The sequence below is a fragment of the Nesterenkonia sp. K-15-9-6 genome (assembly GCF_052656005.1).
Map to the genome: position 1 here is coordinate 1 of NZ_JBQYEY010000009.1, position 57,671 is coordinate 57,671.

General features: G+C 70.2%; 44 protein-coding genes (1 of these 44 running past the window's edge). 29 read left to right on the top strand and 15 right to left on the bottom strand.

The window, feature by feature from the left end; genetic code table 11:
* Positions 1-40: 40 nt before the first annotated feature.
* Positions 41-718, bottom strand: coding sequence for a LysR family transcriptional regulator (locus tag SD455_RS07330; RefSeq protein WP_445507681.1), 678 nt, complete (start codon positions 716-718; stop codon positions 41-43).
* 112 nt (positions 719-830) lie between these two features.
* On the opposite strand from SD455_RS07330, the gene SD455_RS07335 reads away from it, so the two are divergent.
* A complete protein-coding gene (locus SD455_RS07335; RefSeq protein WP_445507753.1) occupies positions 831-2,453 on the top strand; it encodes an SLC13 family permease in 1,623 nt (540 codons plus the stop codon).
* Between the two features lie 39 nt (positions 2,454-2,492).
* Here SD455_RS07335 and SD455_RS07340 read toward each other — a convergent pair whose 3' ends face one another.
* The gene (locus tag SD455_RS07340) at positions 2,493-3,638 is read right to left on the bottom strand and encodes a mandelate racemase/muconate lactonizing enzyme family protein (protein ID WP_445507682.1); all 1,146 of its coding nucleotides are present in this window, start codon (positions 3,636-3,638) and stop codon (positions 2,493-2,495) included.
* 484 nt (positions 3,639-4,122) lie between these two features.
* Between SD455_RS07340 and SD455_RS07345 the strand changes: the two genes are divergently transcribed.
* The 6 genes from SD455_RS07345 (at position 4,123) to SD455_RS07370 (ending at position 11,738) form a co-directional block, all read left to right on the top strand.
* Complete coding sequence (locus SD455_RS07345; RefSeq protein ID WP_070162302.1) at positions 4,123-5,055, top strand: carbohydrate ABC transporter permease; 933 nt, start codon at positions 4,123-4,125, stop codon at positions 5,053-5,055.
* Positions 5,056-5,089: 34 nt separating this feature from the next.
* Positions 5,090-6,022: a carbohydrate ABC transporter permease gene (locus tag SD455_RS07350; RefSeq protein WP_445507754.1), complete on the top strand. Its 933-nt coding sequence runs from the start codon at positions 5,090-5,092 to the stop codon at positions 6,020-6,022.
* A 213-nt stretch (positions 6,023-6,235) separates the two neighbouring features.
* Entirely contained in the window at positions 6,236-7,660 is a 1,425-nt protein-coding gene (locus SD455_RS07355; RefSeq protein ID WP_445507683.1) for a Gfo/Idh/MocA family protein, read from the top strand.
* A 23-nt stretch (positions 7,661-7,683) separates the two neighbouring features.
* Entirely contained in the window at positions 7,684-8,625 is a 942-nt protein-coding gene (locus SD455_RS07360) for an NAD-dependent epimerase/dehydratase family protein (protein WP_445507684.1), read from the top strand.
* 234 nt (positions 8,626-8,859) lie between these two features.
* Entirely contained in the window at positions 8,860-11,118 is a 2,259-nt protein-coding gene (locus SD455_RS07365; protein ID WP_445507685.1) for an efflux RND transporter permease subunit, read from the top strand.
* Positions 11,118-11,738 carry a TetR/AcrR family transcriptional regulator gene (locus tag SD455_RS07370; RefSeq protein WP_445507686.1) on the top strand — a complete coding sequence of 207 codons (621 nt, stop codon included), beginning with the start codon at positions 11,118-11,120 and terminating at the stop codon, positions 11,736-11,738. The genes SD455_RS07365 and SD455_RS07370 overlap by 1 nt, the downstream gene beginning before the upstream one ends.
* Positions 11,739-11,811: 73 nt before the next feature.
* On the opposite strand, the gene SD455_RS07375 is transcribed toward SD455_RS07370, so the two are convergent.
* Positions 11,812-12,240, bottom strand: coding sequence for a universal stress protein (locus tag SD455_RS07375; protein WP_445507687.1), 429 nt, complete (start codon positions 12,238-12,240; stop codon positions 11,812-11,814).
* A 266-nt stretch (positions 12,241-12,506) separates the two neighbouring features.
* On the opposite strand from SD455_RS07375, the gene SD455_RS07380 reads away from it, so the two are divergent.
* The 4 genes from SD455_RS07380 to SD455_RS07395 are packed head-to-tail and all read left to right on the top strand — an operon-like array spanning position 12,507 to position 18,271.
* Entirely contained in the window at positions 12,507-13,847 is a 1,341-nt protein-coding gene (locus SD455_RS07380) for an ABC transporter substrate-binding protein (protein WP_445507688.1), read from the top strand.
* Between the two features lie 32 nt (positions 13,848-13,879).
* On the top strand, positions 13,880-14,863 hold the full coding sequence (locus SD455_RS07385; protein ID WP_445507689.1) for a carbohydrate ABC transporter permease: 984 nt from the start codon (positions 13,880-13,882) through the stop codon (positions 14,861-14,863).
* A 17-nt stretch (positions 14,864-14,880) separates the two neighbouring features.
* A complete protein-coding gene (locus SD455_RS07390) occupies positions 14,881-15,837 on the top strand; it encodes a carbohydrate ABC transporter permease (protein WP_445507690.1) in 957 nt (318 codons plus the stop codon).
* Between the two features lie 28 nt (positions 15,838-15,865).
* Positions 15,866-18,271: a glycosyl hydrolase family 95 catalytic domain-containing protein gene (locus SD455_RS07395; protein WP_445507691.1), complete on the top strand. Its 2,406-nt coding sequence runs from the start codon at positions 15,866-15,868 to the stop codon at positions 18,269-18,271.
* 21 nt (positions 18,272-18,292) lie between these two features.
* Here the strand turns inward: SD455_RS07395 and SD455_RS07400 are convergent, their stop codons facing one another.
* The 3 genes from SD455_RS07400 to SD455_RS07410 all read right to left on the bottom strand — a co-directional run bounded on the left by SD455_RS07400 (position 18,293) and on the right by SD455_RS07410 (position 23,417).
* Complete coding sequence (locus tag SD455_RS07400; RefSeq protein WP_445507692.1) at positions 18,293-20,257, bottom strand: DUF6807 family protein; 1,965 nt, start codon at positions 20,255-20,257, stop codon at positions 18,293-18,295.
* Positions 20,257-21,927 (bottom strand): family 43 glycosylhydrolase, encoded by a 1,671-nt coding sequence (locus SD455_RS07405; protein WP_445507693.1) that lies wholly within the window; start codon positions 21,925-21,927, stop codon positions 20,257-20,259. Before SD455_RS07405 ends, SD455_RS07400 begins: the two co-directional genes overlap by 1 nt.
* Before the next feature lie 167 nt (positions 21,928-22,094).
* On the bottom strand, positions 22,095-23,417 hold the full coding sequence (locus tag SD455_RS07410; RefSeq protein ID WP_445507694.1) for an ABC transporter substrate-binding protein: 1,323 nt from the start codon (positions 23,415-23,417) through the stop codon (positions 22,095-22,097).
* Between the two features lie 171 nt (positions 23,418-23,588).
* On the opposite strand from SD455_RS07410, the gene SD455_RS07415 reads away from it, so the two are divergent.
* Positions 23,589-24,587, top strand: a complete 999-nt coding sequence (locus SD455_RS07415; RefSeq protein WP_445507695.1) for a LacI family DNA-binding transcriptional regulator — start codon at positions 23,589-23,591, stop codon at positions 24,585-24,587.
* Positions 24,588-24,605: 18 nt separating this feature from the next.
* Positions 24,606-25,499 (top strand): hypothetical protein, encoded by an 894-nt coding sequence (locus SD455_RS07420; RefSeq protein ID WP_445507696.1) that lies wholly within the window; start codon positions 24,606-24,608, stop codon positions 25,497-25,499.
* 4 nt (positions 25,500-25,503) lie between these two features.
* Here SD455_RS07420 and SD455_RS07425 read toward each other — a convergent pair whose 3' ends face one another.
* From SD455_RS07425 to SD455_RS07445, 5 genes are all read right to left on the bottom strand, one after another.
* Positions 25,504-26,646: a M24 family metallopeptidase gene (locus SD455_RS07425; RefSeq protein WP_445507697.1), complete on the bottom strand. Its 1,143-nt coding sequence runs from the start codon at positions 26,644-26,646 to the stop codon at positions 25,504-25,506.
* 92 nt (positions 26,647-26,738) lie between these two features.
* On the bottom strand, positions 26,739-28,844 hold the full coding sequence (locus SD455_RS07430; protein WP_445507698.1) for a DUF6807 family protein: 2,106 nt from the start codon (positions 28,842-28,844) through the stop codon (positions 26,739-26,741).
* A 118-nt stretch (positions 28,845-28,962) separates the two neighbouring features.
* Positions 28,963-29,868, bottom strand: coding sequence for a sugar phosphate isomerase/epimerase family protein (locus tag SD455_RS07435; RefSeq protein ID WP_445507699.1), 906 nt, complete (start codon positions 29,866-29,868; stop codon positions 28,963-28,965).
* Positions 29,865-31,094 (bottom strand): dihydrodipicolinate synthase family protein, encoded by a 1,230-nt coding sequence (locus tag SD455_RS07440; RefSeq protein ID WP_445507755.1) that lies wholly within the window; start codon positions 31,092-31,094, stop codon positions 29,865-29,867. The genes SD455_RS07435 and SD455_RS07440 overlap by 4 nt, the downstream gene beginning before the upstream one ends.
* A gap of 53 nt (positions 31,095-31,147) precedes the next feature.
* The gene (locus SD455_RS07445) at positions 31,148-32,314 is read right to left on the bottom strand and encodes a Gfo/Idh/MocA family protein (RefSeq protein WP_085437354.1); all 1,167 of its coding nucleotides are present in this window, start codon (positions 32,312-32,314) and stop codon (positions 31,148-31,150) included.
* A 110-nt stretch (positions 32,315-32,424) separates the two neighbouring features.
* On the opposite strand from SD455_RS07445, the gene SD455_RS07450 reads away from it, so the two are divergent.
* The 15 genes from SD455_RS07450 to galK all read left to right on the top strand — a co-directional run bounded on the left by SD455_RS07450 (position 32,425) and on the right by galK (position 55,530).
* Complete coding sequence (locus tag SD455_RS07450; protein ID WP_311024991.1) at positions 32,425-33,453, top strand: LacI family DNA-binding transcriptional regulator; 1,029 nt, start codon at positions 32,425-32,427, stop codon at positions 33,451-33,453.
* Positions 33,454-33,583: 130 nt separating this feature from the next.
* Positions 33,584-34,882 carry an ABC transporter substrate-binding protein gene (locus SD455_RS07455; protein ID WP_445507700.1) on the top strand — a complete coding sequence of 433 codons (1,299 nt, stop codon included), beginning with the start codon at positions 33,584-33,586 and terminating at the stop codon, positions 34,880-34,882.
* 282 nt (positions 34,883-35,164) lie between these two features.
* Positions 35,165-37,693: a hypothetical protein gene (locus SD455_RS07460; protein WP_445507701.1), complete on the top strand. Its 2,529-nt coding sequence runs from the start codon at positions 35,165-35,167 to the stop codon at positions 37,691-37,693.
* A 260-nt stretch (positions 37,694-37,953) separates the two neighbouring features.
* Complete coding sequence (locus tag SD455_RS07465; protein ID WP_311024994.1) at positions 37,954-39,231, top strand: ABC transporter substrate-binding protein; 1,278 nt, start codon at positions 37,954-37,956, stop codon at positions 39,229-39,231.
* On the top strand, positions 39,231-40,514 hold the full coding sequence (locus SD455_RS07470; protein WP_445507702.1) for an ABC transporter substrate-binding protein: 1,284 nt from the start codon (positions 39,231-39,233) through the stop codon (positions 40,512-40,514). Before SD455_RS07465 ends, SD455_RS07470 begins: the two co-directional genes overlap by 1 nt.
* Before the next feature lie 160 nt (positions 40,515-40,674).
* The gene (locus tag SD455_RS07475; protein ID WP_445507703.1) at positions 40,675-43,404 is read left to right on the top strand and encodes a glycosyl hydrolase; all 2,730 of its coding nucleotides are present in this window, start codon (positions 40,675-40,677) and stop codon (positions 43,402-43,404) included.
* Positions 43,405-43,413: 9 nt separating this feature from the next.
* Entirely contained in the window at positions 43,414-44,163 is a 750-nt protein-coding gene (locus SD455_RS07480; protein WP_445507704.1) for a metallophosphoesterase family protein, read from the top strand.
* A 73-nt stretch (positions 44,164-44,236) separates the two neighbouring features.
* Positions 44,237-46,273 (top strand): DUF2264 domain-containing protein, encoded by a 2,037-nt coding sequence (locus SD455_RS07485; RefSeq protein ID WP_445507705.1) that lies wholly within the window; start codon positions 44,237-44,239, stop codon positions 46,271-46,273.
* Complete coding sequence (locus SD455_RS07490; protein WP_445507706.1) at positions 46,270-47,055, top strand: sugar phosphate isomerase/epimerase family protein; 786 nt, start codon at positions 46,270-46,272, stop codon at positions 47,053-47,055. The genes SD455_RS07485 and SD455_RS07490 overlap by 4 nt, the downstream gene beginning before the upstream one ends.
* Before the next feature lie 89 nt (positions 47,056-47,144).
* Positions 47,145-48,572 carry a serine hydrolase domain-containing protein gene (locus SD455_RS07495; protein ID WP_445507707.1) on the top strand — a complete coding sequence of 476 codons (1,428 nt, stop codon included), beginning with the start codon at positions 47,145-47,147 and terminating at the stop codon, positions 48,570-48,572.
* Between the two features lie 221 nt (positions 48,573-48,793).
* A complete protein-coding gene (locus SD455_RS07500) occupies positions 48,794-50,083 on the top strand; it encodes an ABC transporter substrate-binding protein (protein ID WP_445507708.1) in 1,290 nt (429 codons plus the stop codon).
* 29 nt (positions 50,084-50,112) lie between these two features.
* Positions 50,113-52,335, top strand: a complete 2,223-nt coding sequence (locus SD455_RS07505) for a beta-galactosidase (protein ID WP_445507756.1) — start codon at positions 50,113-50,115, stop codon at positions 52,333-52,335.
* Positions 52,336-52,397: 62 nt separating this feature from the next.
* Positions 52,398-53,192: a DeoR/GlpR family DNA-binding transcription regulator gene (locus tag SD455_RS07510; RefSeq protein WP_311025001.1), complete on the top strand. Its 795-nt coding sequence runs from the start codon at positions 52,398-52,400 to the stop codon at positions 53,190-53,192.
* A gap of 41 nt (positions 53,193-53,233) precedes the next feature.
* Positions 53,234-54,340 (top strand): galactose-1-phosphate uridylyltransferase, encoded by a 1,107-nt coding sequence (gene galT / locus SD455_RS07515; protein ID WP_445507709.1) that lies wholly within the window; start codon positions 53,234-53,236, stop codon positions 54,338-54,340.
* Positions 54,337-55,530: a galactokinase gene (gene galK, locus SD455_RS07520; RefSeq protein ID WP_445507710.1), complete on the top strand. Its 1,194-nt coding sequence runs from the start codon at positions 54,337-54,339 to the stop codon at positions 55,528-55,530. The genes galT and galK overlap by 4 nt, the downstream gene beginning before the upstream one ends.
* 18 nt (positions 55,531-55,548) lie before the next feature.
* Here the strand turns inward: galK and SD455_RS07525 are convergent, their stop codons facing one another.
* The 4 genes from SD455_RS07525 to SD455_RS07540 are packed head-to-tail and all read right to left on the bottom strand — an operon-like array spanning position 55,549 to position 56,867.
* A complete protein-coding gene (locus SD455_RS07525) occupies positions 55,549-55,899 on the bottom strand; it encodes a type II toxin-antitoxin system PemK/MazF family toxin (RefSeq protein WP_070159774.1) in 351 nt (116 codons plus the stop codon).
* Positions 55,893-56,135: a hypothetical protein gene (locus tag SD455_RS07530; protein WP_070159772.1), complete on the bottom strand. Its 243-nt coding sequence runs from the start codon at positions 56,133-56,135 to the stop codon at positions 55,893-55,895. The genes SD455_RS07525 and SD455_RS07530 overlap by 7 nt, the downstream gene beginning before the upstream one ends.
* Positions 56,136-56,175: 40 nt before the next feature.
* Positions 56,176-56,565, bottom strand: coding sequence for a VOC family protein (locus tag SD455_RS07535; protein WP_070159770.1), 390 nt, complete (start codon positions 56,563-56,565; stop codon positions 56,176-56,178).
* Positions 56,562-56,867 carry an ArsR/SmtB family transcription factor gene (locus SD455_RS07540; protein ID WP_311025005.1) on the bottom strand — a complete coding sequence of 102 codons (306 nt, stop codon included), beginning with the start codon at positions 56,865-56,867 and terminating at the stop codon, positions 56,562-56,564. Before SD455_RS07540 ends, SD455_RS07535 begins: the two co-directional genes overlap by 4 nt.
* 158 nt (positions 56,868-57,025) lie before the next feature.
* Between SD455_RS07540 and SD455_RS07545 the strand changes: the two genes are divergently transcribed.
* A protein-coding gene (locus tag SD455_RS07545; RefSeq protein WP_311025006.1) for a Gfo/Idh/MocA family protein crosses the window boundary here: on the top strand, positions 57,026-57,671 show its 5' portion. 530 nt of this gene lie beyond the right edge of the window; 646 of the gene's 1,176 nt are visible here — the first part of the coding sequence; its start codon is at positions 57,026-57,028; its stop codon lies off the right edge, out of view.

Below are 57,671 nucleotides of genomic sequence, written 5' to 3' on the forward strand. Positions count from 1 at the left end.
GGAACACACGGTGGCCGTCACCCTCTTTCCGAGGGACTGCTCACCGCTGCTCGTACACCACTCTGCCGGACGCTACTCTGTTGCCTTCGGCGAGAACTTCGTCCACCAGTTGGCGCATCAGGCTGCCTCGGGTGGATACGACGAAGTTCAGGCCCTCGAGCTCCTCTCGCCGAACTGTGCCCTCGCCCTCTGTTCCTGGAGGTGAGATGAGGATCAAGGGCTGGCGTTCCAGAGGCAGGAATTGCAGGTCGGCCGTGGCGGGCCGCCCCGATGAGCCCAGCAGGCCGATCTCGGTGGCTCCTGATCGGACCGACTCGACGACTTCGTCAGGTGTGAACGCCGCCGCGACTGAGATGGTCATGCCGGGGTGACGTTGGCGGAATCGGGTCGTCAGCGTGGTCAACGGTTCGATGGCGGGTGACGGCATGGCGACGAGGTCGACGGCCCCGCGATCGAGGTGCCTCGTCGAGCTCACCGCATCTCGAGCGACCTCCAGATCACGCAGAACCCTCCGGGCCGGATTGACGAGTTGGCGGCCAGGGTCGCTGAGCGTCACGCCTCGACCCGCTCGATGGAAGAGCCTGACTCCGAGGTCTCGTTCCAGCTGTTTGATCGCCTGTGAGAGCGAGGGCTGTGACAGGTGCAACGCTGCCGCAGCGCGCACGAACCCGCCATAGTCGACTACGGCGAGAAAGTAGGTCAGAAGCCGAGCATCCATGCACTCTCCTATAAGCGTTGCCTATGCCTGCCACAACGAAGATATCTTAGACGTGATCTGTCTCACTCCCTCAGGGTGTACTGCAACACCTGTCGAGTCAGAGGAGAGCAGCATGAGAGATGTCAGCGATACGCGGTCGAAGGTTCGGGCCTCGGAGCCTTCTGATGAACCGTCTCGCAACGGTCGGTCTCAGGAAGGGCCGGCGACAAGTTCATCTGATGGGTCTCCGCAGCGTCAGACAGGGAGGCTGCGGCGAGCTGTTGGGTTCATTCTGGCCCCCGTGGCCGCTGCCGTCGTGTGGCTCGCCCCCTTGGGCATCGAGCCTCACCAGCAGAGTCTCGGCGCCGTGCTGGCTGCGGTCATCATCCTTTGGTTCTGCGAGTCCGTGCCTATTCCGGTCGGGGGTCTCATCGGCGTCGCTGCGATCGTGCTCGTCGGTGTGGCCCCTGCCGATGAGGTCCTGGCGCCCTTCGGCTCGACGACGATATTCACTTTCATCGGGGCCTTCATCCTCGCTCAGGCCATGCTGAAGCATGGAGTTGCCCAACGCCTCGCCTACTTCGTCTTGTCGCTTCCGGGCGTCGGCACGTCCACGGTGCGGATCATCGTCGCCTTCGGCGTGATCACCGCACTGCTCTCCGCCTTGATATCGAATACAGCGACAGTGGCCATGCTGCTGCCCACCGCACTGGGAATTCTGGCTGTCATCGCCAAGATGCTCGAGGACAAGGGCATCGTGAAGGCTGGGTTCGACGCGACCCGCCTGCGCGTGGGTACTGCGCTGATGCTGATGCTGGCCTACGGGGCCGGTGTCGGTGGCCTCCTGACGCCAGTAGGTGCCCCGCCGAACCTGATCGGTCGAGGACTGATCGAAGAGGCCACCGGCGAAAGGATCTCCTTCGCGTCGTGGATCGGGGCCGCAGCGCCGGTCTCGATCATCATGTTCGGGGTTCTTCTCCTGGTTCTCCTGCTGGTCAACCGACCAGAGGTAAGGCGGATCGAAGGAGTCGAGGCGTACATCGCCGAGAAGCGGGCTGAGCAGGGACGCATCTCTCGCGCCGAGTGGAACACCATCATCGCCTTTGGGCTGACTGTCGGGCTGTGGCTCTTGCCCTCGGTGGTCGGTGTCATCGCAGGGATGAACTCTGCGGTCTACGAGTTACTCGATGTGCGGCTGAATGAGGGCATCGTGGCGGTCATCGGCGCGTCACTGCTGTTCCTGCTCCCGACTCGCTGGCGCAGAGGAGCAGCGACGCTGGCGTGGTCGGATGCGGCGAAGATCGACTGGGGCACCATCATCCTGTTCGGCACCGGCATGATCTTCGGCACGATGCTCAGCAGCACGGGCCTGGCCGAAGCGATCGGACGAGGACTGTTCGAAGGGTTGGGCGTGGCATCCCCGTTCATGATCACGGTGCTGGCCGCAGGACTGGCCATGCTGATCTCGGAGACCACGAGCAACACAGCGAGTGCCACGGTGGTGGTCCCCATCGTCCTGCCTCTTGCGCTCGCCGCAGGCGTCGACCCTGTCATTCCGGCAATGGCGGCGACCCTTGGGGCGTCCTTCGGATTCATGCTCCCCGTGGCGACTCCGCAGAATGCGATCGTCTATGGCTCAGGGTGCGTCCCGATCACGAAGATGGTGAAGAGCGGGATCGGCATGAACATCCTGGGTGGGCTCGTCCTGGTCACCGTGCTGCCGTTCACGGCGAGCCTCATGGGTATCGGCGGCTGATTCAGTGGCTGATCGACCCCGTGGCTCATGCGCACGACTTTACGACGCCTCGACCACGGCCCGGCGCATCAGATGATCGGCCAGCACCTGCTCATCCGGGGTGAAGCCCAGGCCGGGCTCCTCGCTCAGGGTGATCGTCGGACCGGCGCCGTGCAGGCGATGCAGCCGCTGCGGCCACTGCAGGAACGGCACCTCCAGCTGGACGTCCTCGCCCAGGGCGGCGATCAGCTCCGCCGAGGCGTTCAGTGCCGGACCGTAGTAGAAGCAGTGTGGGACGACGGCGACGCCGGTCTCCCGCCCGGCGGCGAACACCTCCTGCATTGCGGATATCCCGCCGATCTTGCCCACACTCGGCTGGGCGTAGGACACCGCGCCGGCGCGCATCTGCTCGACCATGCCGTGGACCCCGGAGGCGTTCTCCCCGGCGGAGATCCGGCCGTGGGCGGCATTGAGCCTGGTCAGGGCGCCGGTGTCGTCGGGCGGGAAGACCGGCTCCTCCAGCCAGAGCAGATCGGCCTCGGCGAAGTCCTCGAGCGCCTGGGCGGCGCCGGCCTCGTCCCACCGGCAGTTCACATCCGTCATCAGGGCAGCCTCCGGGCCGGCCTGGGTCCGGGCGGCGATGACGGCTGGGGCCGTCGACTCGTGCAGCTTGAACGAGCGGTATCCCGCCTCCTGGGCGCGCCCGATGTGGTGCGCGACCTCCGCCGGGTCCTCCCCGTAGTGGACCAGGGAGGCGTAGCAGTCGATGGTGTCCCGGGCCTGGGGGTCCAGCAGGCGGCGCAGCGGGACCCCGGTGCGCTGCGCGGTGAGGTCCCACAGCGCGGTGTCCACTGCAGAGAGCGCATAGTGGACCGGCCCGGTCCGCCCGAACGCATGGAACGCGTATTCCGCTTCGTGGCGGACGGCCTGCAGATCGGCGGCGCGTCCCAGGTGGAACGGCCCGACGACCTCCTCCAGGGCTGCCCACGTGGCCGGGTTGCTCCGATGGCCGAACGCCTCGCCCCAACCCACGCGGCCGTCGGAGTCGGTGACCTTCACCATCAGGGCCTCCATGCGGGTGAACGTCTGGGAGGAGGCGTTGTACTCGTCGACGGATTCCTCGCCCGTGACGCGGCGCGCCGCGGAGAATGGCATGGCGGTGAGCAGCATCTCGAGGCGGGCGACGGTGGGCTGGCTGAGGCTCATGGCTCTCCTGGGCGGATTCGACGGGGATCGGCGGGGGGATCGGCGGGGGGATCGGCGGGGGATCGGCGGGGGATCGGCGGGGCGAGCGGGCGCCGGCCTCGCTGCGGCTAGGGGCGGTGGAGCCGGGCGACGGCGGCGTCTTTGAGCCTAGTGCCGCAGGGTGATGCCGTCCACGGTGGGTACTGCATGGATTGATGCCGGAAAGGCATCATAAAAATCGATTCAATCCATCCTGCCCGGTATTGCGCGGATGTGCGCGTGTTCACCTGGGCCGCGCTGCCCGCCGGGACCCGATCCGCGCGGTTCAGGGTCAGAGTGCGGACTCCGGTGTGCTTGACCTCACAATGTGGCCTCACTTACCGTTGACGGAACGTACCTGGAAAGCGATTTCCCAAAGTGTTGAGGAGGCAGCCATGCTGTCCCAGTCGCAGAGCAGCGACCCCGCCGCGGAGCACCGCCGCACGGCGGGGCGGGAGGTGACGCCATGAGTGTCGTCGCCGAACTCCAGCAGCTCAAGAAGGCCCCGCAGGGGCAGCGCAAGCGGAGGCACAAGGACAACAAGGCAGGGCATCTGTTCCTGCTGCCGTGGACCATCGGTCTGTTCGGCATCACCCTCTTCCCGATGGCCGCCTCGCTGTACCTGGCGTTCACGAACTACAACCTGCTCCAGCCGCCCGAGTGGATCGGCATGGACAACATCACCCGGATGATGGGCGATGACCGCCTGCACAACGCCATCCAGGTGACCTTCACCTATGTGTTCGTCGGAGTGCCCATCCAGCTGGCGGTGTCGCTGGCCATTGCGATGCTGCTGGACCGCGGCATGCGCGGGCTGGCGTTCTACCGCTCGGTGTTCTACCTGCCTTCCATGCTCGGCTCCTCGGTGGCCATCGCCGTGCTGTGGCGCCAGATCTTCGGCCACTCGGGCCTGATCAACCAGCTGCTGGGCATGGTCGGCATCGAAGGTCAGGGTTGGGTGTCCAGCCCGGACACCGCGTTGGGCACGCTGATCATCCTTCACGTGTGGACCTTCGGCGCCCCGATGGTGATCTTCCTGGCCGGCCTGCGGCAGATCCCCGACATGTACTACGAGGCCGCCTCGATCGACGGTGCGGGCAGGATCAAACAGTTCTTCACCATCACGATCCCGCTGCTGACCCCGATCATCTTCTTCAACCTCGTGCTGCAGCTGATCGGTGCCTTCCAGAACTTCACCCAGGCGTTCATCGTCTCGGGCGGATCCGGAGGCCCGGCCGACTCCACACTGTTCTACACGCTCTACCTCTACCAGCAGGGCTTCGGCCGGTTCGACATGGGCTACGCCTCGGCGATGGCCTGGCTGCTGGTGCTGATCATCGCGGCGATCACCGCCATCAACTTCTGGCTCTCCAAGTATTGGGTGCACTACGATGACTGATTCTCCTCAGACCACCACCAGCGGCACGCCCACGATGAGCCGTGCCGACGCCACCAAGTCTGACGCCACCGCCGCCCTGGCCGGGGCGAGCTCCGTCGCCTCGGAGGACCGAGCCCCGATGAAGTCCGTCTCGCCGGCCCAGCGCGCGGTCAAGGCCACCATCAAGCACATCGTGATGATCGCCGCCTCCCTGGCGATGATCTACCCGCTGCTGTGGATGCTGGTCTCCTCCCTGCGCCCCAACGAGGCGATCTTCCGCGAGCCGGGCATCCTGCTCACCACGCTGGAGTTCAACAACTATGTGCAGGGCTGGAATGCGCTGAGCCACCCGTTCAGCCACTTCCTGTGGAACTCGGCGATCGTCGTGTTCGCCTCGATCCTGGCCAACCTCATCGCCTGCTCGATGGCGGCCTACGCCTTCGCCCGGTTGGACTTCAAGTTCAAGATCCCGATGTTCGCGGCGATGCTGCTGACCATCATGCTGCCCGTGCACGTGGTGATCATCCCGCAGTACATCCTCTTCTCGAACCTCGGCTGGGTGAACACGTTCCTGCCGCTGATCGTGCCGAAGATCCTCGCCACGGACTCCTTCTTCATCTTCCTGATGGTGCAGTTCATCCGTGGCATCCCGAAGGACCTGGATGAGGCGGCCCGCATCGACGGCGCCGGCCACATCCGGATCTTCTTCCAGGTGATCCTGCCGCTGATGGTCCCGGCCCTGGCCACGACCACGATCTTCACCTTCATGTGGACGTGGAACGACTTCTTCAGCCAGCTGATCTTCCTGACCTCACCGGACATGTACACGGTGCCGCTGGCGCTGCGAGCCTTCATCGACTCCACCGGCGAGTCGAACTGGGGCGGCATGTTCGCCATGTCGATCATCTCGATCCTGCCGCTGTTCCTGATCTTCCTGTTCGGTCAGCGCTTCCTCATCAAGGGCATGGCCACCACCGGCATCAAGTGACCCGCCGGGCCGTTCGACGGTCGTCCGCCGCAGCCCGCGGCGGGCGGCCGTCGTCGGCGTCTGCGGGGAAGATACCCGCGCAGCACCTGTGCCATCCACGGAAGGCATGGATGGAGCGCTTCTCATCCACCGCCGACACGACAAGACTGCTGGGGAAGGACCTTCCCCGGACGCCACACCACCTGTTCACCGCATGAAGGAGCTGGCTCACCCGTGAGCACTGAGAACGCCCGCACCCGCTACGTGATCATCGGCATGGGCAGCCGGTGTCGGATGTACACCAATGCGATCGCCGGCCCCCACGCTGATGTGGCCGAGCTCGTCGCCCTGGCGGACACGAACCCTGGCCGCGTCGAGTACCACCACAGCCGCATCCGCGAGGAGCACGGCGCCGACGTCGCCACCTTCGACCCCGCCGCGCTGACCTCCGTCATCCAGGAGCGGCGCATCGACCGGGTCATCATCACCAGCCCGGATTTCACCCATGCCGACTACATCGTGGAGTCCCTGCAGGCCGGGGCCGACGTCGTCGTGGAGAAGCCGCTGACGGTGGACGCCGAGTCCAGCGACCGGATCGCGCGCGCCGTGGAGGCCACCGGGCGTGAAGTCATCGTGACCTTCAACTACCGGTACTCCCCGCGCAACACCGCGCTGAAGGCCGCGATCCTCGAGGGCCGGATCGGGCAGGTGACCTCCATCGACTTCACCTGGGTGCTGGACACCGTCCACGGCGCCGACTACTTCCGCCGCTGGCACCGGGTCAAGGAGAACTCCGGCGGGCTGCTGATCCACAAGGCCAGCCACCACTTCGACCTGGTCAACTGGTGGCTCGCCGACGCCCCCGAGCGTGTCTACGCCTCCGGCGGGCTGAAGTTCTACGGGGCGGAGAACGCCGCCGCCCGCGGCATCACCCCCGCTGAGCGCGGCACCCGCGAGGGATCCGACGCCGACCCCTTCGCCCTGGACCTGCGCAGTGACGAGACGCTGCAGAAGCTCTACCTGGACAATGAGCACCACGACGGCTACATCCGTGACCAGGACGTCTTCGGCGAGGGCATCACCATCGAGGACAACCTCGCGCTGATCGTGGACTACACCCGCGGCGCGGTGCTGAACTACTCGCTCAACGCCCACGCCCCCTGGGAGGGGTACCGGGTGGCGGTCAACGGGACCGAGGGTCGGTTGGAGCTCGAGGTTGTGGAGCGGGCCGCCGTGCTGCCCGCTTCCGGCGGCTCCCCGGTGGACCCCTCGGTGTCCGACGACGGCCGGTCCGGCACGGTGCGCTCCAAGGGTGAGCGCCTGGTGCTGCAGCGCCACTGGGGTGAGGCCGAGGAGCTGGAGATCGTCCAGGGTGAAGGGGCCCACGGCGGCGGCGACCGGTTGCTGCTGGCCGACATCTTCAACGGTCCCGGCGAGGACCCGTACGCCCGCCCCGCCGGTCTGGTGGACGGCATCCAGGCCATCGCCGTCGGCGTCTGCGGCAACCGCTCCCTGCAGACGCGCGGCCCCGTGACGGTGGCCGAGGTGGAGCTGGGGCTGGCCTCCGGGGATGCCTCGGGGACTGCCTCCGGGGCGATGCCACGGGCGCTCGCGCCGACGCCGCCGTCGCGCACTGAGCAGGGACTGAGCAGGGACTGAGCAGGGGACCGAGGAGGACAGCCATGGCAGAACGCATCATCGTCACCGGCGGGTCGGGGCGGCTGGGTCGCAGCGTGGTGGCCGGGTTCGCCGAGACCGCGCATGAGGTCATTAGCGTGGACCGGGATCTGCCCCCAGAGCCCGTGGCCGGGGTCGAGCACCGCAGCATCGACCTGCTCGATGCCGAGGCCACCCAGGCCCTGTTCGCGGAGCTCGCCCCGACGGCGGTGGTCTCCCTGGCCGCGATCGCGGTGCCGTTCAGCGCGCCGGAGGACGTGATCCTGAAGACCAACGCCGGCATCGCCCACAACGTGACCGCCGCCGCAGTGGCGGCCGGTGCCACGAAGGTGGTCATCGCCTCCAGTCCCTCGATCATGGGCTACGGGTCGCCGGCCGGCTGGGTGCCGCCGCGGCTGCCCCTGGACGAGGAGGTGCCGCCTCAGCCGTGGCACGCCTACGGGCTGAGCAAGCACGTGGCCGAGCAGGTGGCCGCGATGTTCGCCCAGCAGACCGATGAGGTCACGTTCGTCTCCTTCCGGCCCTGCTACGTCATCGCTCCGGAGGAGTGGGCGGGCGCGCCCACCCAGCAGGGGCACACGCTCACCGAACGCCTGGACGACCCGGCGCTGTCCGCCGTCGCGCTGTTCAACTACGTGGATGCCCGGGACGTCACCGACTTCCTGCTGACGCTGCTGACCAAGATCGACCAGGTGGAGAACGGCTCGGTGTTCTTCGTCGGAGCCAAGGACGCGCTGGCCCGCCGGCCCCTGGCTGAGCTCATCCCGGAGCATTTCCCGGACCTGGCGCATCTGGCCGGGGACCTCACCGGGGACGCCCCGGCGTTCTCCATCGAGAAGGCCCGCCGTGTGCTCGGCTGGGAGCCGACGCGCTCCTGGCGCACCGAGCTGGTCAGTGAGCAGGGCAGTGAGCAGGGCAGTGAGCAGGGCAGCGCTCCCGTGACGTGAGGGCGTCCGTCCTCGTCCAGTTCGTCTGTCCCCCTGGCGTGCGTCCGTCCCCGTGGTGTTCCCCTGTGCACTATGTCCTGAGACTTCACACCGTGGTGTTCCCCTGGGACGAACGAAGCCGAGGGGGACGGACCGGCGGGCAGTCGCGCGACGGAATTCATCAGGCGTTGAAAAATGAGAGATCGAGTCCTACCCTGAAATTCATCGCATGATGAAATACAGGGAGGGATCGTCATGGGGCGCATCCTGGAGAAGCTCTTGGCGGCGGTGGTGCGCCGGCCGAAGTCCGCGCTCACCGTCCTGCTGCTGGTGACTCTCGGCTTCGTCGCCGCCGCGTCGCTCAATGACGTCGAGGTCGACATCACCCAGCTCGGGCGCGAGGACTCTGCCACGGTGCAGACCATGGCCCGCGTGCAGCAGGAGTTCGACGACCCCTCCGCCGTCGTGCAGGTCATCGTGGACGCCGGCCCCGGCGGGGACATTCTGACCTCAGAGGGGCTGGCCGCGGTCAGTGAGGTGCAGGAACACGTGGCCGATGAGCTGGGGGACGATCTGCGAGAGCCTGCCGCCGGAAGGCCGGCCCTGCTCTCGCTGCCGGTGCTGCTCGGGCTCGATGAGCGGACCCCGACGGAGGATGACGCCCAGGACGCGGGGGAGCGGCTCCGTTCCGTCGCGGCTCAGCCGCAGGCCGCCGCCCTGATCTCCGGGGACTATGACGCCGACTCCGGCAGCGCGCGGGCCACGGTCATCGTCGCGTTCCTCCGGGAGTCCCTCAGCGAGCAGGATCGCACGCAGGCCGCGCTGCGGGTTCAGGAGGCCGTGGCCGAGACCGGTGATCAGCAGGTCATCGTCTACAGCCAGGGGCTGTTCGTGGAGGGCATGCTCGACGCTGTCCGAGGCGAGGCGCCCGTGCTGTTCCTGGTGGCGCTGCTGGCGGTCCTGCTCCTGCTGGCGGTGACGTTCCGGTCGGCGCTGGTCGTCGGATTCGGTCTGGTCGGTCTGGCGATGACGGTGGTGTGGACCTTCGGGCTGGCCGGTCTTCTCGGGCCCCAGGGGCTGGGCTGGATCGGTCCGCTCTCTCAGCTGGCGATCATCGTCCCCATCCTGCTGGTCGGGCTGGGCATCGACTTCGCGGTGCACCTCATGGCCCGCTTCCGTGAGCTCTCCGCGCAGGGGGCTGCGCCGTCCCCGGCCGCCTACGGTGCGGTGCGCGCGGTCGGCCCTGCCCTGGCCATCGCCGCGGTCACCACCGGCGTGGGATTCGGCGCGACGGCGACCGCACCACTTCCTCTGCTGGCCACCTTCGGAGTCCAGGTGGCCCTGGGCATCCTGTGCGCCTTCCTGGTGATGATCATCCTGGTCCCCGCGACGCAGGCTCTGTGGGGACGGCGCTTCGCCGCAACGTCGGCGAGGCGCCGACGGCAGGACCTGGACGCCCAGCCCTCAGGGCGCGAGAGCGCGCGGCCGCCCTCGGGCGTCCTGACCCGGGCGGCGGTCCGCACCGCGGATCGGACGCCGCTGGCCGGTGTCATCGTGGCGCTGCTGGTCATCGGTCTGGCCGTCCTGGCCTCCTTCCGCCTGGACACTCAGCTCGACAGGAGTGACTTCCTCCCTGAGGGATCCGGCATCGAGGCGACCCTGGCGCACCAGGAGGAGCTCTTCGGGTCGCAGATCACCGAGGCGACCTTCGTCCTCATCGACCCGCCGGACACCGGTGCTGATCTCGAGTCGGCGCTCGAGGGCGCCAGCCACCAGGTGGCCGAGGTCGAGGGTGTGCGGGTCTCGGGCGGCGAGCCGCAGATCATGGCGCGTCAGGCCGCCGAGTCGGACACTCTGCTGTGGCAGATCCGGACCACCGCCGGCGACGGCGGAGCGGAGCAGCTGGCCGAGGATCTGACTGCCGCGCTGGACCCCATCACGCAGCAGGGGGCAGAGGTGTCGATCTCCAGTGAGCCCATGGTGGTCGCCGAGATGAACCGGGATCTTGCCGAGTTCCAGGTGAGGTCCATCCTGCTGACGCTGAGCATCGTGACCGTGCTGCTGATGTCCACCTACTGGCTGTGGCGCCGTCGAGCCCTGCTCGGGGTGATCGCCATGATCCCCGCAGTGACCAGCGCGGCCGGGGTGATCGCCATGATGTGGGTGCTGGGCATCGACCTCAACGTGCTCAGTGCGACGCTGACGGCCATGGCGATCGGGATCGGGGTCCCCTACGGGGTCCACGTGGTGAACCGCTTCCTGCAGGAGCTGCCCGTGAGCACCCCGGAGCATGCGGTCGCCACCACGGTGGGCACCACCGGGGCGGCGTTGACCGGATCCGCCGTCACCACGTTAGGGGCGCTCCTGGTCCTCTCCTGGTCGGCCCTGGTGCCGATCCAGGCCCTTGGTAGGCTCGGTGCCGTCGCGATCGTCGTCGCGCTGGTCGCCGGCGTCTTCGTCACTCCGGGGGCGCTCGTGCTGTGGGCCCGCCGAGCGGGCGGAGGGGAGTCCTGATGGTCGCCGACGCCGACGCTGACCCTCAGCCCGATGGGTCGACCCGCTACGGCAAGGGGCGCCGTGCCGGCCGGCCCGATACGAAGGGTCAGATCCTCGCGGCCGCCCGTGAGAGCTTCGCCGAGGTCGGCTACGAGAAGGCGTCCCTGCGCGGCATCGCTGCCCGCGCCGGAGTGGACCCCGCCCTGGTGCATCACTATTTCGGCACCAAGGAGAAGCTGTTCGCCGCCGCGGTGGACGTGCCCTTCGATCCGCAGGGCGTCGCCGCCGCGGTGCAGGAGGCTCCGCTGGAGCTGCGCGGCCGTCGGCTGGTCCACGTCTTCCTCGGCGTCTGGGATGATCCGGTGCGCCGCGCACCGCTGCTGGCCCTGCTGCGCGCCGCGATGTCCCAGGACTCCGCCTCCGCCCTGCTGCGCGGCTTCGGGCGGCGCGTCATGGTGGCCCGGATCGCCCAGGGCATGACCGGGGAAGATCGTGAGCTGCGGGCTGAGGCCGCCGTGGCTCAGCTCTTCGGACTGGTGATCGCCCGCCACGTGCTGCGCATCGAGCCGATGGCCTCCGCATCCGCCCAGGAGCTGGAGGACCTCGTCGGCCCGGTGATCCAGCAGTACTTCGACTGAGCACGGCGGCGGCCCCGGCAGGTGCCGGGGCCGCCGCTGTCGTGGCCGCTGACGCTGGGTCTGACGCTGGGCGTCAGTCCGCGTAGGTGTTGGCGATGTAGACGTCGCAGGTGGCGTTGTGGGAGACCGAGTTGGCCACGCTGCCGAGCACACGACGCACTCCGCGCATGCGCTGGTTGCCGACCACGATCACGTCAGCGTCGATCTTCTCCGCGTAGCCGATCAGGGCGTCGGCCGGCTTGCCGTGCACGGAGCGGGGCAGGATCTCCACGCCCGGGGCCTTCAGCGACTCGGAGACCTTCTCGGCGATGTAGCGGGCGTTGTCGGCGTCCGAGACGACCCACTGGTCCGACCCGCTGTTGACGACCTCAGTGCGGTCGTCGGCGTAGGCCGAGACGACATGCAGCGGGGCGTTCAGCTTGGTGGCGAGTTCACGGGCCTTCTCCGCGGCCCTGCGGGCCGTGGGGCTTCCGTCGACGCCGACGATGATCGGACCTGACATGGTGTGCTCCTTTGTGGACTGCGCGATGTGACGTGTTCAGCCTAATCGAGGAACGGCTCTTCCGGGAGTGGGGTGGCGCGCCGCACAGGCCGGGGCCGACCCCCTCATGCCGACGGTGCATGAGGTGACACGTCAGTGGCATCGTCGGATCGCTCCCCAGGCATTGAAGTGGCATGGGTCACAGAGTACTGTGGCGCCATCCCACCGTGAGAAACCGGTTTCTTGCCGGTGTGACGGGGACCGTCACGAGCGACAAGGAGAGTTCCATGGACATGGCACGACGCACTCTGGCCCGGCCGGCGCTGAGCCGCCGCACGCTGCTCGGCCTCGGGCTCGGCGGCGCGGCCGCGATCTCCCTGGCGGGCTGCGACCGCTTCGGCGGGGGCAGCGCTTCTGCGGGCGGGGGCTCCGAGTCGCTGAACGTGATCTGGTGGGGCGACGCCACCCGCGCCGAGCAGACCGAGGCCATGCTGGACGTCTACCGGCAGCGCCACCCGGAGCTGAGCATCACCACCGACTACGCCGACTCGGGCCCCTATCAGGACCGCATGGCCACGCGCTTCGCCGCCGGCGACATCCCGGACCTGATGAACCAGCGGCGCGACGGGCTCCGCGAGTACGCCGATCGAGGCGCGCTGCTGAACCTCAGCGAGCACACCGACGTGCTGGACCTCAGCGACGTGCCGGACACCTATCCGCTCGGCCGGGTGGGGGACGACCTCTACGGCATCCCCGCCGGGCTGAACGCCGTCGGATTCATCATCGACACCGACCGGGCGCAGCACTACGGGGCCGAGGTGCCGGACCACCTCACCTGGTCCTGGGAGGACCTCTGGGACTTCAGCCGGGAGATCACCGACGCCGCGGCCTCCGCCGGCGACGAGGTCTACGGGGTGGACCTCTCCTTCGCCACCGTGCAGAACCTGGTGGTCTGGGTGCGCCAGACCGGCGAGGAGCTCTACACCGAGGACGGCCTGTTCGGCGCCAGCGAAGAGACCCTGACCGCCTGGTTCGAGATGTCGGTGGAGCAGCGTGAGCGAGGAGGCCTGCCCCCGGCCGGGTTCATCGACATCACCGGGAACTCGGCCGCCGAGTCCGCCATCGCGTCCGGCCTCGTCGCCGGCCAGGTCATCCCCACCAACAACCTCGAAGTGTTCGGCGACGTCGTCGACGGTCCGCTCCAGCTCTGCCGCTTCCCCGGGGAGGTGCAGGGCGCCCGCCGCGGGATGTCCATCGACACCGCCATGTACTGGTCCATCGGCGCGGAGGCGCCCAATGTGGAGGGCGCCCTGGACCTGCTGAACTTCATGATCAACGACGCCGAGGGCAATGCCGCCGTCGGGGTCACCCGCGGTCTGCCCTCCAGCGAGGCGGTGGCCCAGGAGATCACCGACAGCCTCAGCGAGGCGGACCAGGAGTCCATGCAGTACATCCTCGACCTCGCCGAGGAGGACCTGCCGGAGTCCCGGCCCGACCCCGCCGGCGGCTCCGCCGTGCAGGACATGCTCACCGAGGTCGACGAGGAGGTCCAGTTCGGGCGCATGACTCCGGAGCAGGCCGCCCAGCGGCTGCGGGAGACCGCCGACGGCGCCATGGGGCTGGCCTGAGGGCCGCCGGGCGGAGCGAGAGGAGCCATGCGATGGCGATGACCACCACCCAGGTGCCGGAGGCCCGGTCCGAGGGGCCCTCAGGCTCCCCGGGGACTGCCGTGACGCCCTCGACGGCGCCGCGCCGCCGTCGGCGGAGAGGACGGCGGGGCCAGGTCCAGTGGGCGGGATACCTCTTCCTGGCGCCCTGGTTCCTGGGGATGCTGTTCACGATCGTCCCGTTCGGGGCCTCCCTGTACCTGGGATTCACCGACTACGACCTGCTCACCCCGCCGGAGTGGGTCGGCTTCGCCAACTTCATCGAGCTGTTCCGGGACCCGCGGGTGGGGCAGTCACTGATCGTCACCTTCACCTACACGTTCGTCTCCGTGCCGCTCTCGCTGATCGCCGCCCTGGGTGTGGCGCTCGCGCTGAACAAGGGCATCCGGGGCCTGCCCCTGTACCGGGCCGTCTACTACCTGCCCTCCCTGCTGGGCGGCAGCGTGGCGATCGTGATGCTCTGGCGGCAGATCTTCGGCACCCGCGGCATCGTCAACACCTTCCTGGGCTGGTTCGGCATCGAAGGCCCAGCCTGGGTGTCCGACCCCAGCACCGCGCTGAGCGTGCTGATCATCCTCAACGTGTGGACCTTCGGCGCACCCATGGTCATCTTCCTCGCTTCGCTGCGGCAGGTGCCGACCATGTACTACGAGGCCGCCTCCGTGGACGGCGCCTCCCGGTGGAGGCAGTTCCGCTCCATCACGCTGCCGCTGATCAGCCCGATCATCTTCTTCAACCTGGTGCTCTCCACGATCGGCACGCTGCAGACCTTCACCCAGGGCTACGTGCTCTCCAACGGTTCAGGCGGGCCCGCGGGCTCCACCCTCTTCTACAACCTGAACCTCTACATCGAGGGGTTCAGCCGGTTCAACATGGGCTACGCCTCGGCGATGGCCTGGCTGCTGCTGGTGATCATCGCGGCGTTCACCGCGCTGAACTTCATCGCGCAGAAGTACTGGGTCTACTACGAGAACTGAGAGAAGGCAGACCGACCATGGCGATTCCCACCAGCCCTGTGGCGCCCGCCCCCGCGCCCACCATGAGGCAGCGGCGCGGCACCGGAGGACGACGACGTCGGCACCGGGACTCCGGCGAGGCGGAGATCAGCGGCGTCGACGCCCAGGACACCGCACGCAGCCGGTTCCTGCGCCACGTGATCCTCTGCGGTGTGGCGCTGGTGATGATGTACCCGCTGCTGTGGATGCTCTCCAGCTCCGTGAAGCCGGACGCCAACATCTTCACCGAGCAGGGTCTGTGGCCCTCCGAGTGGCGGTTCGAGAACTACACGGAGGGGTGGAACTCCCTGCAGCACCCGTTCGGCCACTATCTGGTGAACTCCGCGATCGTGGTGAGCCTGAGCATCGTGGGCACCGTGGTCAGCTCGGCGCTCGCGGCCTACGCGTTCGCCCGTCTGGAGTTCCCCGGCCGCAAGCTGTTCTTCGGCCTGGCCCTGGTGACCCTGATGCTGCCGGGGCATGTGCTGCTGATCCCGCAGTACATCATCTTCTCCGAGCTCGGTTGGCTGAACACCTACCTGCCGCTGGTCGTGCCGAACTTCCTGGCCTCCAACGCGTTCTTCATCTTCCTGATGGTCCAGTTCATGCGGGCCCTGCCCCGGGAGCTCGACGACGCCGCCCGGATCGACGGCTGCGGTCCCTTCCGGATCTTCTTCCAGATCATCGCCCCGCTGTGCATCCCGGCCTTCGCGACGACGGCGATCTTCACCTTCATCAGCACCTGGAACGAGTTCTTCTCTCCGCTGATCTACATCACCAACCCCGACCTGTACACGGTGCCGTTGGCGCTGCGACAGTTCATGGATGCTGAAGGTCAGTCGTCATGGGGCCCCATGTTCGCCATGTCAGTGGTGTCCTTGTTTCCCATCGTGGCCTTCTTCATCATGGGTCAGAGGTACCTGGTCAAGGGCATCGCCACCACCGGCCTGAAGTGAGCAGCACCCCCTGAGCGAGAGGAACCGGATGGTCACGCCGTCAGCCCGTCCCGACGAGGCGCCAGGCGCGTTCACCAGCGTCTCCGCCGGTGAGGACTGGGAGCACGGCCTGCCGGTGGGCACCGGCAGGGTGGGCGCCCTCATCCACGGGGACCCGCGGGAGCATCGCGTGGACCTCACCCATGAGTGGTTCTTCCTGCCCGTGAACCCCCACATGCCGGCGCCCGACCTGCGGGCCCGGCTTCCCGCCATGCGTCAGGCGCTGCTCGAGGGCGACGCCGATTCCGCGGGAGATCTGCTCGCCGAGGCGGCCGAGGAGCACAGCCCCGGCGGCGCCCTGATCTGGACGGATCCCTTCGTGCCCGCCGCCCGACTGGTGATCACCGATCCGGAGGCGGACCCGGTGCCGGGCAGCCGGCGGCGTGATGTGGACCTGCGCACCGGCGTCGTCGAGATCAGCTGGCAGGACGCCCGGCGGGGGCGCCAGACCCTCCGAGCGGAGCCGCGCCATGGAGACGAGACCATTCACCTCTCGCTCAGCTCCGAGGCCCCGGCCGAGTTCGTCCTGCGCCTGAGCTCCGGGGCTGACGATGCCGGGGCTGATGATGCTGGCACGGTCGACCCGGCCTCCCGCGTGCGGGCCACAGCGGCTCTCGACGGCGAGCACGCCCGGCTGCGCGTCGGGGCCCGACGGGCGGAGGCCCGCCCCGCGGACCAGCACGAGACCGCCGAGACCACTGTCAGCCCGCTGCCGGCCGCCGAGCTGCACGGTGAGGGAAGCCTCGTCGCGCGGCTGCCGGTGCCGGCGGGCTCCGCGGCCAGGCTTCAGCTGTGCGTCACCGTGGACGGCGCCCCGGCCCATGACCCGCTGCTGGACGGCACGACCCTGCCCAGCCCGCCACGGGAGGAGCTGGCGGCCCGCAGCGTCTTCCATCTCGGGAAACGGCAGGACACGGGGGAGCCGCAAGGTGCTGGGAAGCGGCAGGACACGGGGGAGCGGCCGTGGTCCGCACAGCCCACGGAGGAGCTGCTGGCCGCCGCCCGCACTGGCGACCTCGCCGCTGAGGACGCGCTGGTGGAGCTCGTCTACGCCGCCTCCCGGCACACGGTCATCTCCTCCACGGGGATGCTGCCGCCGAACCTGACCGGCCTGTGGCAGGGCACCTGGACGCCCGCCTGGTCCGGGGACTACACGCTCAACGGCAACGTCACGCTGGGCGCCACCGCTTCGATGATCTCCACCGGCATGCCGGAGCTGCGCCTGAGTCTGCTGCGCCTGGTCTCCCGGCACCTTCCGGCGTTCCGCGAGAACGCCCGCCGGATCTTCGGGGCGGAGGGAGTGCTGCTGCCCGCCCGGCTGAGCACCCACGGGCACGCCAGCCACTTCTCGGTGGGATTCCCGCATCTGTTCTGGCTCGGCGGCGGCCCCTGGGTGCTGCGGCAGGGCTGGGACCTGTTCTCCGCCACCGGGGACACGGCCCTTCTGCCGTGGCTGTGGTCCTTCGCCCAGGAGGTCATGCGCTGCTGCGAGACCGCCGTCCACCACCACGACGGCGTCGCCCACCTGGTGCCCAGCTACTCGCCGGAGAACACCCCGCGCGGGGCGGCGAACCCGCTGGCCGTGGACGCCACCTCCGACATCGCCGCGATCCGCGATGCCGCCGTCGTGGCCACGCGGATCGGCCGACTGATGGGGGACGAGTCGCACGCCGCGGACTGGGCCGGGCTGCGGGAGAGCCTCCCGGCGCCGCGGCTGACCTCCGAGGGTGCGCTCGCCGAGTGGGCGCACCCCGGCTTTCCGGATGAGCCGCACCACCGGCACACCTCTCACCTGTACCCCTTCGGGACGGAAGGGGACGAGGCCTTCGCCACTGAGGAGATGCGGGCTGCGGCCCTGACCACGGTGCGGCAGCGGCTCGCCTACCGAGAGTCGGACCCGCCGGAGAGCATGGAGATGGCCTTCGGCCTGTGCGAACTCGGCGTGGTGGCCGCCCGACTCGGTGACGCTGACCTGGCCCTGCGGGTGGTGCACACCCTCGCCGGCAACTACTGGCGTCCCAGCATGATGTCCACCCATGACCCCGGATCCATCCTCAACGCCGACGCCTCCGGCGGGTTCCCCGCCGTGGTGTCCGCCATGCTGCTGACCAGCGGCCCCGGCCAGGCCGTGCTGCTCCCTGCCCTGCCCGAGCGGTGGCCCACTGGTGCCGTCACCGGCCTGTGCGGGGCGGAGGGGCTGGCCCTCGAAGAGCTCGCATGGGACGCGGACCGGGCCCGGGCGACTCTGCGCCGTCGCCCCGGCTCCCAGGCGGCCTGGCCGTCACCGTGGCTGAACATCGTCGCAGGGCGCGGGTGGCGGCACGCCGACGGCGCGAGCAGCCGCACCGTGGAGCTGACCGAGGCCCCGATGACCCTGGAGCTGCGGCGCGGCTGAGCCGCCCCGAGGCCACGAGGGTCAGGCGCTGCGTGCCGCCTGCACCCGTCCCTCGCCGAGCTCCAGGAGCCGATCCACCTCGTCGGCGTTGACCCGGCGGTCCACGACGACGGCGAGCATCTCCACCGGGTACACCTCACCGGATGCCAGCTCCAGCGGGGCGTCCCAGGCCAGTGCTGGGCCCAGGCCGATGTAGTCGGAGGCCCGGACGAACCACGGGACCGGGTCCGCCGACTGCTGGGCCAGCACCAGGCTCGTCCAGTCCTCGCTGTGACGGACGGCCACTGAGACCCACCTCGCCGGCGCACCGTGGATGTCCTGGGCGCCGGCGGAGTTCAGGACCTCCACCTCGTCCCCGGAGGCCAGCCGCCAGAAGAATCCACCGTAGCCCGCCCCCGGACGGCCCCGCACCGCCGGGCTGGAGATGGTCAGAGCGTGCTCGGCCCGCAGCGCGGAGGACCAGCGCAGCGCCCAGGCCTCCGTCTCCTCCAGTCCGGCGCCGGTGACCTCGCGCTGCTCGTGCAGCTGCGGTCGCTGGTCCTGGTCGATCCAGCGGATCTCCTGACGCAGCGTGGCCCCGCGGTGCAGCATCTGGGCGTGGTCCACATGCTGGTGCCCGTGGTTGGGCAGCAGCATCGGGCCGTGCTCCGGGTCGAAGGTGCGGCCTCCCCAGTAGGTGGTGCCGTCCACATCCGGGATGGTCAGCGAGACGCCGTAGTGGTGGCGGTGGTCGTCCGGGCTGCGGTCCGTAAGCAGGCGCCCGCGCAGGCTCCGCACCGGGTGCAGGTGGGGACGCGGGCTGTGGACCGTGGGCATCCGCTCGCCGCCCATGCTGTGGGCCAGGACCAGCTCCCCGAGCTCCAGCTGCCAGCTGGCACCGCGCGCGGACCAGCGGGGCCCGCCGTCGTCGTCAGCGTGCCGGTGGGCCCGGCCCGAGAGGTCCGTGGAGGGAGCGGTGAGCGCGCGCGGGGGCGGCACGGGACCGGTGCTGGTGCGCACCGTCAGCTCCGGGACGAAGGTCTCGGGCGTCCGGCCGGAGGCGGGCACGGGCCCGCCGGCGACCACCTCGGCCAGCAGCTGCCAGGCCCGGCGGCCCAGCTCCGCGTGGGGGACGTTGACCGTGGTCAGCGCAGGGTTGGCGAAGCGAGCGAGCTCGATGTCGTCGAAGCCGGTGACCGAAAGGCCGTCGGGCACCCGCACCCCGGATTCGTTGAGCCGCGCCAGCAGCCCGAAGGCAGTCAGGTCATTGAACGCGACCACCGCTGTGGCCTCAGAGGCCAGCACCTGGTCGGCGGCCTCGAAGCCGGCGTCGATCGTCGACCCTCCGGCCAGGTGGTCCACCCGCAGCTCGGGGCGGCGGGCCACGGCATCCGCCAGCGCCTCCCGGCGAGGGATGTCGGAGATGCTGCCGGCCGGTCCGCGCAGATAGGCGAGATGCCGGTGGCCCAGCCCGGCCAGATGGTCCACCAGCCGGTGGATCCCCTGGGCGTGGTCGATGACCAGGCTGGGGATGTCCTCATGCGCGGTGGTGCGGTTGACCAGAACCACCGGGCGCAGCTGGGGGAGCAGCTCCTCCAGGGCCTGCTGCGGCATCCGCGGGTTCACCAGGATCACCGCATCGCAGCGGGCCCGGGCCTCCTGGGCGACGGCGGACTCGTCTGCGGTGCGGTCGGCCGTCTCAGCCACCAGCGTGCGGTAGTCCTCCGCCTCCGAGGCGTCCATGACGCCACGCAGCACCTGATGGAACATCGGATTGCGCAGATCCGGCACGACGACTGCCACCGTGCTGGAGCGGCCCAGGGACAGGCTGCGGGCCAGGGTGCTGGGCCGGTAGTTCAGTTCCGCGGCGGCCTCCCGCACACGGTCGGCGATGTCCGGGGCGACGGTGGACTGCCCGTTCATCACCCGGGAGACAGTGGCCCGGGAGACACCGGCGGCCGCGGCGACCTCGCCGATCTTGGGGCCGTCCTTCAGCACCCGTCCCATCACACTCTCCTGCCGTCCATGCAGACCGTCACGGCCGAGAATACCCCGTGGCCCACGGTGCCCGTCGCGGAGCGGGCACCGCCGGTCAGCGGAGCAGGGCGCCGGGCGAAGAGTCCCACCTCCGCCCCGATCCATCGGCCCTGCGTGGCCGTGAAGCCCGGGTCCACCTGGCGCCAGGGGTCCTGAGGGTGATGGCGCCAGAAGAAGGTGATCCGGGCGTCGTCGTCATGCGTCAGGGCCAGCTCGGCGGCATCGGAGGCGCGCAGCTCGGCGACGGTCGCCTCCGCTGGGCCCGCTGCGGAGGCGTCTGGCGAGGCGTCTGCCGATACGGCGGCGTCAACTGCCGCGCCGCCGGTGCGGCAGACCAGCCAGGTGCCGTCCTCGCGATGCTCCAGGCCGAGCCAGGTATAGGTGTCTCCCAGCACCGCCAGGCCCGCCTGGGCGCCGGGGCTGGGATCCTCCAGGTGGAGGCGGGTGGTCCACCGGCCCGCCCGGCCGGGCAGCTGCTGCCCCAGCACGGCGCCGTGGCGACGGAGGTCGTCCCCGGCTGCGGGCAGGGCGCGCAGCCTCGCGGTGCCGTCTCCGGGCAGGTGCAGCCAGTCTGGCTCGGGGTTGGCCTGCCAGTGCCAGCGTGGTGCCAGCACGGCGCTGCGGAACTCGTCGCTGCGGGACGGTTCGCGCTGCGCGAGGGAGCCAGGGTGCGGCACCGGGTGGGGGACCGGATGCTCGAGGACCGGACGTCCGCTGACCTCGTCCACGGGCTCTCCCAGCCGGGGCCAGCCGTCGTCGTCCCACCGCATCGGCTGCAGGTGGACCACCCGGCCGAACGGGCCGCGGTCCTGGAAGTGGAGGAACCAGTCCTCCCCGGCCGGCGTGGTGACCCAGGCGCCCTGGTGCGGGCCGTTGACGTCGGTGTCGTGCTGCTCCAGGACGACGCGGTGCTCATAGGGCCCGGCGATGTCCCGGGAGCGGAACACGTACTGCCACCCGGTGGCGACCCCTCCGGCCGGAGCGAAGATCCAGTGCCAGCCGTCGCGGCGATAGATCTTCGGGCCCTCCAGAGTGGTGCAGCCGGGGATGGCGTCGCCGTCGATGATGACCCGGGCTTCGCTCAGCGGCCGACGCAGCTGCGGGTCCACCTCCACCAGGCTGATGCGGTTCTTCACCCCGGCGCGGCTGCGCGCCCAGCCGAAGACCACATAAGCTCTCCCGTCGTCGGCCCACACGGGGCACGGGTCGATGAGTCCGCGGCCCGGCAGCAGCAGATGCGGCGTGCTCCACGGGCCGCGCGGGTCCTCCGCGGAGGTGACGAAGAGACCATGGTCGGGGTCGGGGTGGACGATGTGGAAGACGCCGTCGTGATGCCGCAGGCTCGGCGCCCAGACTCCTCCGCCGCGCCGCGGCACGGCGAAATGCTCCGACGGCGGCACCGCGGGCAGCGCATTGGTGACGTGCTCCCACCTCACGAGGTCCCGGGAGTGCAGCACCGGCAGGCCCGGCGCCCGGTTGAAGCTGGAGGCGATCATCCAATAGTCCTCGCCCACCCGGACGGCGTCCGGATCCGGCCAGTCGGCGTTGAGGATCGGATTGCGATAGGTCTCATGAGTCGCGGCGGGCGTCGGGGGCTGTGCTGTCTCGACGAGCTGGGCTGTCAGGCGGGGGTGGTCCATGGAGTCCTTCTCCTCCTGCCGGGCCGGACGGAACAGGTCGGCCGGACCGCGCAGGATCGTACGGGCGGGACGGTGGGCCGCCCCTCTCGCACCAGAGGGGCGGCCCAGGGGAGAGGCGCACCGCTCAGGCGCCTCGCCCCGGTTCGGGGGTCACTGGAGGTCGGGGGTCACTGCAGGGCCGTCTGCATCTCGGCCATCATCTCCGCGGCGGCCTGCTCCGGGGTGAGACGCTCGAAGTACACCTCGGACTCATAGCGGAAGAGGGTCTCACGCATCGTGGAGAAGCCGATGGCCGGCACCGGCTCCGGCTCGCCGAGCTCCGGTTCGATCTCCTGGACGAACTCCGCAGAGTGTGCGTCGGCGGCGTCGAGCTCGGGCAGCACGGCAGCGCGGACGTCTTCGTCTGCGGGCAGACCGCGGTCGGTCAGCGAGATCAGGCCGGCCTCCTCGGAGCTGATGACGTGCTCGATGAACGCCCGGACCTCCTCGGGGTGCTCGGTGTCGGCCGAGGCGGAGAGCAGCATGGCGGACTTGAACCACATGCCGCTGTCCTCGGCCTGTCCGGTCTGCGAGGGGAAGCGCAGCAGCTGCATCTCGGCGCCGCTCGCATTGGCCAGCGTGGGCAGCTCGTTGGTCCACCAGCCGCTCAGGGCGACCTGTCCCAGCCCGGCCAGGGACTGTTCCGGGCCCAGCTCCATGTCCTCGGCCAGCGCGTCGGCCGGCGGCATGCCGCCGTCGTCCATGAGGTCCAGGACGTACTGGAAGTAGTCGGCGGCGTGCTGCTCGTCGAAGCCGAGCTCGCCGTCCTCGGTGGTCAGGTGGGCGTCGTGCTGGCGCAGCCACACCTGGAAGGCGCCGGGCTGGTTCAGCGAGACCGCGCCCCAGGCGTCGTCGAGGTGGTCGCTGAGCTCCACCGTGAGGTGGTGGTAGTCGTCCCAGGTCCAGGTGGTGTCGTCCGGCATGTCCACACCGGCCGCCTCGAAGAGGTCCGGGTTGGCCACCAGGGCGAAGGAGTTGATGCCGATCGTCACGCCGTAGAGACCGTCACCGGTGCGCCCGTTGTCCACGATGTCCGGGTCCAGGCCGTCGACGTCCACGGCGGAGAGCTCCAGCAGGGCGCCGCGGTCGGCATACTCCCGCAGGTACTTGTCGTCCATCTGGACGACGTCGGGCATGTCCCCGGCGGCGGTCCGGGTGGCCATCTGATCCCAGTAGCCGGAGTCCCCGTAGGCCGTCTCCACGGTGATCCCCGGGTGCGTGGCCTCGAAGGATTCGATGATCTCCTCGGTGAGCTGGAGTCGGTAGTCGGATCCCCAGAAAGCGAACTCCAGGGTCACGTCCCCGGAGTCCGCCTGCGCGTTCCCGCCGTCGCTGCAGGCGGTGAGCCCGACGACGGCCGCCAGGGCGAGGCCCGTGGGACGAAGCCCGCGGGGGTGACGGGGTCCGCGGGGAGCACGTGCTCCAGGGCGAGAGCTGGGGGTGAACGTCATGGTCTCCATCCGCGTCATCATGCTGAGAAACCGGTTTCTCATGGCTGTTGGATCCCGACGTTAGTGAGGGGGACGGGTGGAGTCAAGGGTCAGGGGAGGCTGTGACGGTGCCGGTGCGGCATCGTGGGATGCCGCGCGTGCGGCCGGGCGAGACGCGCCTACGATGGGGGGATGCCAGAGTCCAAGGCCACCATCGTCGCGATCGCGCATCAGCTCGGCCTGTCCAAGACCACAGTGTCGGATGCGTTGAACGGCACCGGACGGGTCTCGCCGGCCACGGTGGCTCGGGTACGGGACGCCGCTGAGGAGGCCGGATACGTGGTCAACCGGGCCGCGCGTGCGCTGCGGCAGAAGCGAGCGGGGGCCGTGGGCATCCACCTGCCCGCCGGCTCGCGAGAGCTCGACTTCTACATGCAGTTCACCTTCGGCGTCAGCGACGTCGTCGGCGAGGCTGACCTCGATCTCAGTCTGCTGCACCGTGGCCGCGGCGAGGAGCGTGGCTTCCACCTCGACGGAGCGCTCGTGCTCGACCCGACGCCCGAGGATCCGGTGCTCGCCGCTCTGCTGAGGGCCCGGGTCCCGGTGGTCACGGTCGGCCGTCACCGCGGAGCCGGCGCGGAGCAGGTGGCCGGCATGATCCGGGCGCGTCATGAGGAGCTGCAGCGCGAGGCGCTGGCCACGCTGCCTCCGCGCGGCCGACGCCGCCCGGTGTTCCTCGGGATCGACGAGGGGCTCCCCGCCTCCTGGGCGCTCGAGGCCCGCGCGGCCTATGAGGCCTGGTGTCAGGAGCATGACGTCGAGCCGTGGGTGGTGGAGGTCTCTCCGGAGCTGCGCATCCCGGAGCTGTCCGACCTGGTCGGCTCCGTGGTGAGCGACGGCGCTGATGCGATCGTCTGCTGCGCCCAGGGGTACGCGGCCCAGTCTCAGAGCATCCTGCAGGGCCTCGGGCTCGAGCCCGGCCGGGACGTGGATCTGATCTCCTTCGCCGGTGACGAGCTCCACGAAGTGCGTGAACCACGGATCACCGCTGTCGCGCTGGAGCCGCGGGCCTACGGGACCGCTTCCGCGGACCTGCTGCTGGAGGTCATGGCGCGGCCGCAGGAGAGCGCGCGGATCCGGGATTTCGACGGCGCCCATGTCGCGCCGGCCGAAAGGCCTCCGGGAGAGTGAAGTTGCTATGGTCCTCCCATGGGTATGACACAGACGAGGGGTCCCCACGGATCTGACGTTGGGCGCTCCTCGAGCGGCCTGGCGGCGGTGCTGGTGGCCGCGGTCCCTCTGATTCTGACCGGCTGCGTCACGTTGTCGGAGCCGGGAGAGCACGACCCTGATGCCGATCCCGACGCGATCGCACCGGCCGAGCAGGACCCTGCTGACGACGGTCGCGCTCCGGGCGACGACGGCCTGACGGTGGAGGCCCTGCTGGACGTCGAGACGTTGGAGACGCTGGTCCCCTCGGGCCGGGACGTCCCGGACGGCTACACCCTGGAGGAGCCGAACGCCTCCGAGGACGACCCCGACTGGACCTGGGAGGACTGGCGCAGTCAGATCGCCGGGGAGGACGTCCTCGATGACTGGGAGGCCTCCATTCCGGACGACGCCGACCCCGTGCAGGAGGCGCTGTGCACCGCCTCCATGGCCGAGCACCGCCAGGCGATCCTCGACACGATCGACGCCCTCGAAGCCTCCGACGCCGCGGATGCCACCGGGAACTCCTGGGTCTGGGAGACCTACCGGGGCGAGGACGGGGAGGTCATCGAGGTCACGCTGGAGGGGTATCCGGCCGTCGTCGGCGGTGACCTCGACGAGGCCTGGCATCAGCGCTCCGTGGACTGCTGGCCCGTGATCAACCACTCCCAGGAGGATCCCTACGCCCGGCACCTGGAGCTGGACGGGCTCCTCGGCGTCGCGATGGGGTCCACGGACGAAGGCACCGAGATCAATGTGACCGCGGACCACGGCCAGTTGTGGGTGAACTACACGGCGCTCTCAGAGCGGCCCGGCGACGTCGATGCTCTCCTGACGACCGTGCAGGAGATCCACTTGCACATCCTGGATCGCCTCGGCGCGCACGCCGACTGAGGCGTCATCGCCGCAGCACGGCCGGCCGTGCCAGCCCGGCGACCTCCACCGTCGGCCAGCGCTCGTCCACGCTGAGCACATCGATCCAGAGCCCGCTGTCGTGTCCCGCCGACCCGCCGCCGGCGGCGCGCAGCACCACGGTGTCCTCCACCTTCGCGCCCAGGCCGAGCTCCGCGCTCCAACCGGTGGGGTTCCACGCGAACGGCTGGTTCTCCCGGATCAGGTCCGGCACTCCGGGCGCCACGCGAGGATCCCGGCCCTGGTACCCGGCGGCCCCGCCCTGATGATGCTTCGTCCACTCGTCGGCGGGGAACCCATGCCGCACATAGGACTCCTGCAGCGTCTCCAGCACCGACTCCAGACGGGCTCCGGGGCGCAGCGCGGCGAACACGTCGGCCTCCACGCCGAGGATCCGTGCATCCAGGTCGTCCTCCCCGGTGACGGCGCCCCCGAAGCCCACCCAGCGGGTCACGTTGGCGATCAGCCCCTGACGGCGCGCGCACACCACCGCCATGGCGCGGCGGCCCAGCGGCGCATCGGTGGGCAGCGGGTGGCGGTGGGCCGCTCGGGACTCACCGTTGACCAGCAGCACCACCGGGTCGGCGCCGGCGGCGATGATCCGCGGCGCCAGGGCGGCGGCCAGCTGCCGCTCGGTGGTCTCCGGGGTGACCTCGGAGAGCACGTCGGTCAGTGCCTTCGCGGAGGACCGGCACAGCGCCCGGTAGCGCTCCACCTCGACGTCCAGCAGCGAGGCTCTCACCGCTCGGAGCTGCTGGGCCGCCCCCGCCTCCCGGACCAGCGTCCAGCCGGCGGCCTGCGGCAGCCAGCCGACGACGTCGTCCACATCGGCGTGCCACGGCAGCTCGTGCAGGCTCACGGTGCCGGCGTCGAGCAGCGCGGCCAGCGGCGCCAGCTCCTCGTCACGGATGCGGGCGAGCTCATTGGTGAACACCCCCACCGAGACGCCGTCGCGGTGCACCACGGCCCGCAGGATCGGGGCGCCGGCGAGGCTGATGTGCACCCGCGCCCCGGCCAGCAGCCAGGAGATCGCTCCTTCGGTGTCCAGCACGACGGCGTCGGCGCCCACCTCCTCCAGCACTCCGGTCAGCCGTGTGTGCTTGGCGTGGAACTCCTGCTCGGGGGTCATACTCCTCCTCGTGGTGGGGTGATCGGCGTTGCCTCCGCGGTGTGGGCCCTGATGAGCGACGATCAGCGCTCACACGGGCCCGCTGCGCGGACTCATCGTGAGACGCGGGTCGCGGTCAGCTCTGCCGACAGTCTGCTCCCCAGTGCGGCGGCTTCCGCACGGTCCAGCAGACCGTCGACGACGACGGCCCGCACTCGGCGTGCCACCGGCTCGCCCGGGCGAGCCATCACGGGGGCGTCCCAGGCCAGCGACCTGCCGATTCCGGGATAGCCGGAGTATCGCACGAACCAGGGGTCCTCGTCGGCGGAGGCCAGCACCAGTGTGGCCTCCCCGGCCCCCAGATGGGGGGCGATCTGCGCGGTGTCGAAGCGCCCGCTGATCGCCAGCCAGTCGCTGACGCTGCCGTGGACATCCTCCTCCCCGGAGGCCTGCGCGGTGAAGATCTCGGCCTCCCGCAGGGCGGGAAGCCGCCAGAAGAAGCCGCCGTAGCCGCCGCCTGCGCGCCCGTTGGAACCGGGGCTGCCCAGCGAGACCTCCCGGTCCACGGCCGGTGCGAGAGCGAAGCGGAAGTCCAACATCCATGACCGTTCGTCGCGGCCGGTCACCGTGACCTCGCGGTCCTCCTGCAGCAGTGTGGCACCGGTGCGGTCGATCCATGCCAGCTGCTGGGCCAGCCGCTGGCTGTGCGCGTCGTCGTCGAGCTGCTGCGCACGGATGACGATCCGGCCGTGGTCGTCGCGCCAGATGTACCGGCCGTCCTCCCGGGTGTAGGTGCGCCCGCCCCAGAAATTGGTGCCGTCCACATCCTGCAGTGCGACGCCGACGCCCAGGTGCCAGGTGTGGTCCAGCGGCTGCTGATCGGAGACCAGCACTCCGCCGCGCGTGCGCACCCGGTCCAGGAAGGGCCGTGGGGAGTCGGTGGGGGAGATGTCGTCGCCGGTGCGCAGCTCTGCCACGGTCTGCGCCTCACCCGCGTCGGCGCCGGGAAGCGCCAGGGAACCGCTCGTGGCGGCGGGGGCCGCCCAGGGTGCCCCCAGCGAGGAGAACGTGGAGGGGGCCTTCACCGCGCGGGCGGCATAGTCCTCGATATGCGGGATCACCGGGTGCCGCTCGGGGCCGGAATCCACCTGCTCCACATGCTCCTCGCCGATCTGTGCCGGATCCTCCGCGGTGCGGACCGCCTCCAGCACGCGCATGAACGCCCCGGACTCGCGCAGCGGGGAGAGCAGCCTCTCGGCCTCCCCGGTGCGCACGTCGATCAGGTTCTCCAGCAGGTTGCTGCGCTCGAACTCCAGCGTCCGCGGCTTGCCGGCCTCCCCGGCGTTGAACGGCGCCTCCCGGTTGGGTGTGATCTCCAGCCGGTCTTCGGTGTAGTAAAGCACCGCGTGGCCTTCTGTGCCGTAGATCGTCACCCACGGCGGCCGGTGGTCCTCCGGCGCGCAGAGCGTCAGCGCCGCGGTCACGGGGATTCCCTCGGTGGTGCGCAGCGAGACGGTGGACGTGTCGTCGGCCTCGATCTGGTGGGCGTGCAGCAGCTCGGTGCCCAACTGGGCGACGTCGTCGGCGTCCCGGGCGCCGGCGATGTGCAGTGCGGTGCGCACTGCGTGGGCCAACGGGTTGGTGATCACTCCGTCGACCACCTGGACGCCGTCGAGTACCCGTCGGCCCGCCCAGGGAGCGCGGGCGTAGTAGGCCTCCCGGCGCAGCCACAGCCCGGTGGCTCCGACCGCGCGCAGCTGTCCGATGGCACCCGGGGCGTGGGGGGCGGCCAGCAGCTCCTCCAGCGCGGGCAGGGCATGGGACCCCAGCGACTGGAAGCCCACCTGGATGCGCCGGCCGAGCCGATCGGCGGCGTCCAGCAGCTCCTCATACTGGGCGAAGGTCGCCGTCGGCGGCTTCTCCAGCAGCACGTCGGCGCCCATCTCGAGCGCCTCCAGTGCGAGGTCCCGGTGCGTGTTGATCGGCGTGGAGACGATGACGACGTCGGGGCGGTGCCCGGCCTCGCGCGCCTCGGTGAGCGTGCGGTGCACCGGGATGTCCCCGCGGACCTCTGGGCCGGGGTCGCTGTAGCTGGCGCCGGCGATCAGCCGAGCCTTGCCCGATGAGGCCAGGCGCTGCAGGTTCAGCAGATGCTGGCGGCCGAAGCCGTCCAGGCCGACCAGCAGCACCGACGTCGGGGCGGATCCTTCAGCGGTCATGGCTCTCCTCGGAGTGACTGGCGCATCGAGTGGCCACGAATCCCGGCATCTGCTTCCCCGACACGGCGTGTCAGCCGGGAGATCCCGTGGTTCGTGGCCACTCGATGGGTGGGGATGGTCAGACGGCGGCGGACGGGGTGTGGGCGGACGCGGCCGTCAGGAACGGCTCCACCAGGTCGGCGTAGCGCGTCTTCATCGTCTCCAGCGTCACGGCGGCGTCCTGGGCGTTGATCTCCTCGTTGAAGATCTCCACCTCGACCGGTCCCGTGTAGCCGGCCTCGGCCACCCACCGGGAGATCGTGGGGAAGTCCACATGGCCGTCGCCCATCATCCCGCGGGACTTCAGGGCGTCGGCGGCGATCGGCAGGTTGAAGTCGCACACCTGGTAGCTGGCGAGACGACCCTCGCGGCCGGCGCGGGCGATCTGCTCCTGCAGCTGGGGGTCCCACCACACATGGAAGGTGTCGACGACGACGCCGACCGTCTCCGCCGGATGCGGGGCCGCCAGGTCCAGGGCCTCTCCCAGCGTGGAGAGCACCGCACGGTCCGCCGCATACATCGGGTGCAGCGGCTCCAGCACCAGCCGCACGCCGTGCTCGGCGGCGTAGGGCAGCAGCTCGGCGATGCCGTCGGCCACGCGGGCGCGGGCGTCCACGATCGACTTGTCCGCCCGGTCGCCCTCCCCGCCCAGCAGGTGCGCGGCGGAGGGGAGCCCGCCGACCACCATGATCAGCTCACCGGTGCCGATGGTCGCGGCCTCGCGGATCGCCGCCCGGTTGGACTCCAGCGCGGCGGCCCGCCCTGCGGCGTCGGCCGGGGTGAGGAATCCGCCGCGGCACAGCGTGGTGGCGCTCAGTCCGGCGCCGGAGATGATCTGCGCGGCCTTCTCCGCCCCGCCTGCCTGCTCCAGCAGGTGACGCCAGGGGCCGATGTGGGAGAGCCCGGCGGCGGCGACGGCGTCGACGGCCTCCTGCAGGGACAGCTGTGGGGTGGTGCCCGTGTTCAGCGACAGCTCGAAGCTCATGCGAGGCCTCCGGTCTTCAGCAGGCTGGCCATGCGTTCGGCGGCCAGCTGCGGGTCGGGGAGCAGCCCGGCCTGGTCGGCCAGGACGAAGGTGTGCGCCAGGTGCGGCAGCGAGCGTCCCGCGTGCAGTCCGCCGACCAGCTGGAAGCCGGACTGGTGTCCGTTGAGCCAGGACAGGAAGGCGATGCCCGTCTTGTAGTAGAACGTCGGGGCGCTGAAGATGTGCTTCCCCAGCTCCCGGGTGGAGTCGAGGATGGCGCGCCCGCGGGCCGCATCGCCGGCGTCGTAGGCCTGCAGAGCCGTGGACGCCGCCGGGTAGATGGCGGCGAAGATGCCCAGCAGCGCATCCGAGTACGCCGTGTCGTCGCCGTCGATGAGCTCCGGGTAGTTGAAGTCGTCGCCGGTGTAGAGCCGCACGCCCTCCGGCAGAGCGGCGCGCAGGCGCTTCTCGTGCTCGGCGTCCAGCAGGGATACCTTGACACCGTCGACCTTCTCCGGGTTCTGCCGGATCAGGGTCAGGAAGGTCTCGGTGGCCTCCGCGACGTCGTCGGATCCCCAGTAGCCGGCCAGTGCCGGGTCGAACATGGGGCCGAGCCAGTGCAGCACCACCGGCTCCTGGGCGGTGGTCAGCAGGCGGGTGTAGACGTCCAGGTAGTCCTGGGCCCCGGAGGCGACCTTGGCCAGGGCGCGGGAGGCCATGAGGATCACCTTCGCCCCAGAGGTCTCCACGACCTCCAGCTGCTCCAGGTAGGCGGCGAGCACGGTCTGGATCCCGGCCTCGCCCGGCTCCACGGAGGCCGGGTCCACCTGGTCGGTGCCGGCGCCGCAGGCGACGAGGTCGCGCACGGTGCGGCCGGCCAGTGCCGGGTAGGTGCCGGCCTCGACGACCGCCGCGGCCTCCGCCGCCGAACGACGGATGAGCTCCTTGGTGGCCTCATAGTCCAGGCCCATGCCGCGCTGGGCGGTGTCCATGGCGTCGGCGACGCCGAGCCCGTAGGACCACAGCTCGTGCCGGTAGGCCAGCGTGGCCTCCCAGTCCAGCTGGGCCGGCGCGCCGGGGACGTTGTCCGCGGACATCACCGGCACCACATGGGCGGCGGCGTAGACCTTCCGGGAGGTCAGGGGCTTCTCCGGGCGGGTGAACGGCCCCAGGGAGGGGTCGGCCTGGCCGGTCATGGTGTACTCCACGGTGCCGCCGTCGAGCGACGGCAGCGTCAGCGTGGGCAGGGGCGTGGTCTGCTGTGCGGGGGCGCTGGCAGTGCTGGTGGTGCTGGTGGTGCTCACAGGGTGATCTCCGGGATGTCGAGGGTGCGGCGCTCGGCGTGGGACTTCAGGCCGAGCTCGGCGAGCTGGACGCCGCGGGCGGCGGAGAGCAGGCCGAACCGGTGGTCACGGCCGGCGACGACGTCGGCGAGGAACTCCTCCCACTGCAGCTTGAAGCCGTTGTCCAGCTCGGCGTTGGCGGGGACCTCCATCCACTGGTCGCGGAAGGACTCGGTGACCGGGAGGTCCGGGTTCCACACCGGCTTCGGCGTGTGGGCGCGCTGCTGGGCCACACACTTGTTCAGGCCGGCGACGGCGGAGCCGTGGGTGCCGTCGATCTGGAACTCCACGAGTTCGTCGCGGTAGACGCGCACCGCCCAGGAGGAGTTGATCTGGCCGACCACCTGGTCGCCCTGCGGGGTCTCCAGGTCGAAGATGCCGTAGGCGGCGTCGTCGGCGTCGGCGTCGTAGGGCTCGCAGTTCTCGTCCCAGCGCGTGGGGATGTGGGTGGCGGTCCTGGAGGTGACGGACTTGACCGTGCCGATGATGCCTTCGAGCACGTAGTTCCAGTGGCAGTACATGTCGGTGGTCATGGAGCCGCCGTCGGCCAGACGGTAGTTCCAGGAGGGGCGCTGGGCGGGCTGGACCTCGCCCTCGAAGACCCAGTACCCGAACTCGCCGCGCAGGGAGAGGATGCGGCCGAAGAAGCCCTCGTCCACCAGGCGGCGCAGCTTCACCAGGCCGGGCAGGTAGAGCTTGTCGTGGACGACGCCGGCGGTGATGCCGGCGGTCTTGGCCTGGCGCGCCAGGTCCACGGCCTCCTCGAGGGTCTCGGCGGTGGGCTTCTCGGTGAAGATGTGCTTGCCGGCGGCGATCGCCTTGGACAGCGTGGCGGGGCGCAGGGAGGTCATGGAGGCGTCGAAGACGATGTCCACTGACGGGTCGTTGATGGCCCCGTCGAGGTCGGTGGTCCAGTGCTCGACGTCGTGCCTGGCGGCGAGCTCCTTGATCTTGGACTCGTTGCGACCGACGAGGATCGGCTCGACGGTGACCTTGGAGCCGTCGGCGAGCGTGATGCCGCCCTGGTCGCGGATGGGGAGGATGGAGCGCAGCAGGTGCTGGCGGTAGCCCATCCGGCCGGTGATGCCGTTCATGGCGATGCGGAGGACGCGGGGCTCAGTCATGGAATCGGGGCTCCTTGCAGGGGGTCTGGCGGGGCGATGATGTTGGAATGCGCTTTCCACGGTAGTATCGCTCCAAAGAGTGTGTCAACTGTCACAGGCAGGAGCTTCAGATGGCTGTCCGTCTGGCCGACGTGGCCAAGGCCGCCGGGGTGTCCCAGTCCACGGCCTCCCGAGTGCTCAACGGATCCACCCGTCGGCCCAAGCCCGAGATCGCCGACCGCGTGCGCGCGGCCGCCGAGGAGCTGGGCTATTTCCCCAATGCGCAGGCGCAAGCGCTTGCCCGATCCTCGGCCGGCCTGATGGGCCTGATCGTCCATGACATCGCCGATCCGTACTTCTCTTCGATCGCCCGCGGGGCGCAGCGCGGCCTGGCCGGGACCGGCGTCCAGCTCATGCTGGCCTCCACGGAGCGCGAGGCTGCGGCGGAGGTGGAGGCGGTGCGCGCCTTCATGTCATACCGGACCGATGCGATACTCCTGGCCGGCTCCCGCGGCATGGAGGACGACGCCCTGCTGCAGAAGGTGCTGGAGACCTATCAGGACAACGGCGGGAAAGTCTCCATGATCGGTCAGCCCTTTCCGACCGCCGGCGGTGTGCAGATCGACAACGAGGCCGGGGCCGCCGCGCTGGCCTCCGAGCTGCTCAAGCTTGGGCACCGGCGCTTCGCCGTGCTCAGCGGAGAGCAGGAGCTGTCCACCTCGGCGCAGCGCTCCGACGGGTTCATCGCCAAGCTCAAGGCGGCCGGCGTCGTTCCGGAGGTGGTCAAGGAGGGCACCTTCACCCGCGACGGCGGCTACTTCATGATGGGCGAGCTCATCAGCTCCGGTGCGGTCTCCGCGGCGGAGGGGTCTGAGGGGGGCGCGCCGCTGTGCGTGTTCTGCGTCAACGACGTCATGGCGCTGGGTGCCCTGGCGGCGATCCGCGAGGCGGGACTGCGCGTTCCTGAGGATGTCGCGCTCGCCGGCTTCGACGACATTCCGACGCTGGCCGACCAGTTCCCCTCGATCACCACCGTCCGGCTGCCCCTGGAAGAGATCGGCCGGATGACGGCGTCGATGACGCTGGCACCCGGGGATGCCGAACGCCGCATGGTGGTGGAGGGTGCCCCCGTGCTCCGGGAGAGCACCCGGCTGCCCTGAGGCCCCACCGACCCGCCGATACGCCGTCTCCGCCCCGTGGTGGTTGCCTTCGGGGATCATCATTGACCTGTGAGGTGAGTCACCTTAGATTGTCAGGACAAGGTGAACGATCACTCTCCAGGGGGACATCATGGACCATCGCCGTTCCACGCCCGTGCCGCGCCGCCGCCGTCGCGCCACGGTTCTGACCGCCGGCCTCGCCGCCGCCACGCTGGTGCTCGCCGGCTGCGGAGGAAAAGAGGGCGACGACGGCGACGTCACCCTCCGCTTCGTCTGGTGGGGCTCGGACGCCCGTCACCAGAACACCCAGGAGATCATCGATGCCTTCGAAGCGGAGCACCCGCACATCAGCATCAATGGAGACTTCGGCGACTGGGACGGCTACTGGGATCAGCTGGCCACGCAGACCGCCGCCGCCGATGCCCCGGACATCATCCAGATGGACGAGCTGTACCTGCGCGAGTACGCGGACCGCGGCTCGCTGCTGGACCTGGACGAGGTGGACACCTCGCAGATGGATGAGACCGTGGTGGACAACGGCCGCACCGAGGGCGGCCTGTACGGAGTGACCATCGGCATCAACGCCTTCACCGTCCTGGCCAATCCGGACCTCTTCGAGGAGGCCGGGGTGGACATGCCGGACGACACCACCTGGACTTGGGGCGACTACCGGGACATCGCCGTCGAGCTCAGCGAGGGCCTCGACGGCGCCTGGGGTGCTGGCGGCTTCGACGAGACCGGCGGATTCCAGACCTGGGTCCGCCAGCAGGGCGGACATCTCAGCGATGAGGACGGGCAGCTCGGCTTCACCGCGGAGGATGCCGAGAGCTACTTCGAGTACCTCGTCGAGCTGCTGGAGGCCGGAGCCACGCCGTCGGCCTCCGCGCTCGCGGAGGACCAGGGAGTGGGGCCGGATCAGTCGCTGACCACCGCCGGCCAGGTGGCGATGCGCGCCTGGTGGTCCAACCAGTCGGTGGCGCTCTCCGAATCGGCGGGCACCCAGCTGGAGCTGCTGCGGTTCCCCAGCCACACCGGCAGTGCCGAGGATGCCATGCCCTGGTACAAGTCCTCGATGTTCCTCTCCGGCAGCGCGACCACCGATCACCCGGAGGAGGTCCAGCAGTTCATCGACTTCTTCGTCAACTCGGAGGAGGCCGCGCTGATCGACATGGCCGAGCGTGGCATCCCGCCGAACAACGAGATCCGCCAGGTGGTCACCGAGGAGCTGGACGGCGCCCAGCTGGTCATGGCCGAATACATCGACGAGATCGAGGGCGAGCTCGGTCCTTCCGAGCCTGTGCCGGCCATGGGCGGGTCCGCGTTCCAGCAGATCCTCTACCGGTACCAGGACGAGGTGCTCTTCGACCGCATGGCTCCGGCCGACGCCGCCGAGGCGATGGTCTCCGAGATGGAGTCCGAGATCCGGTAGCGGGCTGCGCGCCTCTGTCGCCCTGCCCCGCGCGCCCCGTCGCACCTGTCCCGCGCGCCCCGTCGCACCTGTCCCGCTCCGCCGCGCCCGCCCCGTCCAGATCTCTGATCCCCACGCAGATGCGAGGGGCTCGAGAATCTGGTCGGGGCGCGCGGGGGCCATTCCCGCGCTGTATCGCCGCATGCCGCATCGGCACCGGAAAACGCTCTCCTCAGCATTGAGCAGTGACTCACCTCACACATAGGGTCAGGGGGTCCTACCGCCCACTCCCTGAGGAGATCCATGGATTCCCCACGCCGCCGCATCCGGCGCGCACCGCTGGCGCTGCTCACCGCCTCGGCGCTGCTGGCCACCACGATCACCGGCGCCACTGCTGCCACGGAGAGTGCCACCGGCCCCGAAGACGCCGACCGTTGGCACACCGCCCACGCCGGAGTGGGCGCCGGCGGCGAGGTCATCACCCACGACGACGGCACACTCACCTTCGACGCCGTCGGCAACAGCGGCAAGATCGCCGACTCCGAGGACGGCTTCTGGTACCACTACACCGAGGTCGACCCGGAGACGGAGAACTTCACCCTGGAGGCGACCTTCGAGGTCGAGGACGCCTCCGGCAAGGACAATCAGTCCGGGTTCGGGCTGATCGCCGTCGACGACTTCATTCCGAACTCCGGCGCCGCCCGGTACTTCAACTCCGCCGGGACGCAGGTCGCGAAGTACCACACCAGCCTCGACGGCGAGACCGGCACCCGCTACGGCACCCCCGGCGGGAAGGTCGTCCACGGCTATACGGAGGCCCCCACGCAGAACTCTCCGGACCGGGACATGACCGATTCCCAGGCCTTCGACTGGCACCACAAGGACGGCCTCGCGGAGGGGGGCAACACCAACCCGCCCCGGTTCGAGGCCGGGGACGTCTACGAGCTGAGCCTGCGGAAGTCCAACACCGGGTTCCACGCGATCTGGCACCGCGATGGCGAAGAGCTCGAGTCCATCAGCTACGACCCGAACATGCTCCTGGTCCAGGACGAGGAGCGCTACTACGTCGGGCTGTTCACCGCACGCAACATCCGCACCGCCGTCACCGACTGGAGCTTCACCACCATCCACCCGGACGACGACGAGGATCCGCTGGAGCGTCCCACCGAGCAGGTGACACCGACCCTGTCCACAGACATCACCAGCACCACCCCGCACGCCGAGATCGAAGTGCCGCTGCTCGCCGACGCCTACGGCGAGGCCGTCATCCTCGACGAGGACGGCGAGGAGGCCACCGAGACGGTGGACCTCGAGCCCGGCCAACGCGAGCTGGTGGAGCTCGCCGGACTGGAGCCCGGGGACAACTCCTTCACCGCCCGGCTGACCCCACACGAGGAGCAGCTGCACTACGAGGACTGGGAGGAGCTGGCCTCCACCGATCCGGTGGAGCTGGAGCTGAGCTTCCATGTGGCCCGCTACGGCGACCCGGGAGAGTCCCTCCACGTGGCCCCGAATGGCGACGCCGACGGCGACGGCACCCAGGCGGACCCGCTGGACCTGCCCACCGCCGTCGCCTACGCCCAGCCGGGTCAGCAGATCGTGCTGGCCGAGGGCACGTATCGGCCGCAGGAGGCGATCGTCGTCGAGCGGGGCCGCGACGGCACCGCCGAGCAGCCCATCACGCTGATGTCCTCCCTCGAGGGCCGCGCCACCCTGGACCTCTCGGAGTCCTCCACCGGCGGCCTGGTGCTGCGGGGCGACCACTGGCACCTCCATGACCTGGAGATCACCCGCTCGCGCGGCTATCAGAAGCCGCTGCTCATCCAGGGCCACCACAACGTGATCGAACGGATCGAGACCCACCACAACGGGGACACCGGACTGCAGATCTCCGGCAACGGCAACGAGCCGTTCGAGATGTGGCCCTCCCACAACCTGGTGGTCTCCTCGGAGTCACACAACAACGCGGACCCCAACGTCAACGACGCCGACGGCTTCGCCGCCAAGCTCACCGTGGGGGAGGGCAACGTCTTCCGCCACACGATCTCGCATCACAACATCGACGACGGCTATGACCTCTATGCGAAGTCGACCACCGGGTCGATCGGCACCGTGACCATCGAGGACTCAGTGGCCTACAACAACGGCTGGCTCGAGGAGCAGGGTCTGGACGTCCTGCGCCAGGGCAACGGCTTCAAGCTCGGCGGCGAGTCCATGCCGGGGGACCACCTGCTGCGCAACTCGGTGGCCTACAACAACCTCTCCCACGGGGTGACCTCGAACTCCGGCCCGGATGTGCGCCTGCAGGACGTCACCACCGTGGGCAACGGGTTGGTCTCCGAGGAGATGGGTGGGTCCGGCATCCAGCTGCACACCAACGCGCCGGAGACGGCCTATGAGATCACCGGTGCGCTGTCCTGGCGGGGCAGCCGCGAGGACTCGCTGCAGCTGGACCAGGAGGACACCTCGCTGCTGCAGGACCCGAGCAACTACTTCTTCGACGGGCAGCGGGCCGGTGAAGACGACTCCCGCCCGGCGGAAGTGACCGAGGACTGGTTCGAGTCCGTGGACGTCGACGGCGTCCGCCCCGAGATCGGTGAGGACGGTTCGGTGCAGATGCACGGTCTGCTGGAGCTGACCGACGTCGCCCCCGAGGGCACCGGCGCGCGCATCGGCGCCATCGAAGAGCCCACGGTCATCGAGCTGATGCCGGAGGTCGGCAGCGGCTCGGGTGACGGCGGCGCGGGCGACGGCGACCGCACGCCGCCGCGCGGGCCGGGCAACAACAACGGCAAGGGCCATGGCGCCGGGGAGCATCCGGTGCACGGCTGAGCGACGCTGCCGGCGCTGCCCACGCCCCACCCAGATTCTCGATCCCCAGGCAGGTGGTCGGGGCTCAGCGATCTGGGTGGGGCGTGTCGGTGCATCGGGCGATGTGCGACGGGCATCGTCGAATATGAATCGATTCATTGACTGTGCTGTGTGTCACACATAGCCTGATGGGCAACCTGATCGCTCAGGAGCGGGGCGCGAGATTGAATCGTTGCACTTCAGACTCGGTGCCCCATCACCGCACACATGAGGGGACACGCATGAAGCACAGGAAGCTGGTCACGCTGACCGCGGCCGCCGCCGTCGGGGCCGTGACGCTCACAGCCTGCGGCGGCGCAGACGGCGGAGGAGATGCCGGAGGGGACGAGGAGGTCCACCTCCGTGTGGCCTGGTGGGGGTCCGACCACCGGCACGCCAACACTCAGGCGATCATCGACGACTTCACCGAGGAGCACCCGCACATCACCATCGACGGCGAGTTCAACGACTGGACGGGCTACCAGGACACCCTGGCCACCCAGGTCGCCTCGGGCGACGCTCCCGACGTCGTGCAGCTCGACGACGAGTTCATCCGCGAATACGCCGACCGCGGCGCCCTGCTGGAGCTGACCGACGTCGACACCTCCGGCATCGACCCCACGATCGTGGAGGGCGGCCAGTCCGACGGTGTCCAGTACGCCATCCCCACCGGCGTCAACGCCCTGGTCATGATGGCCAACCCGGAGCTCTTCGACGAGGCCGGGGTGGAGATCCCCGATGACACCACCTGGACCTGGGACGACTTCATCGACATCTCCTCGACCATCCAGGAGGCGACCGGCGCCTACGGCACCAACAACCCCATCGCCCAGACGCTCATGGTCTGGCTGCGCCAGCAGGACAAGGGGCTGTTCACCGAGGAGGGCCAGCTCGGAGCCGAGGCCGAGGACATCGAGGAGTACTTCACCTTCCTGGAGGAGCTCATCGACGAAGGGGGCCTGCCGAGCGCCTCGGAGATGGCCGAGGAGGAGTCCGCCGTCATGGAGGACTCCCTGATCGCCACCCACCGCGCCGCCATGGGCATGTCCTGGACCAACCAGCTGCCCGCCCTGACCGAGGCGGCGGGAGTGGACCTGATCCCGCTGCGGTTCCCCAGCCCCACCGGTCAGGCCGAAGACAACGGCCTCTGGTTCAAGAACACCATGCTGCTGGGCGCCACCGCAGGCAGCGACCACCCCGAGGAGGCGCAGCTGTTCATCGACCACTTCATCAACTCGGTGGACGCCGGGAGGCACAACATGATGGACCGCGGCCTGCCGTCCAACGACGAGGTGCGCGAGGCCGTGGTCGAGGAGGTGGACGGCCAGGACCTCGTGGTCGCTGAGCTGGTGGACGAGCTCGGGGATGAGATCTCCTCGGCCGAGCCCATGCCGCCGGTCGGGTTCACCGGCATCTCCGACGAGCTCTCCCTGCGCAGTCAGGACGTCTTCTTCGGCCGCATGGACGCCGATGAGGCGGCCGAGTCCTTCGTCGACGCCGCGAACCGGATCCTCGAGTGATGGACGCCCGCACCGCACGCCTGAGCGGCGCTGCGCTCGCCGCCGTCGTGGCCCTCACGGGCTGCGGCGCCGGCGGTGCGGGCGACGGGGACGCCGACGCGGCAGACGCGGACGTCACGCTCCGCTTCGCCTTCTGGGGTTCGGACACCCGGGTGCAGAACACCGAGGAGATCATCGAGATCTTCGAGGAGGACCACCCGCACATCGAGGTGGTCATCGAGTACAACGACTGGGACGGGTTCTGGGACCAGCTGGCCACCCAGTCCGCCGGAGGCCAGGCGCCTGACATCTTCCAGATGGACGCCCCGTATCTGCGCGAGTACGGGGAGCGCGGCGCCCTGATGGACCTCTCGGCGGTGGATCTGGGCGCCATGCCGGAGGAGGTCATCGAGTCCGGCACAGTCGACGGCGAATACTACGGGCTGGCCTCCGGAGTGAACGCGGTGGCCGTGGTGGCCAACCCGCGGCTCTTCGAGGAGGCCGGCGTCGAGATGCCCGACGACTCCACCTGGACCTGGGACGACTTCGCGCAGATCGCGGAGCAGATCAGTGCGGAGCTCGACGGCGTCTACGGCGCCTCCGGACCGGCCGAGCCGCAGTCGCTGCAGGCCTGGGTGCGCCAGCAGGGCGCCCAGCTCACCGACGCGGACGGTCAGCTCGGGGTGGAGGTCGAGCACCTCGAGGAGTATCTGCGCTTCACCGATGAGCTGCGCCGGTCCGGGGCCTACCCGCCGGCGGAGATCATGGTGGAGGAGCTCACGGCCCCGCAGGACCAGTCGCTGGAGGCCACCGGCGGCGCGGCGATGGCGTTCAGCTGGACCAATCTGCTGGGTGCCCTGCGGGATGCCGGCGGGGAGGAGCTGGAGCTGCTGCGTCTGCCCAGCCCCACCGGGGACGTGGCCGACGCCCAGCAGTGGTACAACACCGGCATGATCTCCGCCTCAGCGACCACCGACCATCCGGAGGAGGTCGTGGAGTTCCTGGACTTCTTCGTCAATGACCTGCGCTCCGCGGAGATCAACATGACCGACCGCGGCCTCTCCGCCAACACGGAGATCAGGCCCCAGCTGATGGACAGCATGGACGAGGCCAATGCGGCCGCCACGGAGTTCATGGACGCCATCGAGGACGAGCTCGGCGAGCCGGTGCCGGTGCCCGCCACCGGATTCGGGCAGCTGGCCGACGTCATCCACCGCTATGAGGCCGAGGTGTTCTTCGAGCGCATGACCCCGGCCGAGGCCGCGGAGGCCATGCACGCCGAGTTCGAGTCCACCATCGGCTGAGGACGGCCGACGCCGGCCCGGTCCGGCAGAAGACGCGTCGTCGGGTCCCTGTGATCCGCCCGGCGGCGGAGACCCTGCGGGGTCTCGAGGAGGGGACGGCCTGGTGCGAGGCCGTCCCCTCCAGCACGACCACCCATCCGACACCGTTGAGAGGCACTCCATGACGCCGGCCGCTTCCCCCGCCCAGACTCGCGCTGAGACCCCCGCCCAGACCCCCGCAGAGGTTCCCGTGGGGGCCCAGGTGGCCCGGGAGGAGCTGTGGGAGGGCTTCCGCGCCCCCGACCCGGCAGCCCGGCCCATGATGCGTTGGTGGTGGTTCGGTCCGGACGTGCGCCGGGAGGATCTGGCGCGAGATCTGGACCGGATGCGCGAGGCCGGCCTGGGCGGGGTCGAGGTCGCCGTGGTCTACCCGCTCAGCGCCGGGACGGACCGCTACCTCTCGGGCACCTTCCTGGCGGATCTGCGGTTCGCGGCCGAGGCCGCACAGCAGCGGGGCCTGCGCTTCGACGTCACCCTGGGCTCCGGCTGGCCCTACGGCGGGCCCCATGTGGACGAGTCCACGGCGGCCCGGAAGATCAGCTGGACCCACGAAGAGGTCGCGATGGCCGCGCATCGGCTGCCGATCCCCGCCGTCTGGCCCGGCGACGAGTTCATCGCCGGCTACATCGGCGAGGGCACCACCCACGAGACGCCTCAGGCCTTCACCCCGCTGGCGACCGACGGCGGGGACTTGCTCATCCCGGAGGGCCGGGGGCCGCGGGTGGTCCTCATCGCAGTGTCCCGGCTGACCCGGCAGGCGCTGAAACGTGCCGCCGTCGGGGCCGAGGGCTGGGCGCTGGACCACCTCTCGGCCGAGGCTGCCCGCGCCCATCTCGACGCCGTCGCGGAGCCGCTGGTCGAGGCCGTCGGGGTCGATCGGATCGGCACCGTGTTCTGCGACAGCCTCGAGGTCTACGACGCCGACTGGACGCCGCGGCTGCCGGAGGAGTTCGCCGCCCGACGCGGCTACGACGTCGTGCCTCACCTGTGGAAGCTGCCCCTGCCCGGGCAGGAGGGCGCCGCGTTCCGCGCGGACTACCACCGCACGCTCACCGAGCTGCTGGAGGAGAACTTCATCCGCGTGATCGGCGACTGGGCCCGGCAGAAGGGTGTGCCGTTCCGGATCCAGGGTTATGGGGAGCCTGCCGCCACGGTGAGCTCCTACCGGTACGCGGACCGCTATGAGGGCGAGGGCTGGGGCTGGGACGTGGTCACCGCCTGCCGGTGGGCCAGCTCCGCCGGGCAGATCCACGGCCAGCAGGTCATCTCCTCCGAGGCCTGGACCTGGACGCATTCGCCGTCCTTCCGTTCCACCCCGCTGGACATCCTGGCCGAGGCCCAGGACCACCTGCTGATGGGCATCAACCAGTTCATCGGCCACGGCTGGCCGAACTCTTCGCGGCCCGAGGACGCCAGCCTGGGGCGGGTCTTCTACGCCTCCGGGGCTCTGGATGATCGCAACACCTGGTGGGCCGCCGCCCCGGCCCTGTGGGGCACCGTCCACCGGCTGTCCTGGCTGATGCGGCAGGGGCACCGCCTCTCCGACGTCGGGATCTACGTGCCCGCCCGGGACGTCTATGCCGGATTCGCCGCCGCCGGCCGCCGCGACCTCTACAAGGAGACCCGGCAGCACATCGGCGACGAGCTGCCGCATGCGCTGCGCACCGCCGGGGCGGACTTCGACCTGTTCGACGACGACGCCGTCGCCCACCTGGATCCGGGGCGGTTCCCCGTGGTGGTGCTTCCGTCCGCCCGCGACATCCCCGAGCCCACGCGGGCCTGGCTGGCCGCCGTGGTGGAGGCCGGCGGGGCGGTGCTGGACCTCGGCGGCACTGCGCGGCTCGGGGTGAGCGTGGACTCGGCCGCTGAGGCGACCCGGTGGGTGTCCGGCCCGGTGCGCCTGGCCGGAGCCGACGGCGCGCCGAACGAGACCGTCGCCGTGACCACCCGGCAGCTGGGGGCGGGCCGATCGGCCCTGCGGGTGCACTTCGTGGCGAACACCGGCTCCGCGCCTGCCGAGGTGACGCTGTCCTTCCGACAGGACCCCGGGCGGGACCCCGCCGGGTCCACGGTGGAGCGTTGGGATGCGGAGACCGGTGAGGTGCTCAGCGTCCATCACCTGGATCCGGGCGGCGAGGGCGGCGACCTGCCGTTGCGTCTGGAGGCCTATGAGGCCGCCGTGCTGATCCAGCACGACGGCGAGCCTCAGGAGGGTGACCAGGTGAACCCGAGCAGCACCTCGGCGGCCGGGGACGAGGCCGCCGTCGAGCTCACCGACTGGCAGGTGCGCTTTCCGGACGAGCCGGAGCCGCGTCCCGTCTCGCTGCCGCATCAGTGGGAGCAGGTGCCCGGGCGGGAGCTGTACTCCGGCACCGCCGAGTACACCACCACCCTGCAGGTGGACGACGACGCCCGGCAGGTGATCCTCGACTTCGGAGCCGCCGAGCCGCACAAGTTGGCCGATCCCGCCTCCAGCGGACTCATGGAGGCCTCCTTCCGGGCCGAGGTGACTCCGCCGGTGGGCGTGGTGGCGGTGGTTCGGGTGGACGGGCGCGAGGCCGGCGTGGTCTGGCGGACCCCGTACCGGGTGGACCTCACCGGACTGGTCACCCCCGGGGGCACCCATGTGCTCACCGTGGAGGTCGCCAATGTCACCAGCCACCGCCTGGCCGCCGACGACGCCCTGACCCGCATGGTGGAGACCGCCCGGGAGCATCACGGCCGCCGCTTCGGCATGCAGGCCCTGGAGCTGGCGCTCGCCGACGTCGCCTCCGGGCTGCTGGCGGTGCCGCGGCTGCGGGTGCGCCGAAGGAGCCGTCTCCGCCCCGTTCGATCGACACCCCTCGGGTAACGTCTGATCATGCGTATCGCCGCCATCGCCGACGTCCATGGCAACTGCTTCGCCGCGGAGGCCGTCCTTCAGGTCCTCGATGCTGAGCGAGCCGATGTGCTCGTCAACCTCGGAGATCATCTCTCCGGAGGTGTCGCTCCGGCGGAGACGGCGGACCTGCTGATGCGTGTCGGCATCCCCACGATCGATGTCCGGGGAAACCACGAGCGGCAGGTGCTCGAGACGCCGCCCGAGGACATGGGAGAGTCCGACCGACTGGCCCATGATCAGCTGGAGGACCACCACCGACGCTGGCTTGCCGAGATGCCGCTGACGGCGGAGATTCGCCCCGACGTGCTGGCGTTTCATGGCACGCCCACCAGCGACACCGAGTACCTTCTCGACACGATCACTCCCGACGGCGCCAGGGCGGCCGAGCCTCACGAGGTCGAGGAGCGTCTCGGGGGATTCCTCTCCTACGACCTGTTGCTGTGCGGGCATACGCACCTGCAGCGGGCTGTCACGCTCTCCAACGGCTCACTGGCGGTGAACCCGGGCAGCGTCGGCTATCCGGCCTATGACTCCTCGACGCCGTACCCCCATGTGATGGAGGCGGGCACGCCGCACGCCCAGTACGCGATCATCGATGACGTCTCTGGTCGGTGGAGGGTCGAGCTGCGCTCCATTGCCTATGACTGGGACCAGGCGGCCGCCCTGGCCCGCCACCATGGACGGAGGGATGTGGAACATGCCCTCCTCACGGGTCGAGTGCTGGGGTGAGGCTTCGAGTCTTCCGCTCTCGGCGTCGTCCATGAGATCAATGAAGCCTGACCACAGAAAGGCGAGCCCTTCCATGACCCCAGGTCACCAGCACATCGTCCGTCCCGGCGACATTCTCCCCGGCTCAGGGATCCGCTTCCCCGAGCCGGACTGGGAGTCCAGCCCGTACACGGGATACACGCGCGCCCACTGGGAGGCGATGGCGGACCACCTGGTCGGCTCGGCCTGGCAGTGGGCCAGCCCGGCCGGCGCGCATCTGAACCTGCCGGGTCCCGCATCGGGCAGCGGGGTCCGCTCGGACGGCCTGGAGGGCTTCGCCCGCTCGTTCCTGGCCGCCGCTTTCCGGGTCCGCGGGGCCGACGGTGCGGACCCGCACGGCTGGCTGGACCGCTACGCCGAGGGCCTGCGGGCAGGGACCGCGCCCGCGGGGTCTCCGGGAGCGGAGCCGTGGCTGACCATCCGGGACCATGACGTCCAGGGGCAGCCGATGGTGGAGTCCGCCTCCATCGCGCTGTGTCTGCGCCTGACCCGCCCCTGGCTGTGGGACCGGCTCGACGAGGACGTCCAGGACGCCGTGGAGTCCTGGCTGCGCGGAGCGATCACCTCCCTGCCGGCGGCCAACAACTGGTACCTCTTCCCCTACTCGGTGGCCGGCTTCCTGGAGTCCGTGGGCCGCGGGGACGAGCTCACCGCGGCCGCCCGTGAGCGGGCCCTGCACCTGCTGGAGCAGTGGAACCTCGGGCAGGGCTGGTACACCGACGGCGACGGGCAGAGCATCGACCACTACATCGGCTGGGCGCTGCACCTCTATCCGGTCCTGGACGACCACCTGCGGGGCGAGTCGGGGATCCACGGCTCCCGCCTGGAGGAGTTCCTCCAGGAGTACCGGCACCTCTTCGGCGCCGACGGCGCCCCGCTGTTCCAGGGCCGCTCCATGACTTACCGGTTCGCCGCCGTCGCCGCCGTCGCGCTGGGGGCGGTCACCGGGGACACGCCGATGCCCCCGGGGGAGTCCAAGCGGCTGCTGAACGCCACCCTGCGCCACTTCCTGGAGCATGGCGCCCTGACCGAGCACGGGCTGCTGAGCCTCGGCTGGCACGGTCCGCATCCGGCCACGGTGCAGCGCTACTCCGGGCCGGCCTCCCCGCTGTGGGCCGCCAAGGCGTTCGTCGGGCTGCTGCAGCCCGATGACGCACCGCTGTGGCGCAGCGTGGAGGGGCGCCGACCCCTGGACGACCATGACGTCGCCTTCGGCATGTCCGCCGCCGGCTGGGCGGTGCAGGCCACCCGTGACGACGGCGTCGTGCGGATCCACAACCATGGCAGCGACCACCTCCGCCCGCACCAGGGGGAGGAGTCCGGCGTGGAGGATCCGCTCTACTCCCGGCTCGCGTACTCCACGGCCACCGGACCCACACCGCGCGGCGAGGTTCCGGACAACCACGTGGGGGTCCGTTTCCGCGGGCGCACCAGTGTGCGCCGTCGGATCCACCGCATCGGGGCCGGTGGGGGCGGCGGATGGGCGTGGGCGGCCTCCTGGCACACGCCGATCTTCCCGCAGGGTGCACCGGCGATCCCCGGGCTCCGCGTGGAGTCCTGGGTGGTGGCCCGGGGAGCCGACGAGGTCCGCATCGACCGGATCATCGGTGCATGCTTCCCCCTGGAGGTCCAGCACACCGGCTGGGCCGTGCAGCCCGGCGGACACCTGCGCTCCACCCTGCAGGGGCTGCACGGCTGGCACGGCGAGGAGACGCTGAGCTCCCCCGCCGGCACGGCATTCGCTGAATGGTGCGAGATCCCTGCGCTGCAGGCCTCGCTCAGCGGCTCCGTCACGGCCGGGCCGGCCGTGCTGGTGTCGCACGCCCGCGTGACGGGCCGGACGGCCGATGTTGCCGCCGGTCATGCCGAGGGTGACACTGGCTCCACGGGAGACGCTGACGTGAGGGCCGACGCTGATGTGAGGGCCAATGCCGACGCACCGGTCGGCGTCGTGGATCTGACCGTGACCCCGGAGGAGGTCTCCTTCCGCTGGGCCGGCGAGCCGGCGCTCATCACGGTGCGGTTCGAGGCCGCAGAGGTCCGGCGCTACGACGAGGGAGAAGGATCATGACCTGGAGGCTGAGCTTCAGCACGCTGGGGATGCCCGGCCGGCCCGTGGTGGAAGCGGTCCGCACCGGGCTGGATCACGGCTGCGACGGGATCGAGCTGCGCGTGCATCCCGATGAGGAGGTCACCCTCGGCATGGGGGAGACGGCCGCCCGGGAGGCGGCGAAGCACGTCACCGACGCCGGACTGCAGATCTCCTGTCTGGCCGGCTATGCGCGGGTCTGCGGCGGCGAGGATGGGGACGACGACGCCGTCATCGAGGAGCTGCGCGCACTGATCCGGCTCGCCGAGGTCATGGAGGCGCCGGCGATCCGCGTGTTCCCCGGCGGGACCTCCGCCGGCCGCCCGGCCGCGCGGCGCAGGATCGAGGCGGTGCTGGAGGACCTCGAGGCCACCGGGGTGCAGCTGCTGTTGGAGACGCACGACTCCCACCCGACCGCCGAGGACGTCCTGGCGCTGCTGGGGCCGCTGGCCGACGACGCCCGAGTCGGCGTCATCTGGGACGTGCTGCACCCGTGCATCAACGGAGAGGAGCCGGCAGACTCCGCCCGCCTGCTGGGTGAGAACGCGCACTACGTGCAGGTCAAGGACGCCTCGATGGAGCGCGGGTGGGGTCCTGCCGTGACCGGGGAGGGCGACCTGCCGCTGGAGGAGATCGGGCGGCTGCTGGCCGGCGGCTCCGGCTGGATCTCCCTGGAGTGGGAGCGCGCCTGGTATCCGGAGATTCCGGAGATCGCCGTGCCGCTGGCCGCCACCGCCGCATGGTTCGAGAAGACCCTCCGGTGAGGCCAGCCCCGGGACCGGGATGGTTCCGCCGGCAGGTGGAGGACCACCTCCTTCCGCGGCTCCAGGCGCGAGGTCTCGTGATGCACAGCGTGGTGGTTGTGCACGCCGGGGAGCTGCAGCATGAGACGTACTGGCGGCCCTACGGACCCGACCGTCCGCATCGGCTCTACTCGGCGGGCAAGTCACTGGTGGCGCTGGCGGTCGGGGTGCTCCTCGACGACGGCGCGCTCAGCCTGGATGACCGCATCATCGACCACTTTCCCGAGCATGCCGACGGCGCCCACCCATGGATCCGGGCCATGGAGGTTCAGGACCTGCTGACCATGCGCACCGCGCACGGGCAGAGCACCTACACCCAGGTGGCGGACGCGGACTGGGTCCGCACCTTCTTCACCGTGGCGCCGACCCGGCCTCCCGGCGCCGTCTTCGCCTACGACACCTCCGCCACCCTGGTGCTCACCGCCCTGGTGGAGCGGCTGACCGGGCTGCCCTTCGAGGAGTTCTTCGCCGCCCGCATCGGCCGCCCCCTGGGCATGGGGCCGCTGCGCGCCCTGCGCAGCCCGCTGGGGCTCCCAGAGGAGGCCTTCGCCGGCCGACCCACCTGGCGGGAGGTCGTGGAGAATCCGGGCGGCGTCGCCCATGGCGGTTCGGGGCTGCTCGCCGCCCCGCGGGACCTGGCGCGGATCGCCCAGCTGTGCCTCCAGCGCGGTCGGTGGGGCGATGAGCAGCTGGTCTCCGCCGAGTTCCTGCAGGCCGCCACAGCGGTGCAGACGCCCACGGTCACCGGCGGCTTCGCGCATCCCGAGGCACAGTGGGGTTATGGGTACCAGATCTGGCGCTGCCGGCGAGAGAGCTACGCCGCCTGGGGGATGGGTGGTCAGATCATGCTGGTGGTGCCCTGGCTGGACGCCGCCGTCGTCGTGACCGGAGACAACCAGCACCTCGAGTCCGACGCGCAGCTGCTGCACGACGCCCTGTGGAGCGAGCTTCTCGAGCCGCTGGCCGCGTGGACGCGCAGCGGCCGGTCTCCCGAGCCCGAGTCTCCTCCCGAACTGGAGCCTGAGCCCGTCCGGACCCGGGAGCTCACGCCGGTGGCCGGCGTCGCGCTGCCCGCGTCCGCGCCGCGCGACGCCGAGAGCTTCCGCGTCCGCGTCCGCCTGGAGGGGGCGTCGTCGGCAGAGTTCGACTCTCTGGAGCTGACCTGCGGCACGGACGGCGGAGAGCTCCTGCTGACCACCGCCGACGGCGACCGCAGGGTCTTCCCCTACCGCGTGGGAGGCCACCGAGAGCACCCGCTGCCCGGCTACGGCTACGAGACCCACACCTCCGCGGCTTGGCAGCGGAATGCGTTCTTCCTGCACGCCCATGTGGTGGGAGACTGGCTCGCCCAGCTGCAGGTTCTGGTCCAGTTCGCCGCGGATGCGGACGGCGCCCCCGACGTCGTGTGCCGGATGCAGGCCTCTGCTGAGCACTTCGCCCAGGAGTACGAGGGCCTGCTCATCGGGCGGAAAGACTGACGCCGCGATGCTCGGGTGCTCACCTGAGCGCGGTCACCCATACGCGGTGAGAATCACTGCATGTCCAAGGGGCAACGGCGAAGGCCGGTCAGTCCGTTGACGCTGTCTCCGACACCGCTCTACAGTCAGTGGAAACCGCTTGCCCAGTGATGGTGGTCACACTCTCGCAGCTCGGGGGCCGGCGGTGACTCGCACCGTATCGCTCGATGAATGAGGACTCCATGACGACCTTCACACGACTGTCCAGACTAGTGGCGGTGACCTCGCTGTCAGCACTGGCGCTGACGGCCTGCGGCGGAGACGCCGGCGGCGGCTCGGGGGAGGGCGGCGGGGACGAGGACGTCCAGCTGCGCTTCACCTGGTGGGGCTCGGACTCCCGCCACCAGACCACCCAAGAGATCATCGACGCTTTCGAGGAGGAGCACCCGCACATCTCGATCTCCGCCGAGTACGGCGACTGGTCCGGCTACTGGGACCAGCTGGCCACCCAGTCCGCCGGCGGAGAGATGCCCGACATCATCCAGATGGACGACAAGTACCTGCGTGAGTACGCGGACCGCGGAGCCCTGCTGGACCTCAGCGACGTCGACGTCTCCGAGTTCGACCAGGACGCGGTGGACAACGGCCGCACCGAGGAGGGCCTGTTCGGCATCACCACCGGCATCAACTCCCTGGCGCTGATCGCCAACCCGGAGCTCTTCGACGAAGCTGGCGTTGAGATGCCGGACGACACCACCTGGACCTGGGACGACTTTGCCGAGATCAGCGCCGAGCTGAGCGAGAACCTCGACGACGGCTACGGCACCAATGGCCCCAACGAGCCCGGCGGCTTCCAGATCTGGCTGCGCCAGCAGGACCAGCACATGACCACCGACGAGGGCGAGCTGGGCTTCGACGCCGACAACGCCGCCGAGTACTTCCAGTACTACCTGGACCTGGTGGACGAGGGCATCCCCTCGGCCGCGGTGATGTCGGAGAACCAGTCCAGCGGCCCGGACCAGTCCCTGCTGGGCACCGGCCAGGTGGCCATGGCCCCGTGGTGGACCAACCAGATCAACGGGCTCTCCGAGGCCTCCGGCGTGGACCTGGAGCTGCTGCGATTCCCCAGCAGCACCGGCAGCGCGGAGGACAACGGCATGTGGTACAAGTCCTCCATGCTGATGTCCGCCGCGGCCACCACGGACCACCCGGAGGAGGCGCAGCTGTTCATCGACTTCTTCGTCAACTCCGAGGAGGCCGGAATGCTGAACCTGGTGGACCGCGGGCTGCCGGGCAACAATGCCGTCCGTGAGGCGATCCTGCCCGAACTCGAGGGCCCTGATCTGGCCTCGGCCGAGTTCATCGCCGACATCGAGGACGAGCTGGCCGGGCCCGAGCCGGTGCCGTCCCTGGGCTTCTCCGGCCTGCAGGACATCATCTACCGGTATGAGATGGAGGTGTTCTTCGAGCGCCAGTCGCCCCAGGATGCTGCGGAGAACATGATCTCGGAGATGGAAGCGGAGCTGAACTGACACCCCGAATCACCGCCGCAGAGAAGTGGATCTCCCGGGACGGGGAACCCTGGTTCCCCGTCACCGGGGAGATCCACTTCAGCCGGATCGCGCCCGAGCACTGGTCTGATGTGCTCGGTCTGGTGCGGTCCGGCGGACTCACGTCGGTGGCCAGCTATGTGTTCTGGCGGCATCATGAGCCCCGCCCCGGTGAGTTCGACTGGACCGGTGCGCGGGATCTGCGGCGTTTCGTGCGGCTCGCCGCCGCCCACGGACTCGACGTCGTCGTCCGGCTGGGCCCGTGGTCCCATGGCGAGATGCGCCACGGAGGCTTCCCGGACTGGCTGGTGGACTCCGGCATCCCCCTCCGGCAGGACCACCCCGAGTACCTGCGCTTGGTGCGGCGGCTCTATGGGCAGATCATCGCCCAGCTGGAGGGGCTGACCCACGACGACGGCGGCCCTGTCATCGCCGCGCAGATCGAGAACGAGCTGGCGGATCAGCCGGAGCACCTGGCCACGCTGCGGGGCATCGCCGAGGAGCACGGGCTCCGCGTGCCGCTGTGGACCGCCACCGGATGGGGGCGAACCCTGCTGCCCCGGCGGGACCAGGGGCTTCCCCTGCTGCCGGTCTGCAGCGGCTACGCCGACGGCTTCTGGGCGGACTCATCCGTCGAGCAGCCGCCCTTCGCCGCCGCGCACTTCCACTACGAGGAGGTCCGCGACGACCTCGACGACGGCCAGCCCAGTGAGATCCAGCCCAGTGCGGTGCTGGCCAGTGCCGCCGACGCCCCGTTCATCACCTGCGAGCTGGGCGGCGGCATGCATGTCGCCTATCACCGCCGCCCGCTGGTCACGGCCGAGGACGTCGCCGCTCTCGCCCTGGCCACAGTGGGCAGCGGCTCCGTCTGGCAGGGCTACTACATGTACGCGGGAGGCAGCACCCCGGACGGGGACCAGGAGTCCCAGGAGGCCGGGCAGCCCCAGGATGTGCCCCGCATCAGCTATGACTTCGGCGCGCCGCTCGGCGAGCACGCCACCGTGCGGGCGCACCACGGGATGCTGCGCCGCCAGCACCTGTGGCTCGCCGCGGAGGGCTCCCGGCTGGCCCCCATGCGCAGCACGGTCGGGGGCGGGGTCGCGGATGATCCACGCAGCCTGCGCTGGGCGATGCGCACCGACGGCGAGTCCGGCTGGCTCTTCCTGAGCACCTATCGCCCCCACGGACACCTCGACCCCCAGACCCAGCTGCAGCTCCATCTGGGTGCCCGGGAGGGGCTGCGCCGGCCCCAGACCGTTCCTGCCCGGCCGATCGACCTCCCGGCGGGGGTGTCCACCGTGTGGCCGGTGAACCTCCCGCTCGGCGGGCCGGAGGGCCCTGTGCTGCGCTGCGCCACCGCCGAGGTGCTGACCCGGCGTCGGATCGAGGGCGGCTCAGCCGAGCTGCTGGTGCTGACCGCGCGCGCGGGCGTCGCCGTCCAGCTGCTCCTCGCCGGTGAGCCGGAGATCACCGGCCCCGGCCGCAGGTCGGTGACCTCCACCGGCGACACGCTGCTGGAGTTCAGCGCCGTGCCGGGCCCGGAGGACCTGGTCCGCTGCGGAGAGGTGCGCATCATGATCCTGGACGAGACCGACGCCGACCGGCTGGCAGTGCTGCCTGATCGCCAGGCGGGAGGGACTGCGGACCGGATGGTCCTGAGCTCGGCTCCCGTGCATGCGGATCTGGCCTCTCCGGCTGGGCTGGTGGTGCACTCCGAGGACCCCGAGGTGGAGCTCGCCGTCTTCGACGACGTCGCGGCCCGGTGGGGGCGTCATCGGGTGCACGCTCCGCGTGCCGGTGTGCTGGCGGTGCTGGCTCGTGACCTCGCCCCGCCGGCTGCGGTTCCGGAACCACGCACCGGCGGGCCGGAGGGCCGGCTCGCCGCACCCGAGGACTTCAGCGGCGCCGCCGTCGTCGAGTTGGACGTCCCTGCTGAGCATCTGGCGGAGGACGGGCGGCTGCTGGTGCGTGTCGACTGGACGGGAGATGTCGGCAGGGCCTGGATCGGTGACAGGCTGGTCAGCGAGCACTACTGGCACGGGCGCGTGTGGGAGCTCGAGATGACCGCCTGGCGGGAGGAGCTGCGGGCCGCTCCGCTGGTCCTGGAGCTGCTGCCGTGGAGCGCTGAGAGCGGAGTCTGGGTGCATCCGTCCGTACGTCCGGTGCGGACGGGCGTGCATCTCAGGAGGGCGTGGCTGGTGCGCCGCGCACGACATCTCGTCGCTCCATGTTGATTCTTGTTTGATCATGGTGGTTTAATGGCTGTGACGTGAACCACCTACCTCTGTGAGGTCCCATGCTGGCAGCCCAGCGCCAATCCCGCATCGCGGAGATCGTCCAGACCGACGGCGCCGTGAGCGTCACCGCTCTGGTGGAGCAGTTCGGCGTCTCCGACATGACGATCCGCCGTGACCTGGACGCCCTCGCCGCCCAGGGCGCCCTGGTGAAGGTCCACGGCGGGGCCGTGAGGGCCGAGACCCGCCGCACCGAGGAGCCCGGCTTCGAGGCCAAGTCCGGCCAGATGGAGGCGGAGAAGGCCGCGATCGCCCAGGAGGCGGCCCAGCTGGTGCGCCCGGGCACGTCCGTGGCGCTCTCGGCAGGCACCACCACGTGGGCCCTGGCCCGCCTGCTCCGCGAGGTCGAGGACCTCACGGTGGTCACCAACTCCACCCGCATCTCCGACGTCTTCCAGGCGGAGCCGCGCGCAGACCGCACGGTGATCCTCACCGGCGGCGTCCGGACACCTTCCGACGCCCTCGTCGGACCACTGGCTGCGGCCTCTCTGCGCAGCCTGCACGTCGATCTGGCCTTCCTCGGCGCCCACGGGGTGTCCGTGCCGGAGGGCTTCACCACGCCGAACTACCTCGAGGCCGAGACCAACCAGGCCCTATTGGCCACAGGGCAGCGACGCATCCTGTTGACCGACCACAGCAAATGGGGCGTGCTGGGCATCTCCACCTTCGCCGAGCTGACGGAGGTGGACATGGTCATCCTGGACGACGCGCTGCCGGCGGAGGCGGCGGACGCGCTGCGCGACCACATCGACGAGGTGCGTCTCGTCAGCCCGCGTACGGCGCGTGCCGCCGGCTGATCGGCCCGTCCCCTCGCCCCACCCCTCAGGAGAGAACACCGGTGAACAGAACCCAGGCCACGCTCGCCGACGGCCGCGAGATCTTCTTCTACGACGACGTCGCCCGCACCCGTCAGGTGCATGACACCCGGGACATCAGTCGCCCCGGCGGCGGCTCCGAGCTGCGCTGGGACGCCTATCTGGGCGAATGGGTGGCCGTGGCGGCCGCGCGGCAGAACCGCACCCACAAGCCTGCCACCAACGACTGTCCGCTGTGCCCCAGCACGGAGGAGCGGGCCACCGAGATCCCCCAGTCCGACTATGACGTGGTGGTCTTCGAGAACCGCTTCCCCTCCCTGGCCGGCGGGCCCGCCCTGCCCCCGGACTTCGCGAAGGCGGCCATCGCCGCCGGAGAGGACCTCACCACAGTGCGTCATCCCGGCGCCGGACGGTGCGAGGTCGTCTGCTTCACCCCCGAGCACACCACCTCGCTGGCCCAGCTGGACGTGCGGCGCCTCCGCACCGTCGTCGACGCCTGGGCGGACCGCACCGCCGCCCTGCTGGCGATGCCCGAGGTGGATCAGGTGTACTGCTTCGAGAACCGGGGCGAGGAGATCGGGGTGACGCTGCATCACCCGCACGGCCAGATCTACGGCTACCCGTTCCCCACTCCCCGGACCTCGAGGATGCTGGAGCAGGCACGAGCGACCCGCGAGGCCACCGGAGAGGACCTGTTCGCCCGGACGCTGGCAGCCGAGCGGGCCGCCGGGGAGCGGGTCATCGCCGACAACGAGCACTGGACCGCCTTCGTGCCGTCCTGGGCCCGCTGGCCCGTGGAGATCCACCTCATGCCGCACCGCAGCGTGCGCACCCTGCCGGAGCTGACCGACGACGAGCGGGACGCCTTCGCCGCGCTGTATCTGGATGTGCTGCAGCGCGGGGATCGGCTCTTCGCCACGCCGCTGCCCTACATCTCCGGCTGGCAGCAGGCGCCGGCCTCCGCCGAGGGCACCGACTTCCGGCTGCACCTGCAGCTGTTCTCCATCCGGCGGGCGGACACCAAGCTGAAGTACCTGGCCGGCTCCGAGTCGGGCGTCGGGGTGTTCATCAATGACATCCCGCCCGAGCAGATGGCTCAGCGACTGCGGGAGGCGGGTGAGACCCGGTGACGGAGGTGCTGCTGGAACGCGCAGAGGCGGTGCGGGAGGAGTTCCGGAGGGTCTTCGGCGAGGCCGCCGACGGCGTCTGGGCCGCCCCGGGGCGGGTGAACCTCATCGGGGAGCACACCGACTACAACGACGGCTTCGTCCTGCCCTTCGCCCTGCCACAGGCCACGCTCGTCGCCGCCCGCCGGCGCGCGGACGGCCTCGTGCGGGCGCATTCGCTGTTCACAGGGGAGACCGTCGAGTTCGCGCTGGAGGAGCTGAGGCCCGGCGGCGTGGACGGCTGGGCGGCCTATGTGGCGGCCATGTGCTGGTCCCTGCGTACCGCGGGCCAAGCAGGTCTGCTCGCTGAGGACGTCGACGTCGCAGGCGTGGACCTGCTGATCGAGTCCGACGTCCCGCACGGGGCGGGGCTGTCCTCCTCGGCGGCGCTGGAGTGCTCCGTGGGGCTGGCCGTCGCCGACCTCACCGGCGCGGCGGTGCGGCCCCTGGAGATGGCGCGCCTCGCCCAGCGCGCCGAGAACGACTACGTGGGCATGCCGTGCGGGCTGATGGACCAGATGATCTCCATGCTCGGGCAGGCCGGGCACGCGGTGCTCTTCGACACTCGCAGCCTGCGGCCCACTCTGGTGCCGCTGGCCCCGGACGGAGACGCCGAGGTGCTGGTCATCGACACCAGGGCCCCGCATCGTCTGGTCGATGGGGAGTATGCGGCCCGACGTCGGCAGTGCGAGGAGGCGGCCCGCGTCCTCGGTGTGGAGTCGCTGCGGGTGCTCAGCGACACGGAGGCCGACGTCGCCGAGATCCTCACCCCGGTGGAGGACGAGGTGCTGCGGCGCCGGGCCCGGCATGTCATCACGGAGAACCGTCGCGTGATCGAGACCGTCGATCTGCTGCGCGCCGGCGACCTGGCCGGCGTCGGGGACCGGATGCGCGCGTCTCACCTGTCCCTGCGGGACGACTATGAGGTCACGGTGGAGGAGATCGATGTGGCCTTCGAAGCGGTCTCCGCCCAGGGCGTGCACGGCGCGCGCATCACCGGAGGCGGCTTCGGCGGCTGTGTGATCGCCCTGGCCCCGGTGGGGCTGCATGAGCGGGTGCGCGCCGCGGTGAGGGAGGCCTTCGCCGCGGCCGGGTTCACCGAGCCGGAGGTGTTCCGGGCACCGCCGGCCGCCGGTGCCCGCCGCGTGGTGTGACGGGGGTGACCCACCCGGTCACGCCCGCAGGTCGAGCACCTGTCGCAGGCCCTCGTCGACTCCGTCCATCAGGTGAGCAGGCACCTGACCGACAGGGTGAGCATCGAGGTCCCGACGGTCGACGGTCATGAGTGCCGTGACATTGGCGACGGAGTCACGAGGAAGACCCGTGAGGGCTGCTGGCAGGAACCTGTTGCCCGGCATGGCAGCGAGTGCGGTGTTGGAGGTCAACGCCACGACGATCGTGGTCGCCAACCGACTGGCATTGTATGAATCGTCCTGGATGATCAGCACGGGGCGCCGCTTGGCGGGGGCGCTCGAGGTCGGAGGCGGGAGGTGGCACCAATGGATGTCGCCCCTCCTCACCATTCGTCGTCCCCGTCAGCCATGCGATGTCCGGAGGCGACGGCGAAGCGAGCCGATTCGTCGGCATTGACCACATCCACGACGCTGTCGATGGTCGCTGTCGTGTCGTGGGCATCGAGCTCGTCCGCGTAGCGCTCGGCGGCCTTCGCGTAGAACTGCGACCTGTTCATGCCGTGTCTCAGTGCCACGCGCTCGGCGCGTTCGAAGGTCCCGTCGGGTACTGATATCGCAGTCTTCATGAATCGAGTATAACCGGGTATGACTCGGAGCTCCAGGAGCTCACCGCTTGTGCTCGAGCAGCTGGATGAGATTGCCGCAGGTGTCGTCGAAGACCGCCATGATCGCGGGGCCGATGTCCATGGGCGGCTGGGTGAACTCCACGCCGCGGGCGGTGAGGCGCTCGTGCTCGGCGGCGACGTCGTCTACGGCGAAGGAGGCGAACGGGATGCCGTCAGCCACCAGCGCCTCCTTGAACGGAGGGACGGCCGGATGGCCGCTGGGCTCGAGCACCAGCTCGGTGCCGTCGGGGTCTTCGGGCGAGACCACGGTGATCCAGCGGGCCTCGCCCATCGGGATGTCGTGGCGGACCTGGAAGCCCAGCACGTCGGTGTAGAACTGCAGTGCGCGGTCTTGGTCGTCGACCATCACGCTCATCTGGTGAAGTCTCATCGGGGTTCCTCCTGGTCAGGTGGGGTGGTGTGCGTCGGGCTCAGCCAGCGGTCCACGATCGGCTGCAGCGGGGCGGTGTTGATGCGGTGGATCTTGTAGCGGCCGCGCCGGGAGGTCTCCACCAGCCCGGCCTCCTCCAGGACGTCCACATGCTGGGAGATCGCCTGCCGGGACGAGCTCAGCTGGTGCTTCGCGTAGAGCCGGGAGCAGATCTCGAAGAGCGTCTGTTCCTCGTTCTCCGTGAGTCCGTCGAGGATCGCCCGGCGCGTGGGGTCGGCGAGGGCTTTGAAGACGTCGGCCATGCTGCGCACATTACGCAAGTGTCTGCTTGCATGTCAAGCATTCCAGGGTCGTCATTCCCGTCGGGGGTGACGGTCTTCTGGCAACGTCGGGCCTATATCGATACAGTGATGCTGATCACCAGTTCATGCCAGACCTTCCCATGCCTCGAGGAGAGACGATGTCTCAACCTGTCCGGATCGCGGTCATCGGCCATGCCTTCATGGGTGCGGCCCATCTGCACGCCTGGCGCACCGCGCCGCGCTTCTTCGATCTCCCGCGTCGGCCCGAGGTCGCGCTGCTCGTCGGACGGGACGAGGCCCGCACCCGCGCGGCGGCCGAGAAGCTCGGCGTCGAGGAGATCGCCACCGACTGGCGCGACGCCGTGACCCGGGAGGACATCGACGTCGTCGACATCTGCACCCCCGGTGACACCCACGCGGTGATCGCGGAGGCCGCCCTGGCCGCAGGCAAGCATGTGCTGTGCGAGAAGCCGCTGGCCAACTCGGTGCAGGAGGCGGAGTCCATGGCCGCCGCCGCGGCGCAGGCGGCCGAGCGGGGTGTCCACACGTTCTGCGGCTTCAGCTACCGCCGCACCCCGGCGCTGGCCCTGGCTCGCCGCTTCGTGGAGGAGGGGCGGCTGGGCGAGATCCGGCATGTGCGGGCGCAGTACCTGCAGGACTGGCTCTCCGACGCGGACGCGCCGCTGACTTGGCGACTGGACAAGGAGACTGCCGGCAGCGGCGCCCTGGGTGACATCGGCGCCCACTCCATCGACGCCGCCCAGTGGGTGACCGGCCAGCAGATCGATGGCGTCTCGGCGCTGC

Coding starts and splice junctions, on each gene's coding strand:
- SD455_RS07370 (WP_445507686.1), top strand. CDS start 11,118: ATGGTCGCCGACGCCGACGCTGACCCTCAGCCCGATGGGTCGACCCGC.
- SD455_RS07365 (WP_445507685.1), top strand. CDS start 8,860: ATGGGGCGCATCCTGGAGAAGCTCTTGGCGGCGGTGGTGCGCCGGCCG.
- SD455_RS07530 (WP_070159772.1), bottom strand. CDS start 56,135: ATGAAGACTGCGATATCAGTACCCGACGGGACCTTCGAACGCGCCGAG.
- SD455_RS07350 (WP_445507754.1), top strand. CDS start 5,090: ATGAGCCGTGCCGACGCCACCAAGTCTGACGCCACCGCCGCCCTGGCC.
- SD455_RS07330 (WP_445507681.1), bottom strand. CDS start 718: ATGGATGCTCGGCTTCTGACCTACTTTCTCGCCGTAGTCGACTATGGC.
- SD455_RS07535 (WP_070159770.1), bottom strand. CDS start 56,565: ATGAGACTTCACCAGATGAGCGTGATGGTCGACGACCAAGACCGCGCA.
- SD455_RS07510 (WP_311025001.1), top strand. CDS start 52,398: ATGCTGGCAGCCCAGCGCCAATCCCGCATCGCGGAGATCGTCCAGACC.
- SD455_RS07420 (WP_445507696.1), top strand. CDS start 24,606: ATGGGTATGACACAGACGAGGGGTCCCCACGGATCTGACGTTGGGCGC.
- SD455_RS07465 (WP_311024994.1), top strand. CDS start 37,954: ATGAAGCACAGGAAGCTGGTCACGCTGACCGCGGCCGCCGCCGTCGGG.
- SD455_RS07400 (WP_445507692.1), bottom strand. CDS start 20,257: ATGGGACGGGTGCTGAAGGACGGCCCCAAGATCGGCGAGGTCGCCGCG.
- SD455_RS07525 (WP_070159774.1), bottom strand. CDS start 55,899: ATGGTGAGGAGGGGCGACATCCATTGGTGCCACCTCCCGCCTCCGACC.
- SD455_RS07470 (WP_445507702.1), top strand. CDS start 39,231: ATGGACGCCCGCACCGCACGCCTGAGCGGCGCTGCGCTCGCCGCCGTC.
- SD455_RS07395 (WP_445507691.1), top strand. CDS start 15,866: ATGGTCACGCCGTCAGCCCGTCCCGACGAGGCGCCAGGCGCGTTCACC.
- SD455_RS07380 (WP_445507688.1), top strand. CDS start 12,507: ATGGACATGGCACGACGCACTCTGGCCCGGCCGGCGCTGAGCCGCCGC.
- SD455_RS07405 (WP_445507693.1), bottom strand. CDS start 21,927: ATGGACCACCCCCGCCTGACAGCCCAGCTCGTCGAGACAGCACAGCCC.
- SD455_RS07415 (WP_445507695.1), top strand. CDS start 23,589: ATGCCAGAGTCCAAGGCCACCATCGTCGCGATCGCGCATCAGCTCGGC.
- SD455_RS07455 (WP_445507700.1), top strand. CDS start 33,584: ATGGACCATCGCCGTTCCACGCCCGTGCCGCGCCGCCGCCGTCGCGCC.
- SD455_RS07410 (WP_445507694.1), bottom strand. CDS start 23,417: ATGACGTTCACCCCCAGCTCTCGCCCTGGAGCACGTGCTCCCCGCGGA.
- SD455_RS07450 (WP_311024991.1), top strand. CDS start 32,425: ATGGCTGTCCGTCTGGCCGACGTGGCCAAGGCCGCCGGGGTGTCCCAG.
- SD455_RS07485 (WP_445507705.1), top strand. CDS start 44,237: ATGACCCCAGGTCACCAGCACATCGTCCGTCCCGGCGACATTCTCCCC.
- SD455_RS07425 (WP_445507697.1), bottom strand. CDS start 26,646: ATGACCCCCGAGCAGGAGTTCCACGCCAAGCACACACGGCTGACCGGA.
- SD455_RS07460 (WP_445507701.1), top strand. CDS start 35,165: ATGGATTCCCCACGCCGCCGCATCCGGCGCGCACCGCTGGCGCTGCTC.
- SD455_RS07480 (WP_445507704.1), top strand. CDS start 43,414: ATGCGTATCGCCGCCATCGCCGACGTCCATGGCAACTGCTTCGCCGCG.
- SD455_RS07385 (WP_445507689.1), top strand. CDS start 13,880: ATGGCGATGACCACCACCCAGGTGCCGGAGGCCCGGTCCGAGGGGCCC.
- SD455_RS07445 (WP_085437354.1), bottom strand. CDS start 32,314: ATGACTGAGCCCCGCGTCCTCCGCATCGCCATGAACGGCATCACCGGC.
- SD455_RS07490 (WP_445507706.1), top strand. CDS start 46,270: ATGACCTGGAGGCTGAGCTTCAGCACGCTGGGGATGCCCGGCCGGCCC.
- SD455_RS07360 (WP_445507684.1), top strand. CDS start 7,684: ATGGCAGAACGCATCATCGTCACCGGCGGGTCGGGGCGGCTGGGTCGC.
- SD455_RS07430 (WP_445507698.1), bottom strand. CDS start 28,844: ATGACCGCTGAAGGATCCGCCCCGACGTCGGTGCTGCTGGTCGGCCTG.
- SD455_RS07375 (WP_445507687.1), bottom strand. CDS start 12,240: ATGTCAGGTCCGATCATCGTCGGCGTCGACGGAAGCCCCACGGCCCGC.
- SD455_RS07345 (WP_070162302.1), top strand. CDS start 4,123: ATGAGTGTCGTCGCCGAACTCCAGCAGCTCAAGAAGGCCCCGCAGGGG.
- SD455_RS07340 (WP_445507682.1), bottom strand. CDS start 3,638: ATGAGCCTCAGCCAGCCCACCGTCGCCCGCCTCGAGATGCTGCTCACC.
- SD455_RS07475 (WP_445507703.1), top strand. CDS start 40,675: ATGACGCCGGCCGCTTCCCCCGCCCAGACTCGCGCTGAGACCCCCGCC.
- SD455_RS07435 (WP_445507699.1), bottom strand. CDS start 29,868: ATGAGCTTCGAGCTGTCGCTGAACACGGGCACCACCCCACAGCTGTCC.
- SD455_RS07390 (WP_445507690.1), top strand. CDS start 14,881: ATGGCGATTCCCACCAGCCCTGTGGCGCCCGCCCCCGCGCCCACCATG.
- SD455_RS07500 (WP_445507708.1), top strand. CDS start 48,794: ATGACGACCTTCACACGACTGTCCAGACTAGTGGCGGTGACCTCGCTG.
- SD455_RS07540 (WP_311025005.1), bottom strand. CDS start 56,867: ATGGCCGACGTCTTCAAAGCCCTCGCCGACCCCACGCGCCGGGCGATC.
- SD455_RS07335 (WP_445507753.1), top strand. CDS start 831: ATGAGAGATGTCAGCGATACGCGGTCGAAGGTTCGGGCCTCGGAGCCT.